At 71.3% G+C, this 57,671-nt stretch carries 45 protein-coding genes and 1 pseudogene (2 of these 46 running past the window's edge); 36 read left to right on the forward strand and 10 right to left on the reverse strand.

From position 1 onward, the window contains the following. From ACFYQ6_RS13500 to ACFYQ6_RS13520, 5 genes are all read left to right on the forward strand, one after another. Window positions 1-616: the end of an MMPL family transporter gene (locus ACFYQ6_RS13500; protein ID WP_388762949.1), read on the forward strand. It extends 1,604 nt beyond the left edge of the window; only the last 616 of its 2,220 coding nucleotides appear in the window; its start codon lies beyond the left edge, outside the window; it ends in the stop codon at window positions 614-616. Between the two features lie 63 nt (window positions 617-679). Further along, window positions 680-1,249: a GNAT family N-acetyltransferase gene (locus ACFYQ6_RS13505; RefSeq protein ID WP_388762951.1), complete on the forward strand. Its 570-nt coding sequence runs from the start codon at window positions 680-682 to the stop codon at window positions 1,247-1,249. A 35-nt stretch (window positions 1,250-1,284) separates the two neighbouring features. Continuing rightward, on the forward strand, window positions 1,285-1,938 hold the full coding sequence (locus ACFYQ6_RS13510) for a hypothetical protein (protein ID WP_388762953.1): 654 nt from the start codon (window positions 1,285-1,287) through the stop codon (window positions 1,936-1,938). 161 nt (window positions 1,939-2,099) lie between these two features. Beyond that, window positions 2,100-2,285, forward strand: a complete 186-nt coding sequence (locus tag ACFYQ6_RS13515) for a hypothetical protein (protein ID WP_361573972.1) — start codon at window positions 2,100-2,102, stop codon at window positions 2,283-2,285. Window positions 2,286-2,287: 2 nt separating this feature from the next. Continuing rightward, window positions 2,288-5,383, forward strand: a complete 3,096-nt coding sequence (locus ACFYQ6_RS13520; RefSeq protein ID WP_361573974.1) for an AAA family ATPase — start codon at window positions 2,288-2,290, stop codon at window positions 5,381-5,383. Window positions 5,384-5,493: 110 nt separating this feature from the next. On the opposite strand, the gene ACFYQ6_RS13525 is transcribed toward ACFYQ6_RS13520, so the two are convergent. Beyond that, window positions 5,494-6,675: a PQQ-dependent sugar dehydrogenase gene (locus tag ACFYQ6_RS13525; RefSeq protein WP_361573976.1), complete on the reverse strand. Its 1,182-nt coding sequence runs from the start codon at window positions 6,673-6,675 to the stop codon at window positions 5,494-5,496. Between the two features lie 94 nt (window positions 6,676-6,769). Continuing rightward, window positions 6,770-7,762, reverse strand: coding sequence for an aldo/keto reductase (locus tag ACFYQ6_RS13530; protein ID WP_361573978.1), 993 nt, complete (start codon window positions 7,760-7,762; stop codon window positions 6,770-6,772). Window positions 7,763-7,856: 94 nt separating this feature from the next. Between ACFYQ6_RS13530 and ACFYQ6_RS13535 the strand changes: the two genes are divergently transcribed. The 6 genes from ACFYQ6_RS13535 (at window position 7,857) to serA (ending at window position 17,515) form a co-directional block, all read left to right on the forward strand. Beyond that, on the forward strand, window positions 7,857-8,807 hold the full coding sequence (locus ACFYQ6_RS13535) for a 2-hydroxyacid dehydrogenase (protein WP_361573980.1): 951 nt from the start codon (window positions 7,857-7,859) through the stop codon (window positions 8,805-8,807). Window positions 8,808-9,065: 258 nt separating this feature from the next. Then, window positions 9,066-11,894 carry an EAL domain-containing protein gene (locus ACFYQ6_RS13540; RefSeq protein WP_361573982.1) on the forward strand — a complete coding sequence of 943 codons (2,829 nt, stop codon included), beginning with the start codon at window positions 9,066-9,068 and terminating at the stop codon, window positions 11,892-11,894. 217 nt (window positions 11,895-12,111) lie between these two features. Next, the gene (locus ACFYQ6_RS13545; RefSeq protein WP_361573984.1) at window positions 12,112-13,968 is read left to right on the forward strand and encodes an acetolactate synthase large subunit; all 1,857 of its coding nucleotides are present in this window, start codon (window positions 12,112-12,114) and stop codon (window positions 13,966-13,968) included. A gap of 22 nt (window positions 13,969-13,990) precedes the next feature. After that, on the forward strand, window positions 13,991-14,518 hold the full coding sequence (gene ilvN / locus ACFYQ6_RS13550) for an acetolactate synthase small subunit (RefSeq protein ID WP_103760243.1): 528 nt from the start codon (window positions 13,991-13,993) through the stop codon (window positions 14,516-14,518). A 104-nt stretch (window positions 14,519-14,622) separates the two neighbouring features. Next, window positions 14,623-15,624, forward strand: a complete 1,002-nt coding sequence (ilvC, locus tag ACFYQ6_RS13555) for a ketol-acid reductoisomerase (RefSeq protein ID WP_145802899.1) — start codon at window positions 14,623-14,625, stop codon at window positions 15,622-15,624. Window positions 15,625-15,922: 298 nt separating this feature from the next. Further along, window positions 15,923-17,515 carry a phosphoglycerate dehydrogenase gene (gene serA / locus ACFYQ6_RS13560; protein WP_361573987.1) on the forward strand — a complete coding sequence of 531 codons (1,593 nt, stop codon included), beginning with the start codon at window positions 15,923-15,925 and terminating at the stop codon, window positions 17,513-17,515. 80 nt (window positions 17,516-17,595) lie between these two features. Here serA and ACFYQ6_RS13565 read toward each other — a convergent pair whose 3' ends face one another. Both ACFYQ6_RS13565 and ACFYQ6_RS13570 read right to left on the reverse strand, forming a co-directional pair. Beyond that, window positions 17,596-17,940 (reverse strand): hypothetical protein, encoded by a 345-nt coding sequence (locus ACFYQ6_RS13565; RefSeq protein WP_361573989.1) that lies wholly within the window; start codon window positions 17,938-17,940, stop codon window positions 17,596-17,598. Window positions 17,941-18,025: 85 nt separating this feature from the next. Then, a complete protein-coding gene (locus ACFYQ6_RS13570; protein WP_361573991.1) occupies window positions 18,026-19,165 on the reverse strand; it encodes a helix-turn-helix domain-containing protein in 1,140 nt (379 codons plus the stop codon). Window positions 19,166-19,342: 177 nt separating this feature from the next. Here ACFYQ6_RS13570 and ACFYQ6_RS13575 point away from each other — a divergent pair, with 177 nt between their 5' ends. Further along, window positions 19,343-20,269 carry a proline dehydrogenase family protein gene (locus tag ACFYQ6_RS13575; RefSeq protein WP_361573993.1) on the forward strand — a complete coding sequence of 309 codons (927 nt, stop codon included), beginning with the start codon at window positions 19,343-19,345 and terminating at the stop codon, window positions 20,267-20,269. Between the two features lie 104 nt (window positions 20,270-20,373). Continuing rightward, window positions 20,374-22,005 (forward strand): L-glutamate gamma-semialdehyde dehydrogenase, encoded by a 1,632-nt coding sequence (pruA, locus tag ACFYQ6_RS13580; protein WP_361573994.1) that lies wholly within the window; start codon window positions 20,374-20,376, stop codon window positions 22,003-22,005. 226 nt (window positions 22,006-22,231) lie between these two features. On the opposite strand, the gene ACFYQ6_RS13585 is transcribed toward pruA, so the two are convergent. Next, entirely contained in the window at window positions 22,232-22,741 is a 510-nt protein-coding gene (locus tag ACFYQ6_RS13585; protein WP_361573996.1) for a MarR family winged helix-turn-helix transcriptional regulator, read from the reverse strand. A gap of 138 nt (window positions 22,742-22,879) precedes the next feature. Here ACFYQ6_RS13585 and ACFYQ6_RS13590 point away from each other — a divergent pair, with 138 nt between their 5' ends. Continuing rightward, window positions 22,880-24,133 (forward strand): amidohydrolase family protein, encoded by a 1,254-nt coding sequence (locus ACFYQ6_RS13590; RefSeq protein WP_361573998.1) that lies wholly within the window; start codon window positions 22,880-22,882, stop codon window positions 24,131-24,133. A 116-nt stretch (window positions 24,134-24,249) separates the two neighbouring features. Here the strand turns inward: ACFYQ6_RS13590 and ACFYQ6_RS13595 are convergent, their stop codons facing one another. Continuing rightward, window positions 24,250-26,541, reverse strand: a complete 2,292-nt coding sequence (locus tag ACFYQ6_RS13595) for a glycoside hydrolase family 3 N-terminal domain-containing protein (protein ID WP_361574000.1) — start codon at window positions 26,539-26,541, stop codon at window positions 24,250-24,252. A 168-nt stretch (window positions 26,542-26,709) separates the two neighbouring features. Between ACFYQ6_RS13595 and ACFYQ6_RS13600 the strand changes: the two genes are divergently transcribed. The 9 genes and pseudogenes from ACFYQ6_RS13600 (at window position 26,710) to cimA (ending at window position 36,685) form a co-directional block, all read left to right on the forward strand. Further along, the gene (locus ACFYQ6_RS13600; protein ID WP_361574002.1) at window positions 26,710-27,309 is read left to right on the forward strand and encodes a TetR/AcrR family transcriptional regulator; all 600 of its coding nucleotides are present in this window, start codon (window positions 26,710-26,712) and stop codon (window positions 27,307-27,309) included. Between the two features lie 353 nt (window positions 27,310-27,662). Continuing rightward, window positions 27,663-27,791: a hypothetical protein gene (locus tag ACFYQ6_RS13605; RefSeq protein WP_361574004.1), complete on the forward strand. Its 129-nt coding sequence runs from the start codon at window positions 27,663-27,665 to the stop codon at window positions 27,789-27,791. A 94-nt stretch (window positions 27,792-27,885) separates the two neighbouring features. Beyond that, entirely contained in the window at window positions 27,886-28,929 is a 1,044-nt protein-coding gene (locus ACFYQ6_RS13610) for a 3-isopropylmalate dehydrogenase (RefSeq protein WP_388762960.1), read from the forward strand. A 292-nt stretch (window positions 28,930-29,221) separates the two neighbouring features. Then, window positions 29,222-30,325, forward strand: a complete 1,104-nt coding sequence (locus tag ACFYQ6_RS13615; protein ID WP_361574009.1) for a branched-chain amino acid aminotransferase — start codon at window positions 29,222-29,224, stop codon at window positions 30,323-30,325. A 357-nt stretch (window positions 30,326-30,682) separates the two neighbouring features. Beyond that, entirely contained in the window at window positions 30,683-31,369 is a 687-nt protein-coding gene (ureA, locus tag ACFYQ6_RS13620; RefSeq protein ID WP_361574011.1) for an urease subunit gamma, read from the forward strand. Continuing rightward, window positions 31,366-33,051, forward strand: a complete 1,686-nt coding sequence (locus ACFYQ6_RS13625) for an urease subunit alpha (RefSeq protein WP_388762962.1) — start codon at window positions 31,366-31,368, stop codon at window positions 33,049-33,051. The genes ureA and ACFYQ6_RS13625 overlap by 4 nt, the downstream gene beginning before the upstream one ends. 9 nt (window positions 33,052-33,060) lie before the next feature. Then, complete coding sequence (locus ACFYQ6_RS13630; protein WP_361574015.1) at window positions 33,061-34,077, forward strand: agmatine deiminase family protein; 1,017 nt, start codon at window positions 33,061-33,063, stop codon at window positions 34,075-34,077. Between the two features lie 5 nt (window positions 34,078-34,082). Beyond that, a pseudogene (locus ACFYQ6_RS13635) lies at window positions 34,083-34,682 on the forward strand (TetR/AcrR family transcriptional regulator); the annotation flags it as partial. A 395-nt stretch (window positions 34,683-35,077) separates the two neighbouring features. Beyond that, window positions 35,078-36,685, forward strand: coding sequence for a citramalate synthase (gene cimA, locus ACFYQ6_RS13640; protein WP_356738625.1), 1,608 nt, complete (start codon window positions 35,078-35,080; stop codon window positions 36,683-36,685). A gap of 134 nt (window positions 36,686-36,819) precedes the next feature. Here cimA and ACFYQ6_RS13645 read toward each other — a convergent pair whose 3' ends face one another. Together ACFYQ6_RS13645 and ACFYQ6_RS13650 are read right to left on the reverse strand one after the other, a co-directional pair. Further along, window positions 36,820-37,512: a hypothetical protein gene (locus tag ACFYQ6_RS13645; RefSeq protein ID WP_388762965.1), complete on the reverse strand. Its 693-nt coding sequence runs from the start codon at window positions 37,510-37,512 to the stop codon at window positions 36,820-36,822. A 228-nt stretch (window positions 37,513-37,740) separates the two neighbouring features. After that, on the reverse strand, window positions 37,741-39,609 hold the full coding sequence (locus ACFYQ6_RS13650; protein WP_361574020.1) for a ricin-type beta-trefoil lectin domain protein: 1,869 nt from the start codon (window positions 39,607-39,609) through the stop codon (window positions 37,741-37,743). A 291-nt stretch (window positions 39,610-39,900) separates the two neighbouring features. On the opposite strand from ACFYQ6_RS13650, the gene ACFYQ6_RS13655 reads away from it, so the two are divergent. The 9 genes from ACFYQ6_RS13655 (at window position 39,901) to ACFYQ6_RS13695 (ending at window position 53,313) form a co-directional block, all read left to right on the forward strand. After that, window positions 39,901-40,875 carry a LacI family DNA-binding transcriptional regulator gene (locus ACFYQ6_RS13655; protein WP_361574022.1) on the forward strand — a complete coding sequence of 325 codons (975 nt, stop codon included), beginning with the start codon at window positions 39,901-39,903 and terminating at the stop codon, window positions 40,873-40,875. Between the two features lie 319 nt (window positions 40,876-41,194). Then, complete coding sequence (locus tag ACFYQ6_RS13660) at window positions 41,195-42,874, forward strand: ABC transporter substrate-binding protein (RefSeq protein ID WP_361574024.1); 1,680 nt, start codon at window positions 41,195-41,197, stop codon at window positions 42,872-42,874. A gap of 220 nt (window positions 42,875-43,094) precedes the next feature. After that, window positions 43,095-44,150 carry an ABC transporter ATP-binding protein gene (locus ACFYQ6_RS13665; protein WP_361574026.1) on the forward strand — a complete coding sequence of 352 codons (1,056 nt, stop codon included), beginning with the start codon at window positions 43,095-43,097 and terminating at the stop codon, window positions 44,148-44,150. Next, window positions 44,147-45,127, forward strand: coding sequence for an ABC transporter permease (locus tag ACFYQ6_RS13670; protein WP_361574028.1), 981 nt, complete (start codon window positions 44,147-44,149; stop codon window positions 45,125-45,127). Before ACFYQ6_RS13665 ends, ACFYQ6_RS13670 begins: the two co-directional genes overlap by 4 nt. 5 nt (window positions 45,128-45,132) lie before the next feature. Then, entirely contained in the window at window positions 45,133-46,269 is a 1,137-nt protein-coding gene (locus ACFYQ6_RS13675) for an ABC transporter permease (protein ID WP_361574030.1), read from the forward strand. Then, entirely contained in the window at window positions 46,266-47,261 is a 996-nt protein-coding gene (locus tag ACFYQ6_RS13680) for an ABC transporter ATP-binding protein (protein WP_361574032.1), read from the forward strand. Before ACFYQ6_RS13675 ends, ACFYQ6_RS13680 begins: the two co-directional genes overlap by 4 nt. A 52-nt stretch (window positions 47,262-47,313) precedes the next feature. Next, window positions 47,314-48,726, forward strand: a complete 1,413-nt coding sequence (locus ACFYQ6_RS13685) for a GH1 family beta-glucosidase (protein ID WP_361574034.1) — start codon at window positions 47,314-47,316, stop codon at window positions 48,724-48,726. A 44-nt stretch (window positions 48,727-48,770) separates the two neighbouring features. Then, entirely contained in the window at window positions 48,771-51,857 is a 3,087-nt protein-coding gene (locus tag ACFYQ6_RS13690) for a glycoside hydrolase family 3 N-terminal domain-containing protein (RefSeq protein WP_361574037.1), read from the forward strand. A 61-nt stretch (window positions 51,858-51,918) separates the two neighbouring features. Continuing rightward, window positions 51,919-53,313, forward strand: coding sequence for a hypothetical protein (locus ACFYQ6_RS13695; protein ID WP_361574039.1), 1,395 nt, complete (start codon window positions 51,919-51,921; stop codon window positions 53,311-53,313). Here ACFYQ6_RS13695 and ACFYQ6_RS13700 read toward each other — a convergent pair. Continuing rightward, entirely contained in the window at window positions 53,310-53,909 is a 600-nt protein-coding gene (locus ACFYQ6_RS13700; RefSeq protein ID WP_388762970.1) for an MSMEG_1061 family FMN-dependent PPOX-type flavoprotein, read from the reverse strand. The two genes, ACFYQ6_RS13695 and ACFYQ6_RS13700, sit on opposite strands and share 4 nt — an antisense overlap. A 398-nt stretch (window positions 53,910-54,307) precedes the next feature. Here ACFYQ6_RS13700 and ppk2 point away from each other — a divergent pair, with 398 nt between their 5' ends. Further along, window positions 54,308-55,258: a polyphosphate kinase 2 gene (gene ppk2 / locus ACFYQ6_RS13705; protein ID WP_361574041.1), complete on the forward strand. Its 951-nt coding sequence runs from the start codon at window positions 54,308-54,310 to the stop codon at window positions 55,256-55,258. 6 nt (window positions 55,259-55,264) lie between these two features. Here the strand turns inward: ppk2 and ACFYQ6_RS13710 are convergent, their stop codons facing one another. After that, a complete protein-coding gene (locus ACFYQ6_RS13710) occupies window positions 55,265-56,023 on the reverse strand; it encodes a DUF4097 family beta strand repeat-containing protein (protein WP_388762972.1) in 759 nt (252 codons plus the stop codon). Between the two features lie 131 nt (window positions 56,024-56,154). Between ACFYQ6_RS13710 and ACFYQ6_RS13715 the strand changes: the two genes are divergently transcribed. The 3 genes in view from ACFYQ6_RS13715 to ACFYQ6_RS13725 are tightly spaced (each overlapping or abutting the next) and all read left to right on the forward strand, a layout consistent with a single transcriptional unit that may run on beyond the window. Then, window positions 56,155-56,544 carry a GntR family transcriptional regulator gene (locus ACFYQ6_RS13715; protein WP_361574045.1) on the forward strand — a complete coding sequence of 130 codons (390 nt, stop codon included), beginning with the start codon at window positions 56,155-56,157 and terminating at the stop codon, window positions 56,542-56,544. Beyond that, on the forward strand, window positions 56,541-57,434 hold the full coding sequence (locus ACFYQ6_RS13720; protein WP_388762974.1) for an ABC transporter ATP-binding protein: 894 nt from the start codon (window positions 56,541-56,543) through the stop codon (window positions 57,432-57,434). The genes ACFYQ6_RS13715 and ACFYQ6_RS13720 overlap by 4 nt, the downstream gene beginning before the upstream one ends. Next, on the forward strand, window positions 57,431-57,671 hold the 5' end (the start) of the coding sequence (locus ACFYQ6_RS13725) for a transporter (protein ID WP_361574049.1). It continues 803 nt past the right edge of the window; only the first 241 of its 1,044 coding nucleotides appear in the window; the start codon lies at window positions 57,431-57,433; its stop codon lies beyond the right edge, outside the window. Before ACFYQ6_RS13720 ends, ACFYQ6_RS13725 begins: the two co-directional genes overlap by 4 nt.

Raw genomic sequence — 57,671 nt, forward strand, 5'->3', positions numbered from 1 at the left:
CCTCCTGCTGGTGGCGTTCCGCTCGCTCGCCGTACCGCTGAAGGCCGCCGTGATGAACGTGGCGGCGGTGGCGGCCTCGTTCGGCGTCGTCGTCGCCGTCTTCCAGTGGGGATGGGGGAGCGAGCTCCTCGGGCTCGGCAGCGCCGGCCCCATCGAGCCCTTCCTCCCGGTGATCATGGTCTCCGTACTCTTCGGGCTCTCGATGGACTACCAGGTCTTCCTCGTCGGCCGGATGTACGAGGAATGGCTCGAGACGGGGGACAACCGCAGGTCCGTGCGGGTCGGCCTCGCCGAGACCGGCCGGGTGATCAACTCGGCCGCCGTGATCATGATCTCGGTCTTCCTCGCCTTCGTGCTCAGCGGCGACCGGGTCATCGCGATGTTCGGCATCGCGCTGGCCGCCGCCGTCGCACTCGACGCGTTCGTCCTGCGCACCCTGCTCGTGCCGGCCCTGATGCACCTGCTCGGCGGCGCGAACTGGTGGCTGCCGGCCCGCCTCGACCGGCTCCTCCCCCGCATCAGCATCGAGCCGCCGGACCGGCCGGTGACGCATGCGAAAATCCCCCAGGAGCGCACCGGCAGCCCGGAGCGGCACGTCGGCCCGCGCGTCCACTGACACGTCGCGAGACGCCGCGGGACGTCACCGCGGGAGATGCCACGAAGACCGAGGAGAGCCACTGTGTTCACGGTGTCACTGGGGGACGACAGCGCGGAACTCCGTCCGCTCGAGCCCTGGCAGGCGGAGGAGTTCCTGGCCCACATGGACCGGGCACGCGCCCTGGTCGATCCGTGGATCCCGTTCGCGGCGGCCGCGACGGACCTGACCTCCGCCCGGGCCCTGCTCCAGCGATACGCCGACAAGCAGGCGGCCGACACCGGACGCCTGTACGGGATCTGGCTGGACGGCACGCTCGTCGGCGGCGTCCTGTTCCGGATATTCGAGGCGGAGGCCGGGAACTGCGAGATCGGCTGCTGGCTGGAAGCGGCGGGGGAGGGCCGGGGCCTGGTGACCCGCGCCTCCCGCAAGCTGATCGACTGGGCCGTCGACGTGCGGGGCATGCACCGCGTGGAGTGGATCGCCTCCTCCGCCAACACCCGCAGCGTGGCGGTGGCCGCGCGGCTCGGCATGACCCGTGAGGGCGTACTGCGCGAGGCATACGCCTACCGCGGCACACGGCACGACGAGGAGATCTGGGCCGTGCTGGCCCCCGAGTGGCGTGCCGCGAGGGACGGAGGCGCGCAGCGTTAAGGAGGCTCTCATACGGGGCCCCTAGCGTGCGGCGCATGAACACCACTCCCTCCACCGCGACCACCGACGACACCGAGGAGAAGAAGAAGGCGGCCGGAACCGCCGCCGCACCGGACATCACGAAGCAGGCAGGTCCCGCGGAGGACGCCGTGCCGGACGGGGTCGCACCGGGCCTGACCGCGGCGGACGTGACCGAGATGGACGTCGCCGCCACGGACTCCGCCGCCGAGGACGGCCCGGAGGCCGAGCCCGAGCCCGACCCGTACGCCGAGGCGGAGGCCGTGGCAGCCGCAGGAGCGGGCACCGGCGCCGCGGCCGTCGTGGCCGCCGGACTGGGCGTCGTCTCCCTCTCCGGAGCGTGGACCGGCCGGGTGGCCGCCGAACGCGAGACCCTGATCGGCCAGATCAAGACCTCGGGCGGCGGGAGCGCGGCCCAGCAGATCTCCGAGATCTACGGTGACGCCTGGCACAGCACGGCGCTCGTCAACGGCGTCTTCGCCCTCCTCGCCCTGCTCATCGGCGTCTTCGTCCTGGTCCGCCCCGCGTTCGGCGCACCCTCCGAGCGCCCGCAGGCCGGCTGGGTCCGCTCCGTCGGCCGGGCGGGCGTCGCACTCGGTGTGCTCGGCGTACTGATCTCCGTGGGCATGTACTTCGACCTCTTCGTCGCCCTGCCCTCCGCCACCGGCTGAGTCCCCGTCGGCAGGTACCTAAGGCATCCGTCACCCGGGCCTAAGGCCCCCCGGCCGCGGAGATGCGGCAGTCGCCCGATGTGGCGGCACCCCCTGGCGGACGAGAGTGGGGGCACGGCAGAAGCCGTGCCCCCACCGCGTTCCGTACCAGGGAGAAGAACATGTACGAGTACGAGCTCCACCAGCTCAACGTCGCCGAGCTGATCCGCCGCGCCGACGAGCAGCGCACCGTACGCCAGGCCGTGCTCGCACGCCGGGCCGCCCGGCGCCCGGCCCGGCGTTCCGGGCCGGACGAGATCGAAGGGCAGGTGGGCAGGGAGCGGGGCAGCTTCGTCCACGCCGCGTAGCGATGGCCGCGCGGCAGAAAACGGTCTCCGGGGCGTCGTACGCGTATGCGATGCTCGGCGATGTGGAGACCAACACCGTCAGCCCCGTATTCGTCGGCCGGGCCGCCGAACTGGCCGCGCTCACCGACACGCTCGCCCGCGCCGGCGCGGGCGAGCCGCAGGCGCTGCTCGTCGGCGGCGAGGCAGGGGTCGGCAAGACCCGGCTGGTCGAGGAGTTCCTCGACGCGGCCTGCCGCCGGGAGGCGGTGGTGGCCGTCGGCGGCTGTGTGGAGATCGGGGCCGACGGCCTGCCCTTCGCCCCGTTCGCCACCGCCCTCCGGGCCCTGCGCCGGGCGCTGCCGGAGGAACTGACCGAGGCCCTGGCCGGGCAGGAGGGCGAACTCGCCCGGCTGCTCCCTGAGTTGGGTGAGGCCGAGCGGGCGGCGAACGACGAGCACGGCACCGCCCGTCTCTTCGAGCTCACCGCCCGGCTGCTGGAGCGGGTCTCCGCCACCCGCACGGTCGTCCTCGTCCTGGAGGACCTCCACTGGGCCGACGCCTCCACACGCCACCTGCTCGCCTACCTCTTCCGGACCCTCCGCAGCGGCCGGCTGGTCGTCATCGCCACCTACCGCGCCGACGACGTCCACCGCCGCCACCCGCTGCGCCCGCTCCTGGCCGAACTGGACCGGCTCCGCACGGTCCGCCGCATCGAGCTCGACCGGTTCAGCCGCGCGGAGGTCGGCCGCCAGCTCACCGGCATCCTCGCCGTGCTCCCCGACGCGACGCTGGTCGACGACATCTTCGACCGCTCCGACGGCAACGCCTTCTTCGTCGAGGAACTCGCCCGCAGCATGGAGTGCTGCGGCGGCGACAGCTCCGGCCTCTCCGACTCGCTCCGCGACCTCCTGCTCGTACGCGTCGAGGCGCTTCCCGAACACGCCCAGCGGATCGCCCGCACCCTCGCCGAGGGCGGCTCCACCGTCGAGCACCCGCTCCTCGCCGCCGTGGCGGGCCTCGCCGAGGACGAACTCGACGAGGCGCTGCGCGCCGCCGTCGGCGCCAACCTGCTGCTGCCCGCACCCGACACCGACGGCTACCGCTTCCGGCACTCCCTGGTCCGCGAGGCCGTCAGCGACGACCTGCTGCCCGGCGAACGCACCCGCCTCAACCGCCGCTACGCCGAAGCCCTCGAGGCCGACCCGTCCCTCGTGCGCGCCGACGAGCGCGCCGCACGCCTCGCGAGCTACTGGTACGCGGCCCATGACCCCGCCAAGGCGCTCCCCGCCGTGCTCCAGGCGGCCGTCGCGGCGCGGCGCCGTTACGCCTACTCCGAGCAACTGCGCCTGCTGGACCGCGCGATGGAGCTCTGGGACGACGTCCCCGACGAGGTGCGCGCCACCCTGCGCCCCCTCGACCACGCCGAGGTCTACCCGGGCTGCGCCGGAGATCACGGGACGAGTCCGCTGCGCTACCTCGACCTGATGGCCGAGGCGGCGGTGGCCGCCCGCTTCGGCGGCGACCGCGAACGGGCCCTGGCCCTGGCGAAGAAGGCCCTGCGCATCCTGAGCACGGAGACGGAGCCGCTGCGTGCCGCGTGGTTCTGGGTGCAGCGGTCCACCCTGATGCAGAGCCTCTCCCGGGGCGACGGCTGGCAGGAGCTCGCCACCGCCCAGGACCTGGTGCGCGGGATGCAGCCCTCCGCGGTGCACGCCGAGGTCCTGGCCGCCGCGGCGAGCTGGGGCGCCCTGCACAGACCCGGACCGGAGACGCTGACCGCCGCCGACCGCGCCGTCGAATACGCCCAGCTCGTCGGCGAGGAGTCCATCGAGCTGCAGGCCCGGCTCACCCGCGGCTGGCTCACGATCGACGCGGGCGGTGTCGAGGAGGGCCTCGCGGAGATGTACGGCGTGCGGGACCGCGCGGAGGAACTGCACCTGGTGGGGGTGATGAGCCGGGCCAGCATCAACCTGCCCTCCTCGCTCGAGTCCACCGGCCGTTCCCAGGAGGCGGTGACGGCGGCCGATCACGGCATCGACATCTGTCACGGCCACGGACTGCCGGACTCCGAGGCCTGGGTGCGGGCCAACCAGGCCCAGTCCTACTTCTCGCTGGGCCGCTGGGAGGAGAGCCGGGCGGCCGTCGACGCGGCGGCCCCGCTGGCCCGCTCCCGCAAGGCGAGCGGGCTCGTCGCCTCCCGGCGTACGGATCTCGCCCTGGCCCGGGGGGACTTCGAGGAGGCGGAGGAGCAGCTCGCCCTGAACCGCCGCCATCTCGGCCTCCACGACCCGCAGCCGCAGCACCTGATCAGCCCGGTCCGGCACGCGGTGATCCTCGCCGCCCACCAGGGCCGGCTGTTCGACGCCCGGGCCGCGTTCGAGGCGCAGTCCGAGACCGGGCTGCCGCCGGGCACCCAGCGCTACTCCCTGCCGCTCCTGCACGCCGTCGCCTCGATCGAGGCCGACGCGCGGGGGCTGCCCGCCATGGAGGCCGGCCGCCCCGCGATCCTGGAGCGCGTCCGCCGTCACCTCAAGCAGCTGCCCACGCTGGTGCCCGTATGGACCGCCTACGGGGTGCTGGTCGAGGCGGAACTCGCCCGTGCGGAGGGCGTGGACACCCCGGACCACTGGCGCCGGACCGCGGAGGCGTTCGCCCCGCTCCAGCGGCCCTACGAACTGGCCCAGGTCCGCCACCGCTGGGCCGAGGCGATCCTCGTCGCGTCCGGCGACCGGGTACCGGCGGCGCAACTCCTGCGCGCCGCCCACACGGTGGCGTCGCGACTCGGGGCCCGGCCGCTCGCCGAGAGCATCGAACTGCTGGCCGGCCGGGCCCGCGTCGCGCTGGCGGAGACGGGCGAAGAGGCGGCGGAGGACGAGGCGTCCACCGAACCCGGCCCAGCCGTCGACGCGATCGGATCCCTCGGGCTGACCTCACGGGAGCAGGAGGTGCACCGGCTGGTCGCCGCGGGCTACACCAACCGCCGGATAGCGGAGGAGCTGTACATCTCGCCCAAGACCGCGAGCGTGCACGTCTCCAACATCCTGGCCAAGCTGAGCGTCTCCAGCCGCGGGGAGGCGGCGGCCCTGGCCCACCGCCTCCGGCTGTACGCGACGAGCTGAGCCCGGGCCGGCCCGGAACCGGCAGGCCCACGGCTCCCCGCGGGCGCGGTTCCGGGCGCACTCCGGCCTCCTGCCGGTGCTCCCGCCGGCGGCGGCTCCCCGGTGAGCCGCTACCGCACCTTCAGGAGCAGGATCCGGTCGTCGCCCGCCTTCGGGGCTCCACGGCCGTCCGTGTTGCTCGTGACCAGCCACAGGTTGTCACCCCCGGCGGCGAGCACCGTGCGCAGCCGGCCGTACTTCCCCTTCAGGAACGCCTGAGGCGCCGCCAGGGGTTTCCCGTCCGCCTCGCCCGACAGCGGGATCCGCCAGAGCCGCTCGCCTCGCAGGCCCGCCATCCAGATCGACCCCTCGGCGTACGCGATGCCGCTCGGCGATGCCTGTGAGGTCTTCCACTGGGCCACGGGGTCGACGAAGCCGGACCTGCCCTGCTCGCCCTCGACCTCGGGCCAGCCGTAGTTCTTCCCGGGCTCGACGCGGTTCAGCTCGTCCCAGGTGTCCTGGCCGAACTCGGCCGCCCAGAGCTGCTTCTCGCGGTCCCAGGCCAGGCCCTGCACATTGCGGTGCCCGTAGGTGTACACCACCGAGTCGGCCTCGGGATTGCCGTGCACCGGTTCCCCGTCGGGCGTCATCCGCAGGATCTTGCCCGCCAGGGAGTCCTTGTCCTGGGCGAGCCCGGTGTCCCCCGTCTCGCCCGTGCCGACGTACAGCATGCGGTCGGGTCCGAAGGCGATGCGCCCGCCGTTGTGGACCGCGCCCTTGGGGACACCGCGCAGGATGGTGTCCGGCGCGCCCAGCCGCTGCCCGGCGGGCTTCCTCTCGTCGTACAGCAGGCGCGCGACGCGGTTGTCGGACTCGGTCGTGAAGTACGCGTAGATCAGATGGTCCGCGCCGAACGTCGGGGCGACCGCGAGTCCGAGCAGACCGCCCTCGCTCGCGGGAGACACCCCCGGCACCGACCCGAGCAGCGTCTTCCTGCCGCTCTCCCCGTCGACCAGGGTGATCGTCGCCTCGTCACGCGAGCCGACCAGCAGATCGCCCCCGGGCAGCGCCGCCAGGCCCCAGGGGGAGGCGAGACCGTCCGTGAGCGTCTTCACCACCTCCACCGAGCCCTTGGCCGGAGCGAGGTCCGCCGAAGGGCTCGCGGAGGCCGCGGGGGAGGACGCGGTGCCGGCCGCGGGCGGGGAGGAACTCTCGCCCGACGCGCCGCCGTCGTCGGACGAGCAGGCGGACAGCAGGAGGGAGGCCGAGGCGAGCAGGGCCACCACCCCCTTGCGCAGCACGGGAGTTTGCACAGCACCGAATCCTTTCGACGGTCGCACGACTACTGTTCTTACCCCGTCGCCCCGCGTGGAGTTCCCGATCTCCGCCGATTGCCCCGCCACGGGGTCAGTCCCACGACCCGCGGGCCGGTGGCAGTGCGTCGATCTCGGCCAGGTCGGCGTCGGTCAGCGTCAGCCGCGCCGCCCCCGCGTTCTCCACGGCCCACCGCTCGTGCTTCGCGCCGGGTACGGGCACCACATGGCGGCCCTGCCGCAGGACCCATGCCAGGGCCACCTGCGCGGGGGTGGCACCGTGCCGCTCCGCGACCCGCCGCAGCCCCACCACGACCGGCTGGTTCGCCGCCATCATCTCCGCCGTGAAGCGGGGATGCCTGGCCCGCGGATCGTCCGGCTCGAAGCCCTGGCCCGGTTTGAGCGTCCCCGTCAGATAGCCGTTGCCCAGCGGCATCGCGGCCAGCACCCCCACACCCCGGGCCGCGCACCACGGCAGCAGGTCCTCCAGCGCCTGCGGCGACCACACGGAGAGCTCCGCCTGGACCGCGCTCACCGGAAAGACCTGCTGCACCCGCTCCAGCTGCCGAACGGTCGCGTCGTGCATCCGCGCCCCCCGGCCGCGGCCGGCACGCGCGCCCACCGCACAGAGCCCGAGCGCCCGGACCTTGCCGGCGGTCACCAGGTCCGCCATCGCGCCCCAGGTCTCCTCGACCGGGACCTCGGGGTCCGCCCTGTGCAGCTGGTAGAGATCGATCACATCGGTCTGCAGCCGCCGCAGCGACGCGTCGCAGGCCCGGCGCACATAGCCCGGGCGCCCGTTGGCCACGATGTGCTGATCACCGACCAGCAGACCGCACTTGGTGGAGAGGAACGCCTCGGAGCGGCGGCCCTTGAGCGCCCGCCCGACGAGGAGTTCGTTGGTGAAGGGGCCGTACATGTCGGCGGTGTCGAGCAGTTGGACGCCCGCGTCCAGCGCGGCGTGCACCGTGCGCACCGAACGGTCACCGCGCTGCTGCGACGTGCTGTAGGCCCAGCTCATCGGCATACAGCCCAGCCCGACCGCGCCCACGGCGAGCGCCGCCGCACCGATAGTCCTGCGCTCCAACTCCCCGAACCCTCCCTCGGCCCCATGATCACAGGCCCACCAGCACCCCAAAGTAACCTCTGCCGCTCCTGACCCTTCGCATAGCCTCCTGACCATGACTTCCACACATGCCACCGACGTATGGCTGCCGTTCGCGGCCGAGGACATCGACGGACTCCCCGAGGGTCTCAACTACAGGTTCTGGGACGGCGGCCGGGACTACCCCGCGGACCCGTCCCACTGCGCCTTCTACGTCGTTCCGTACATGAAGGGCGCCGACGTCGCGGTCCGGCCGCTCGGCGAGATGGGCGCCGTCCAGGTCGTCCAGACCCTCTCCGCCGGCATCGACCACGTGGAGCCGGGGCTCCCCCTCCTGCCCGCCGGGGTGCGGCTGTGCAATGCCAAGGGCGTGCACGAGGCCTCGACCGCGGAGCTCGCCCTCGCGCTGATCCTCGCCTCGCTCCGGGGCATCCCCGGCTTCGTGGAGGGCCAGGACAAGGAGGAGTGGCGCTCGGGCTTCTATCCGGCCCTCGCCGACAAGTCCGTCCTCGTCGTGGGCTACGGATCGATCGGCTCGGCCATCGAGGACCGGCTCGAACCCTTCGAGTGCGCGCGGGTGGTGCGCGTCGCACGCTCCGCACGTACCACCGAGCGCGGCCCCGTCCACGCCATCGACGCGTTGCCCGCACTGCTGCCCGAGGCCGACATCGTCATCCTGTCCACCCCGCTGAACCCGTCCACACAAGGGCTGGTGGGCCCCGGCTTCCTCGCCGCGATGAGGGACGGCGCACTGCTCGTGAACGTGGCGAGGGGCTCCGTCGTCGACACCGACGCCCTGCTGCCGGAGCTCGAGTCGGGGCGGCTGCGTGCCGCGCTGGACGTGACCGATCCCGAACCGCTGCCCGCCGGTCACCCGCTCTGGCATGCTCCCCACACGCTGATCAGTCCGCATGTGGGCGGCAGCACATCCGCGTTCCTGCCCCGGGCCAAGCGTCTGCTCGCCGGACAGCTCACCCGGTTCGCCGCGGGGGAGCCGGTCGCCAACCTCGTCCTCACCACCGGCTGAACACGCTGCGAACCGGATCAGCGGCTCTCCGTACCCGCAACACCCCAGGTCGTCACGGAGAGTAGAGAAGCTATGTCCCTGAGTGACGGCTCTGGTGTATCGTCCGCATGAGGGCAGTGCCGTGGAAGGGGCGGCGCCGGGGCGGCAGCGGAACGCGAGGGGGCGACGGGCGATGTGCGGCCAATGGAGAGACGGGACGAGCGGGCGGGGCGCGCGGGAGCGGCCGGCGGTACCGGGACCGGCTCGTGGGGCTCTCCGGTGAGCGCCCCCGGGGCCCTGCTCTCCGGGCGGGCGGCCACCGGTCAGGGTGCGGGGCTGCGTTCCCGGCTCGCCCTCGCCGCGGTCTGCGCCGGATACGCGGTGGGTGCGGCCTTCGGTTGGGGCTCGCCCGAACTCGCGGTCTTCATGGGCGACTTCGGCCTCAGTGTCGCCGCGCTGATCGCCGCGGTGTCCTGCTTCATGTACGCCCGCGCCGGCGGCATCCGGTTCCGGCCCGCCTGGTTCCTCTTCTCGCTCTCCTCGGCCATGGCTGCCGGAGGCAACGCGGTCTGGGGGTGGTACGAGGTGGTGCTGGGCCGGTCCGTGCCCACCCCGTCCCTCGCGGACCTGTTCTTCCTCTGCTTCGCCCCGCCCGCCATCGTCGGGCTGCTCGTCCTCGCCAAACGTCCTGTGAACAGGGCCGGATGGGTCTGCCTGGTGCTGGACGCCTGGCTGATCGGCGGCTCCCTGCTGACGCTCTCCTGGAGCCTCGCGCTCGCCCACACCGCCCACGTCGCCAACGCGGCGGGGGTGAGCGTGGCCAGGGCGGCGCTCTCGCTGGCCTACCCGCTCCTCGACATCGTGCTGGTGTCCATGGTCCTCGCCCTGCACTTCAGGCGGTTCAGCGCGAACCGCTCCTCGGTGAACACCGCGATCGCCGGCCTGGCCCTGACCGTGCTGTGCGACGCCCTGTTCACCGCCCCGCTGCTCCGCTCGGCGTACCAGTCGGGCCAGCTCCTGGACGCGGGCTGGTTCGCCGGTTCGCTGCTCCTCGCGTACGCCCCCTGGGCCGCCAGGCGCGGCGAGGACAACGCTGTCGAGACCGGTGCCCGGACGCCAGCCGCCAGCCGCCCCATCGCCGGGTCCCTCGCCGCGCTCACGCCCTACCTGGCCGCCGCCGTCTGCACACTCGGCATCCTGTACAACGTGGTCGAGGGCCGGAGGATCGACCAGGTGGTCGTCCTCACCGGCTGCACGGTCGCCCTCGCCCTGGTCGTCCGGCAGGCCATCATGCTGCTCGACAACATCTCGCTCACCCAGGAACTGGCCCAGAAGGAGAACCACTTCCGCTCCCTGGTCCAGGGTTCGAGCGACGTCATCATGATCGCTGAGCCCAACGGCGTCCTGCGCTACGTCAGCCCCGCGGCGGCCGGTGTCTACCGCCGCGACGCCGAGGACCTGATCGGGACGGAGCTGTCGTCGATCATCCACCCCGAGGACCTCGGGGGAGTCGTCCACGAGCTGCGGCGCTTCCTCGCCGCCTCCCCTCGGGAGGAGCCGACCACCCGCATCGAGTGCCGCTTCGGCTCGGGCACCGGGGACTGGCTCCATGTGGAGTCCACCGTCAACCGCCACCAGGGCGGCCTCCTCCTCAACAGCCGCGACGTGACCGAGCGGGTCAGACTGCAGGCGCAGCTCCAGCACAACGCCGAGCACGACTCCCTCACCGACCTGCCCAACCGCGCCCTCTTCACCGCTCGGGTGGGAAAGGCGCTCGGCGGGCGGCGGGCCGGGGACCCGGGCACCGCCGTGCTCTTCATCGACCTCGACGGCTTCAAGGCGGTCAACGACTCCATCGGCCACCAGGCGGGCGACGAACTCCTCGTCCAGGCCGCCCGGCGCCTCCAGGAGTCCGTACGGGCCTCGGACACCGCCGCGCGCCTCGGGGGCGACGAGTTCGCCGCGCTCATCGTCGGCGACGGCACCCGCGACCAGGCCGCCCGGGAGTGCCAGGTCCACGAGATCGCCGACCGGCTGCGCCTCAAGCTCTCCCAGCCGTACCGGATCGGCACGGGAGAGGTGCGGGTGGCCGCCTCCATCGGGGTCGCCTTCGCGGAGCCCTCCATCACGCCCAAGGACCTCATGCGCAACGCCGACCTCGCCATGTACCGCGCGAAGGCGGGCGGCAAGGACCGCGTCGAGCTCTACGCCCCCCAGATGCAGGCCGACGTCGTGCGCCGCTCGGAGCTCGCGGCCCGGCTCCGCACAGCGCTCCGCGACGGCGAATTCGCCCTGCTCCACCAGCCCGTCGTCCATCTGGCCAGCGGCACGGTCGCGGCCGTCTCCGCACAGGCGCGCTGGCGCTCCGCCCAGGGACTCCTGTTCACCCCCGCCGAATTCCTCCGGGTGTCCGAGGGCAGCGACCGCGCCGCGGAGCTGGGCAGCTGGCTCCTGGAGGAGGCCGTGGAGCAGGCGGCCGACCGGGCCAGGGCCGGGCACCCCGTCTCCGTCTCCGTGCGGGTGACGGCCGCCAGACTCCTGGACCGGACCCTGCCCCCGGGTTCCGTGGAGGCGCTGCTGACCCGGTACGGGCTGCCCTCGGGCGCGCTGATGATCGAGGTGGCCGACAGCGACCCCCGGGTCTCCTTCGACGAGCTGGAACAGCGGCTGGTCGCGCTCAGGCGCCTCGGCGTACGGATCGCACTCGACGGCTTCGGCAGCGGGTACGCCGCCGTCAACGCGCTGCGCCGGCTGCCCATCGACGTACTGAAGCTCGACCGGTGCCTGGTGGAGGGCGTCGTGGAGTCCGCGAGACTGCACAAGATCACGAGCGGTCTGCTGCGCATCGCCGGGGATCTCGGCATGCAGTCCGTGGCCGACGGGGTCGACGTACCCGAGCAGGTGCGCGCGCTGCGGGCCATGGGGTGCACGCACGGCCAGGGGATGGCCTTCAACGGGCCGCTGGACGAGTACCGGCTGCGACGCACCCTGATCCGTGGGAAGTATCCCGTCCCGGGCATCGGGCCGACCGCTCAGCCGGTGCTCGCGGGCGGCTCGATCCCGCTCCAGAGCCGTTCACATGATGAGACGCCCGTCCCACCCACTTGACACCGTACGCGTGCCGGAGAGAGGGTCAATGCCATGCGCACCCGAATTCTCGTACTTGGAAAGCGCGTCGGCTGAAGCAGGGTCACTCATGGACACCTTGCAGACCGCACCGGCGCGCTCCCCTCGCTTGCCTCACGGCACGAGGGGTTTTTTGTTGCACCGGGACCCCTCAAAACCCCACAAACACACCGCATAAACCCTCAGCTTCGAGAAGAGAATGCCGATGACCGAGCAGGCCACCGGGGCCCAGCACCCGCAGCCGCGGGCCCGTAACGGCGGACCGTCCTCCGCCTCCGTTGAGCACCTCACGGGCGCGCAGTCCCTCATCCGTTCTCTCGAGGAAGTCGGCGCCGACACCGTATTCGGGCTCCCCGGCGGCTGCATCCTCCCGGCGTACGACCCGCTGATGGACTCGACCCGGGTCCGCCACATCCTGGTCCGCCACGAGCAGGGCGCCGGTCACGCCGCCACCGGTTACGCGCAGGCCACCGGCAAGGTGGGCGTCTGCATGGTCACCTCGGGTCCTGGTGCCACCAACCTGGTCACCCCGATCGCCGACGCCGCCATGGACTCGGTCCCGCTGGTCGCGATCACCGGCCAGGTGGCCTCGTCCGCCATCGGTACGGACGCCTTCCAGGAAGCCGACATCTGCGGCATCACCATGCCGATCACCAAGCACAACTTCCTGGTCACCCGCGCCGAGGACATCCCGCACACCATCGCCGAGGCCTTCCACATCGCCTCCACCGGCCGACCGGGCCCCGTCCTCGTCGACATCGCCAAGGACGCGCTCCAGGCGAAGACCACCTTCAGCTGGCCGCCGGTGATGGACCTGCCCGGCTACCGCCCGGTCACCAAGCCGCACGCCAAGCAGATCCGCGAGGCCGCCAAGCTCATCACCCAGGCCCAGCGCCCGGTGCTGTACGTCGGCGGCGGCGTCATCAAGGCCGGCGCGACCGCCGAGCTGAAGGTCCTGGCAGAGCTCACCGGAGCGCCCGTCACCACCACCCTGATGGCGCTCGGCTCCTTCCCCGACAGCCACCCGCTGCACGTGGGAATGCCCGGCATGCACGGTTCGGTCACCGCCGTCACCGCGCTGCAGAAGGCCGACCTGATCGTCGCGCTCGGGGCCAGGTTCGACGACCGCGTCACCGGCAAGCTGGACAGCTTCGCGCCGTACGCCAAGATCGTCCACGCCGACATCGACCCGGCGGAGATCGGCAAGAACCGTGCCGCCGACGTCCCGATCGTCGGTGACGCCCGGGAGGTCATCGCCGACCTCGTCCAGGCGGTCCAGGCCGAGCACACCGAGGGCAACGCGGGCGACTACAGCGCCTGGTGGAAGGACCTCAACCGCTGGCGCGAGACCTACCCGGTCGGCTACGACCTGCCCGAGGACGGCAGCCTCTCGCCGCAGCAGGTCATCGAGCGCATCGGCGAGCTGGCCCCCGAAGGGACCATCTTCACCGCGGGCGTCGGCCAGCACCAGATGTGGGCCTCGCACTTCATCCGGTACGAGCAGCCCGCCACCTGGCTCAACTCCGGCGGCGCGGGCACCATGGGCTACGCGGTCCCGGCGGCCATGGGAGCCAAGGCAGGCATGCCGGAGCGCGCGGTCTGGGCCATCGACGGTGACGGCTGCTTCCAGATGACCAACCAGGAACTCACCACCTGCGCGCTCAACAACATCCCGATCAAGGTCGCGATCATCAACAACGGCGCGCTCGGGATGGTCCGCCAGTGGCAGACCCTGTTCTACAACCAGCGGTACTCCAACACCGTGCTCCACTCCGGCGCGGACACGGACGGAGTCCCCGCCAAGGGCACCCGCGTCCCGGACTTCGTCAAGTTGTCGGAGGCCATGGGCTGCTACGCGATCCGCTGCGAGGACCCGGCCGACCTGGACAAGGTCATCGCCGAGGCCAACGCGATCAACGACCGTCCGGTCGTCATCGACTTCATCGTCCACGAGGACGCCATGGTGTGGCCGATGGTCGCCGCCGGCACCTCCAACGACGAGGTCATGGCAGCGCGCGGCGTCCGCCCCGACTTCGGCGACAACGAAGACGACTGAGAGACAGAGAGAGACCGACTCCATGTCCAGCAAGCACACGCTCTCCGTCCTGGTCGAGAACAAGCCGGGCGTCCTCGCCAGGATCACGGCCCTGTTCTCCCGGCGCGGCTTCAACATCGACTCGCTCGCGGTCGGTACCACCGAACATCCCGACATCTCACGCATCACCATTGTCGTGAACGTCGAGGGCCTGCCCCTGGAGCAGGTGACCAAGCAGCTCAACAAGCTGGTCAACGTCCTGAAGATCGTCGAACTCGAGCCCACCGCAGCGATCCAGCGGGAGCTCGTCCTGGTGAAGGTCCGCGCGGACAACGAGACCCGCTCCCAGATCGTCGAGATCGTCCAGCTGTTCCGCGCCAAGACCGTGGACGTCTCCCCGGAGGCCGTCACGATCGAGGCGACCGGGGGGGCCGACAAGCTGGAGGCCATGCTCAAGATGCTGGAGCAGTTCGGCATCAAGGAGCTCGTCCAGTCCGGCACCATCGCCATAGGGCGCGGCGCGCGCTCGATCACCGACCGTTCCCTGCGCGCTCTCGACCGTACGGCGTAACCCTCCGGGACACCTCGCCGCTCGTATGGCGAGACCCGGCAACGTACCCCACGCACCCCGCCGTACGGTGGGACGCAACACCTGCACACCAAGGAGAAGACCCAGTGGCCGAGCTGTTCTACGACGACGATGCCGACCTGTCCATCATCCAGGGCCGCAAGGTCGCGGTTCTCGGCTACGGCAGCCAGGGCCACGCCCACGCGCTGTCGCTGCGTGACTCGGGTGTCGACGTCCGTGTCGGTCTGCACGAGGGTTCGAAGTCCAAGGCCAAGGCCGAGGAGCAGGGCCTGCGCGTGGTGACCCCGTCCGAGGCCGCCGCCGAGGCCGACGTCATCATGATCCTGGTCCCGGACCCGATCCAGGCCCAGGTCTACGAGGAGTCCGTCAAGGACAACCTCAAGGACGGCGACGCGCTGTTCTTCGGCCACGGCCTGAACATCCGCTTCGACTTCATCAAGCCGCCGGCCAACGTCGACGTCTGCATGGTCGCTCCCAAGGGCCCGGGCCACCTCGTCCGCCGTCAGTACGAGGAGGGCCGCGGCGTCCCGTGCATCGTGGCCGTCGAGCAGGACGCCTCGGGCAAGGGCCTGGAGCTCGCGCTCTCCTACGCGAAGGGCATCGGCGGCACCCGCGCCGGCGTCATCAAGACCACCTTCACCGAGGAGACCGAGACCGACCTGTTCGGTGAGCAGGCCGTCCTCTGCGGTGGCACCGCCGCCCTGGTCAAGGCCGGTTTCGAGACCCTGACCGAGGCCGGCTACCAGCCGGAGATCGCGTACTTCGAGTGCCTCCACGAGCTGAAGCTCATCGTGGACCTCATGTACGAGGGCGGCCTGGAGAAGATGCGCTGGTCCATCTCGGAGACCGCCGAGTGGGGCGACTACGTCACCGGCCCGCGCATCATCACGGACGCCACCAAGGCCGAGATGAAGAAGGTCCTCGCCGAGATCCAGGACGGCACCTTCGCCAAGAACTGGATGGCCGAGTACCACAACGGTCTGCCCAAGTACAACGAGTACAAGAAGGCCGACAGCGAGTCCCTGCTGGAGACCACCGGCAAGGAGCTCCGCAAGCTCATGAGCTGGGTCGACAACGAGGACGCCTGAGTTCTCGCCGGGGGCGGGTCCGAGCGGACCCGCCCCCGGCACCAGGCCGGCCTGACTCCCGTGTCACTGCGGGAGAGGTGGGTGGCAGCGAAGCGCGGCCGTACGTCTGTACAGACCGTCCACCCCGTGCGGGTGATCCTTCCACCGGGGCGCAGTATGTGCCCGGCCGCATGACTACACTCTCAACAACACATACACGCGTCAGGGCCCACAGTGTCGTGCGTCTTCCACGCGGCTAGCCCCTCCACCGCCTGCGGCCGTCGGGACGGCCGTCCGCACTGGACTTGTGAGGACTCACGTGAGCTCGAAACCTGTCGTACTCATCGCCGAAGAGCTGTCGCCCGCCACGGTCGACGCTCTGGGTCCGGATTTCGAGATCCGGCACTGCAACGGCGCGGACCGCGCCGAACTCCTCCCCGCGATCGCCGGCGTCGACGCGATCCTGGTGCGCTCCGCGACCAAGGTCGACGCCGAGGCCATCGCCGCGGCGAAGCAGCTCAAGGTCGTCGCCCGTGCCGGCGTCGGTCTGGACAACGTCGACGTCTCCGCGGCCACCAAGGCCGGTGTGATGGTCGTCAACGCGCCGACCTCCAACATCGTCACCGCCGCCGAGCTGGCCTGCGGTCTGCTCGTCGCCACCGCGCGCAACATCCCGCAGGCCAACACCGCCCTCAAGAACGGCGAGTGGAAGCGCTCCAAGTACACGGGTGTCGAGCTCAGCGAGAAGACCCTCGGTGTCGTCGGCCTCGGCCGCATCGGTGTGCTGGTGGCGCAGCGCATGTCCGCGTTCGGCATGAAGATCGTCGCGTACGACCCCTATGTGCAGCCCGCGCGCGCCGCGCAGATGGGCGTCAAGCTCCTCACGCTGGACGAGCTGCTCGAGGTCTCCGACTTCATCACGGTGCACCTCCCCAAGACCCCCGAGACGCTCGGCCTGATCGGCGACGAGGCGCTGCACAAGGTGAAGCCCTCGGTGCGCATCGTCAACGCCGCACGTGGCGGGATCGTCGACGAGGAGGCGCTCGCCTCCGCCCTCAAGGAGGGCCGGGTCGCCGGCGCCGGTCTGGACGTGTACACCAAGGAGCCCTGCACGGACTCCCCGCTCTTCCAGTTCGACCAGGTCGTCTGCACCCCGCACCTCGGTGCCTCCACCGACGAGGCGCAGGAGAAGGCGGGCATCGCGGTCGCCAAGTCCGTCCGTCTGGCCCTCGCCGGTGAGCTCGTGCCCGACGCGGTCAACGTCCAGGGCGGCGTGATCGCCGAGGACGTGCGTCCCGGTCTGCCGCTCGCCGAGAAGCTCGGCCGGATCTTCACCGCGCTCGCGGGCGAGGTCGCGGCCCGTCTCGACGTCGAGGTCTACGGCGAGATCACCCAGCACGACGTGAAGGTGCTGGAACTCTCCGCGCTCAAGGGCGTCTTCGAGGACGTCGTCGACGAGACCGTCAGCTACGTCAACGCCCCGCTCTTCGCGCAGGAGCGCGGTGTCGAGGTCCGCCTCACCACCAGCTCCGAGTCGCCGGACCACCGCAACGTGGTCACCGTCCGCGGCACGCTGTCGAGCGGCGAGGAGGTCGCGGTCTCCGGCACGCTGGCCGGCCCCAAGCACCTCCAGAAGATCGTCGCGATCGGCGAGCACGACGTCGACCTTGCGCTCGCCGACCACATGGTCGTCCTGCGCTACGAGGACCGTCCCGGCGTCGTCGGCGCGGTCGGCAAGATCCTCGGCGAGGCCGGCCTGAACATCGCCGGTATGCAGGTCTCGCGGCAGGACGCGGGCGGCGAGGCGCTGGTCGTCCTCACCGTCGACGACACCATCCCGCAGTCGGTCCTGACCGAGATCTCCGAGGAGATCGGTGCCACCTCGGCCCGCTCGGTGAACCTCACCGACTGATCCGCAGTCGTGCGAAGGCCCGCGCCCGGGCGCAGATTCCCATCTGCGCCCGGGCGCGGGCCGTTCGGGCCCTGGAGGCCCTAGCCGTCCACGTGCCCGGTGAGGAGCGCGACGACGAACACGGTCCAGCCGAGCATGGAGATCAGGGCGGGGAACGAGAAGGCGATCGCGCAGCCGGACACGACGAGCCCGGTCCGCCGGGCCGGTGTCCGCCCGGGGAACCAGCTCGGCAGGATCAGCGCGTAGGCGAGGACCAGTCCGCCGGCCAGGAGGAACGTCCTGTCGGCGAAGGCGTTCTCCGCCGAGGAGACGATCACGGTCAGTGCCGGCGCCGCCAGGGTCCCCGTCAGGGGGACCGCCCACCACCGCGAGCCGGACAGTGCGCGCGGGGCGAGGGGGACGGCCGTCCGGATGTCGTTGCTCATGGATCCAGTTCACCGTCCGCGCGGCCCCGGCTCCTCCGCCGGAGTACTCAGCGCGCGCCGGTGGCGTACTCAACCGCCCGGGTGCCTACAGCCGGGCCTGCTTCAGTGCCATGTGCAGCAGCAGCCGGTCCTCGCCGTCGTTGAGGTCCAGGCCGGTGAGCTGCTGGACCCGCGCCAGACGGTAGTAGAGGGTCTGGCGGTGGATGCCCAGCTCCGTGGCCGTACGGCTCGCCTGGCCCGCGCGGTCGAGGAACACCTCGGCGGTCCGGGCCAGTTCCGCGTGGGGCGGGGTCAGCAGGGGCCGGACGGCCTGGTCCGGTGCGCTGTCCTGGCCGTGGGGCAGGGAGGCCAGCAGCCGGTACGGGCCGATGGCCGACCAGCCGGCGACCGGGCCGTAGCGGGATTCGGCGGATGCCGCGCGGGCGGCGGACAGGGCCTCGTGCCAGGAGCCGGCCAGTTCCGCGAGGCCCCGGCGGGCGGTGGCGAAGCCGCCGGTGGCGGCGCCCCCGGCCGCGCCGCGCAGCCGTTCGGCGGCGGTCGTCGCCGGGTCGAGGGCCTCGGGGGAGCGCAACCGGATCAGGGCGGCCAAATCCTGGCCGGCCGCCCCGGGCACCGTGGCGAGGGCAGCGGCCGAGGGCACCGTACGCACGGAGGGGGTCTCGCCCTGCCACGGGGTCACGCACACCACCGTGTGCAGGCCGTCCGCGTCGGCCCCGATGGCCTCGTGCAGCGCGGCCAGCGCCATGTCCCGCTGCCAGCCCCGCCCGGCGACGAGCGCCGCGCCGAATTCCCGTGAGAGGTCCGCTCCGGCCCGCTCCTCGTCGGCGAGCAGGGCGCCGATCCGGGCCGCGACGACCATCGCGGACGCCAGCTGTCCCTCGGTCGGTCCTGGATCGGCGTCCAGCAGCCACACGTAGCCGAGGACGACACCCCGATGGCGTACCGGGAGGCAGATGCGGTCCCGGAACACCCCCGCCTCCGGGGCGGCCGGGATACGGACCGGCCCCGTCGCACGGGTGATGCCGAAGCCCTCGAACCAGGAGCGGACCGCGGGGGTGGAGCGGCGGGTCAGGATCGAGCGCGTACGGACCGGATCCATGGCCGTGTCGTCGTCACTGTCGTGCGCCCCGAAGGCGACGAGGCCGAAATCGCGGTTCTCCAGGGTCGCGGGGGCGCTGAGCAGCGCGGAGATCTCGTCGACCAGCTCCTGGTAATCGCCCTTCACCTCGCCATTCTCGCACCCCTTCAGACATATGTCTGAGAACCGGTGCACGGATGCGTGACAGCTGTCGATGGCACGGGAATGCGGGGGTACCTAGATTTCACAGTGGTTCTCCGTGCCGTCCCGGTCCGTTCACATCCGTCCCGGTCCGGCCTCGTTCGTACTCCGTGGAGGTGCCCCGTGCTGGGTCCCGTGATTCTCGCCGCGTCACGCAGCGACAAGATGCGTCGTTTCATCTCGGCAGCGCCGGGCACCAAGCAGGTCGTCGACCGCTTCATCGCCGGTGAGAGCGTCGACCAGGTCGTCCCCGTCATCCAGGACGCCGCCGCCAAGGGCCTCGAGGTCACCCTGGACGTCGTGGGCGAGGACATCACCACCCCGGAGCAGGCCGCCGCCGCCCGTGACGCCTATCTGGAGCTGATCGGCCGGCTCAAGGAGCTCGGCCTGGGTACCCGCGCCGAGATGTCCGTCAAGCTGTCGATGTTCGGACAAGCGCTGGAGGGCGGCCACGAGCTCGCCCTCGCCAACGTCCGCCCGGTCGTCGAGGCCGCCGCCGCGATCGGCACCACGGTCACGCTGGACGCCGAGGACCACACCACGCTGGACTCGATGTTCGCCATCCACGAGGAGCTGCGGAAGGACTTCCCGCAGACCGGCTGCGTGATCCAGTCCTACCTGTTCCGCACCGAGGCCGACGCCCGCCGCCTCGCCGCCGCGGGCAGCCGGGTCCGTCTGGTGAAGGGCGCCTACAAGGAGCCCGCCTCCGTCGCGTACCAGAACAAGCCGGAGATCGACAAGGCGTACGTCCGCATCCTCAGGACGCTGATGCACGGCGAGGGCTACCCGATGATCGGCTCGCACGATCCCCGTCTCATCGCCATCGGCCAGGAGCTCGCGCGCCAGGCCGGGCGCAAACTGGACGAGTACGAGTTCCAGATGCTGTACGGCATCCGCAGCGAGGAGCACGTCCGGCTCGCGGCCGAGGGCCACCGGATGCGCGTCTACACGGCGTACGGCACCGACTGGTACGGATACTTCATGCGCCGCCTCGCGGAGAAGCCGGCCAACCTGCTGTTCTTCGGCCGGTCCATCCTCACCAAGGGCTGAGCCACCGCGCTGGACCGAGGTCCGGACCAAGGGCCGCACCCCGGCTGAACAAGGGCTGACCTGCCCGGCCGACCACCCACCTCAACCAAGGAGACAAGGCACTCATGGATGCTGTCACCCAGGTCCCCGCGCCGGTCAACGAGCCGGTCCACTCCTACGCCCCCGGCACCGCGGAGCGCGCCCGTCTGGAGGCGAAGCTCAAGGAGCTCGCCGAGAACCCCATCGAGCTGCCGATGACCATCGGCGGCGAGAAGCGGCTGGGCGGCGGCGCGCGCTTCGACGTCGTGCAGCCGCACAACCACAAGTCCGTCATCGGTACCGGCGCCGCCGCCACCGAGGCCGACGCGCAGGACGCGATCGACGCCGCCCTCGCCGCCGCCCCGGCCTGGCGCGCCATGTCCTTCGACGACCGCGCCGCGATCATCCTGCGCGCCGCCGAACTGCTCTCCGGTCCCTGGCGCGAGACGCTCGCCGCCTCCACCATGCTGGGCCAGGGCAAGACCGCCCAGCAGGCCGAGATCGACTGCCCCTGTGAGCTCGTCGACTTCTGGCGCTTCAACGTGCACTACGCGCGCCAGATCCTCGCCGAGCAGCCGCCGGCGAACTCCCCCGGCGTGTGGAACCGCATGGACCACCGCCCGCTCGAGGGCTTCGTCTACGCGATCACGCCGTTCAACTTCTCCGCCATCGCGGCCAACCTTCCCACCGCGCCCGCCCTCATGGGCAACGTCGTGGTGTGGAAGCCGTCCCCGACGCAGACCCACGCCGCCGTGCTGCTGATGCGCCTCCTGGAGGAGGCCGGACTCCCCAAGGGCGTCATCAACCTGGTCACCGGCGACGGCATCGCCGTCTCCGAGGTCGCGCTGAACCACCGTGACCTGGCCGCCATCCACTTCACCGGTTCGACGCCCACCTTCCAGCACCTGTGGAAGACGGTCGGCAACAACATCGCCAACTACCGCACCTACCCGCGGCTCGTCGGCGAGACCGGTGGCAAGGACTTCGTCGTCGCGCACCCCAGCGCCGACCGCGCCGTCCTGAAGACCGCGCTGACCCGTGGCTCGTTCGAGTACCAGGGCCAGAAGTGCTCCGCCTCCTCCCGTGCCTACGTGCCGGCCTCCATCTGGAACTCCGGCTTCAAGGAGGAGTTCGCGGCCGAGGTCGACGGCATCACCATGGGTGACGTCACCGACCTGTCGAACTTCATGGGCGCCGTCATCGACGAGCGTTCCTTCGCCAAGAACAAGGCCGCGATCGACCGCGCCAAGGCCGACCCGACCTGCACGGTCATCGCCGGCGGCACCTACGACGACTCCGTCGGCTACTTCGTCCGCCCCACGGTCATCGTCTGCGACGACCCGGCCAACGAGGTCTTCACGACCGAGTACTTCGGCCCGATCCTCGCCGTGCACGTCTACGAGGACGAGAAGTACGACGCGATGCTGGAGCAGATGGAGTCGGTCAGCGACTACGCCCTGACCGGATCCGTCATCGCGGGTGACCGCGCCGCCGCCGCGTACACGATGGAGAAGCTCCGCTACGCCGCGGGCAACTTCTACATCAACGACAAGTCGACCGGTGCCGTCGTCGGCCAGCAGCCCTTCGGTGGCGGCCGTGGCTCCGGCACCAACGACAAGGCGGGCGCCCCGCAGAACCTGCAGCGCTGGACGCTGACCCGCGCCATCAAGGAGACGCTGGTCCCGCCGACCGAGTACACCTACCCCCACCAGGGCTGACGCCCAGGGGCGCCCGTCACGGGCGCCCCGCCCCGCACTCCGCCTCCCGGCCGGCTCCCCCCGCCTGCCGGGAGGCGGTTTCCATTTCCGGGCCCTCGCTGCCTCGGAGCGCGCGCGGCTTCGGGCGGTGGTGTCCGGCCTTCCCGGCCCCAGGGCCGGCGGGTCGTCGCCCCCGTGTGAGCGGCTCCGGGCGGCCGACGCGCCGTCGCCGGCCCGCCCGGCCGCCCTACGGCGTGACCGGCGGCTGTCCGCCCGCGGCGCCCGGTGCGGGCAACTGGGCGGTGGCGTCCGCGTACTTGAGCAGGAGGCGTGCGAATTCGAGCCGCTCGGCTTCGGGCCAGTCCCGGGTGATGAATTCGAATGCCTGCCGCTGCTGGTGGCGGAAACGACGGAGGAGGGCGGTGCCCTCCTCCGTGAGGTGGAGCACCGTACGGCGGCCGTCCTGCTGCGAGGCCGCGCGGACCAGATAGCCGTGCGAGATGCAGTCGCTGACCATGCGGCTCGCCACCGACGGGTCCACCAGCAGGTGGTCGGCGAGCCCGCCGACCGTCATCTCCGTGTCCGTCTCGGCCGCCTCGTCCACGATGTTGAGGACCAGGTTGCGCTTCAAGTCCTTGGGGCCCGTAGGCGGGTCGACCGGCGCCTGCATGGTGCGCCGCCGCAAGCGGGCGAAGGCCGTGCCGACGGCGTCCAGGAGGGCCTGGCCCTGCGGCATGGAGGCGTCCTTGTCGGTCACCCCCGCAGCCTATCGCATGTATCTGCAAGCAGCAGATGCATGCAAGTCTGCATGGAATTGCAACTTGCATTAATGTGGTCGACGCGGTGGGAGAACTCGGCGCCAGCAGAGCGACGTGCCCGCCCGGAGGAGAGGGTCATGATCACAGCCATCATCAACGGCCGGGTGTTCGACGGTGAGCACGTGCTGGAGGACACCACCGTCGTGCTGGACGGCACGCGGATCGCGGCGGTCGGAGGCCGGCCGCCCGCCGGGGCGGACATCGTCGACGCCAGGGGCGGCACGCTCCTGCCGGGCCTGATCGACGCCCATGTGCACACCTCCGACGAGGCGCTCTCGCTGGCCCTGCGGTTCGGGATCACCACCGAGCTGGAGATGCAGGGACTGAACACCAGGGACCGCCGCGCGCACATCACGGAGAACGACTCCCTCGCCGATGTCCGCTCCGCGGGGTTCGGCATCACACCTCCCGGTGGCCACCCCAGCGAACTCATGCCCAAGGGCTTCAAGCCGGGCGGCCACGCAGAACCGGACGGCCACGGCGATCGGCCCGCTCCGCGTGAGATGCCCCTGATGCCGTTCTCCACCACGCCCGAGGAAGCGGTCGCCTTCGTCCCCCGGCTGGTCGCCGCGGGCTCGGACTACATCAAGTTCATGGTCGACGACGGTACGGTCGAGGGGCACCCCGGTCTGCCCATGCTCGACCAGGCGACGCTGACCGCCGGTGTCGCCGAGGCCCACCGGCACGGGATGCTCGCCATCGCCCACACCCTGACCGTCGATGCGACACGGATGGGGGTCGAGGCCGGCGTCGACGGCTTCGCCCACCTGTTCATGGACCGGCCGCACACCGGGGAGATCATCGAACTCATCGCCGCCTCGGGTGCGTTCGTCGTCCCGTGCGTCGTCCTGAACGCCTCCATGACGGGCGTCACCGGATCGTCCCTCGCCGAGGATCCGCGCGTCGGATCACGCCTGGACGAGGCCTGGACGAAGACCTTGGTCAGCAGCTACGACCGCTATCCGCAGGGAGAACTGGAGGATGTCCTCGCCTCGGTCAAGGCCCTGCACGACGCCGGCGTCGACCTGATGGCGGGCACCGACGCGGCCCCCATGCCACTGCCGTTCCTCGGCGGCATGGTCCACGGTGCCAGCGTCCACCAGGAGCTGCAGTACCTCGTCCGGGCCGGTCTCACCCCGGTCCAGGCCCTGCGCGCGGCGACCCTCACCCCGGCGCGCCGCTTCGGCCTGGAGGACCGTGGGCGCGTCGCCGAGGGCCTGCGGGCCGACCTGCTGCTCGTGGACGGCGACCCCACCGTCACGATCGGCGACACCCTCAACCTGCGTGAGGTGTGGCGCCGGGGCACCCGCACCACGCTGGCGCCCTCGTAGGGATCGGCTGCCGTCGAGCTGCGGCTGCCCGCCCTGTCCTCCGTCGGCGGGCAGCCTTCCGTCGGCTGCCGCACCCGGCGCGGTGCACACGCGTGCCGGGTGCTTTCCGCGTGGCCTCAGCCCTTCACGGTGAAGCCCGCCCGCTGGAGGGCGTCGTCGCGCGAGGACGGTCCGACGAGCAGTTCGAAGGCGCCCGGCTCCACCACGCGGCGGCCGGCCGCGTCCACCAGGGTGCAGTCGGCGACCGGCAGTTCGAGGAGCACCTCGCGCCGCTCACCCGGGGCGAGCGTGACCTGCCGGTAGCCCTTCAGCTCCTTCTCCGCCCAGGTCACGGACGTCACGCTGTCGCTGATGTACATCTGCACCGTCTCCATGGCGGGCCGCACCCCCGTGTTGTGGACGGTGACACGCGCCCGCAGCGTGTCGCTCTCGCCGACGCAGGCGGTGAGCACCTCCAGACCGGAGTACGCGACGGTCGTGTAGCTCAGGCCCTCGCCGAACACGAAGGCCGGGCGCTGGGTGAGGTCGGCGTACCGGGAGCCGTGCTGCCCCCTGACCTGGTTGTAGTACGTGGGCTGCTGGCCCGCGTGCCGGGCGAAGGAGACGGGCAGCCGGCCCGAGGGTTCGACGAGGCCCAGCAGCAGTTCGGCCACCGCCCTGCCGCCCTGCATGCCCGGGTTGAAGGCGTGCACGATCGCCGCCGCGCCGTGGGCGGACGGCGGCAGCACCAGGGGCTTGGAACTGATGACCACGACGACGAGCGGCTTGCCGGTCGCGGCGAGCGCGTCGAGCAACGCGACCTGGTCTCCCACGAGTTCCAGGGTCGCCGTCGAACGGCCCTCGCCGACCAGCTCGATACGGTCGCCCACGACGGCGACGACGTGGTCGGCGGCCTCGGCTGCGGCCACGGCCTCACCGATCAGGTCGGCGGAGGGCTCGGCCGGCACGACGACCTCGGGGCGGGGCTGTCCGTCCGGGAAGAACGCGCCCTCCGGGTCGGGGCCCACGGAGAGGATCTCGGCTCCCCGGGCGTAGGTGACGGTCCAGTCGGCCGGCACGTGCTCGCGGAAGCCGTCGAGCACGGTACGGATCATGTGGCGCGGGTGGCCGTCCGGCAGCCAGTCCGCCTGGCCCGAGGAACCCGCCCAGTCGCCCAGCTGGGTCTGGGCGTCATCGGCGTTGGGGCCGACGACGGCCACCCGGCGGGGAGCCGAACCGTCCTCGGCGACGGCGCGCCCGTCCGGCCCCGGCACCAGGCCGCCCGCCAGCGGGAGGGTGCCGTCGTTGGTGAGCAGCACCAGGGAACGGCGCGCGGCCTCCAGATTCAGCTCGGTGTGACCGGCGCTGCCGATGACCGCTGCCTGCCGGGCGACGTCCGGGTGGCGCGGGTTCTCGAAGAGGCCGAGCTCGAACTTCAGGGTGAGGACGCGCCGTACCGCCGCGTCGATCTCCGCCTCGTCCAGGGTGCCTTCGGCGACGGCGTTCTGCGCGCCCTCGAAGAACTGCGGGGTGGTCATCACCATGTCGTTGCCCGCGCGGACGGCGGCGGCCGCCGCCTGGGTGTGGTCGGCGTAGACCTTCTGCTCCCACACCATGCGGCCGACGTTGTCCCAGTCCGTGACCAGCGTGCCGGTGTAGCCCCACTCGCCGCGCAGCACCTCGTTGAGCAGCCAGTCGTTGACCGTGATCGGCACGCCGTCCATGGACTGGTAGCCGAGCATGAACGTGCGGCAGCCCTCCCGGGCCACGCGCTCGAACGGGGGCAGGAACCACGAGCGGAGTTTGCGGCGGGAGATGTCCGCCTCGCTCGCGTCACGGCCGCCCTGCGTCTCGGAGTAGCCCGCGAAGTGCTTGGCGCAGGCGAGGACCGCCGTCGGGTCGGCGAGCCCGTCGCCCTGGTAGCCGCGCACCATCGCGGAAGCCAGTTCGCCGATCAGGAAGGGGTCCTCGCCGAAGGTCTCGCTCACCCGGCCCCACCGCAGGTCCCGGGTGATGCAGAGCACCGGCGAGAACGTCCAGTGCACGCCCGTGGCGGCGACCTCGACGGCGGTGGCGCGGGCGACGCGCTCCACGAGGCCGGCGTCCCAGGTGGCCGCCAGGCCCAGCTGCGTGGGGTAGATCGTGGCCCCCTCCCAGAAGGAGTGGCCGTGGATGCAGTCCTCCGCGACCAGCAGCGGGATGCGCAGGCGGGTCCGCTCGGTCAGCGCCGCCGCTTCCAGGACGCGGTCGGGGGAGGCGTGCAGGATCGAGCCCGCGTGCAGGTCCTCGATGAGGTGTCGCACCCCGTCCTTGGCGTTCAGCTGGAGCATCTGGCCGGCCTTCTCGGCCAGGGTCATGCGGCCGAGGAGGTCGTCGACCCGCTCGGCGACGGGCAGCGTGGGGTCGAGGTAGGGCAGGGAGGGGGCCACGGCGGGTCCTTTCGCGACACGGTTCGCCTTCACCATAGAGTGAATCCCGACCACCTGGTAAGTATCTCCGGAGCCGAATCTCCGGCTGGAATTCCCTGGAGGCCGCATGGCGATCCGACGCACCGAACAGCCGGCCCGCCCCGCGCCGGCGGACCGGGGGAGTGACGAGTGACGGCCGAAGCGCCGCGTGGATACGCGAAGGGCCGGGCGAAACGGCTGGAGATCCTCGACCAGGCCATGTCCCTGTTCGGCGAGGCCGGTTACCGGGGTGCGTCGCTCCGGGTGCTCGCGACCAGGTGCGGCATCTCGCACACCGGACTGCTGCACCACTTCCCGACCAAGGAGGCGCTGCTGCTCGCCGTCCTGGAGCACCGTGACGAGGTGGACGGCGAGTGGCTGTCGCTGGGCGGCACCACGGGGGTCGGGCGGCTGCGGCGGTTCGCCGAGCTGGCGGCCCTGAACTCCACCCGGCGCGGGATCGTCGAGCTCTTCTCGGTGGTGTCCGCCGAGGCGACGGCCGCGGACCACCCTGCTCACGGGTACTTCGTCCGCCGCTACGAGAATTCGGTGGCGGGCGCCCAACTGGCGTACGTCCAGGCGGGCCGGGACGGCGCACTGCGTGCAGGGATCGCCCCGGACGACGCGGGCCGGCAGCTGATCGCCCTGATGGACGGCCTCCAGGTGCAGTGGCTGCTCAGCGACCGTGCGACCGACATGGCCGGCGTCCTGCGCGCACACCTCCAGGCGCAGCTCACCGTGGATCTCTGAGCCAGGACGTGGTGAGCCCTCGCGAGGGGCGCGGGACGAGGGGCGCGGCGGGCCCTCGCGAGGGGCGCGGCGCACGGCGGAAAGCGGGCCGCGCGGTCCGGCCGCCGCCGCGCCGTCTCAGATAGTAGGAAGTCCGAGTATCTGTGGAGACAGATGGCCTCAGCTGCCCTAGCTTTGTAGGAGCCGAACGAATCGCATGACCAGCGACCGGCGGAAGTGAGCGCGCCCCGAAGCAGGCAACCCCTGCGGCATCCGCTCCCCGCCCCTTCCGGCGCCTCGAAATCCCGATCTCGACATCCGTTGCGCGAAGTCCCGATCTCGAAATCCACGCGATCTCAAGGAGTCGATCCGTCATGGCCGAGACCACCGCCCGCCGCGTCCGTCACACCCCCCGCACCGCCGAGCCGGAGCGCAAGAACGCCGCCGCCGCACTGCAGCGTGCCCTCGACCGCAGGGACAACGGCGGGTCGACGGGTCACTGAGGCCGGCCTCCCGCCCCAAGGCTGCCGACGCCGGACCGTGTCCGCATGATGGACGTCGGATGTCATGGGGTGGGACGGGGGCTAGGGTGCATGCATGTCTCGCAGCATCGATCTCGCAGTGATCCCCGGCGACGGTATCGGCCAGGAGGTCGTCACCCAGGGCCTCAAGGTCCTCAACGCTGTTCTCCCGCAGGATGTGAAGCTGGAGACCAAGGAGTACGACCTCGGCGCCCAGCGATGGCACCGCACCGGTGAAACCCTCCCGGACGCGGAGCTCGAAGCCCTCAAGGGCCACGACGCCATCCTGCTCGGAGCCATCGGTGACCCCTCGGTCCCGTCCGGCGTGCTGGAGCGCGGGCTGCTGCTCAAGCTGCGTTTCGCCTTCGACCACTTCATCAACCTGAGGCCGTCGAAGCTCTTCCCGAACACCGTGACGCCGCTCGCCGGCCGTCCCGAGATCGACTTCGTCGTCGTCCGCGAGGGCACCGAGGGCCCGTACACGGGCAACGGCGGTTCCCTGCGCACCGGCACGGAGCACGAGGTCGCCACCGAGGTCAGCGTCAACACCGCCTACGGTGTCGAGCGCGTCGTGCGTGACGCCTTCGCGCGTGCCGCCGCCCGTCCGCGCAAGAAGCTGACGCTCGTCCACAAGAACAACGTCCTCGTGTACGCGGGCCACCTGTGGAAGAACACCTTCGACAAGGTCGCGGCCGAGTACCCCGAGGTCACCACCGACTACCTGCACGTCGACGCCGCGACGATCTTCTTCGTCACCCAGCCGGAACGCTTCGACGTCATCGTCACCGACAACCTCTTCGGTGACATCCTCACCGACCTCGCCGCTGCCGTGACCGGCGGTATCGGCCTGGCCGCCTCCGGCAACATCAACCCGACGGGCGCCTTCCCGTCCATGTTCGAGCCGGTCCACGGCACTGCCCCCGACATCGCGGGCCAGGGCAAGGCCGACCCGACCGCCACGATCCTCTCCGTCGCCCTCCTGCTGCGCCACCTCGGCTACGAGACCGAGGCCGTGCGCATCGAGGACGCCGTCTCCGCCGATCTCGCGGAGCGTGACGGAAAGCACCCGCGCACCACCGACGAGATCGGCGACGCGCTCGCGGTACGCGTAGCAGGCTGACCCGACGTCTCCACTTCGAAGCCGCCGGGCAGCAACCGCACCCGGCGGCTTCACCTTGCGGTCCCCGGGTGCCACCATCGACCCCAGGACCGCGTTTTCGCGTCGCCGTAGCGATACCGTCGACGTCACCGCAAACACGTCATTTCGTGCAGAGCCGCCCGCGAGAGATAATCGAACGGGACCGCGGCTCGCGGTAGTGCTCGGACGTCCTACAACCTTTCCGGCCGGCGCCGGGCGAGGGCGGGAGCGAGCGCGGTCCATCAGACACAAGACCGGTGAAGGACACGCACTCATGACGACGCCCACGATCGAGCTCAAGCCCTCCTCGCATCCGCTGTCCGACGCGGAGCGCGAGGCGATCCTGGCCAGCCCCGGCTTCGGCCGCCACTTCACCGATCACATGGTGACGATCAGCTGGACCGAGGGGCGCGGCTGGCACGACGCCCAGCTCGTCCCGTACGGTCCGCTGTCCATCGACCCGGCCAACATGACGCTGCACTACGCCCAGGAGATCTTCGAGGGGCTCAAGGCCTACCGGCAGCCCGACGGCTCCGTCGCCAGCTTCCGCCCGGAGGCCAACGCCGCCCGCTTCCAGCGCTCCGCGGTCCGCCTCGCGATGCCCGAGCTCCCCGTCGAGACCTTCATCGAGGCCTGTGACGTGCTGGTCCAGCAGGACCAGGCGTGGGTCCCGGCGCACGGCGGCGAGGAGTCCCTCTACCTGCGCCCCTTCATGATCGCCTCCGAGGTCGGTCTGGGTGTCCGCCCCGCCAACGAGTACCTCTTCCTCGTCATCGCCTCGCCCGCGGGCGCCTACTTCCCCGGCGGTGTGAAGCCGGTCTCCATCTGGCTCTCGCAGGACCGCGTCCGCGCCGTCCCCGGCGGCATGGGCGACGCCAAGACCGGCGGCAACTACGCCGCGTCCCTGCTCGCCCAGGCCGAGGCCGCCGCCAAGGGTTGTGACCAGGTCGCCTACCTCGACGCCGTCGAGCACAAGTGGGTCGAGGAACTGGGCGGCATGAACCTCTACTTCGTGTACGACCAGGAGGACGGCGGCAAGCGGATCGTCACCCCGTCGCTCACCGGCTCGCTGCTCGCCGGCGTCACCCGTGACTCCCTGCTCACCGTCGCCCGGGACCTCGGCTACACCGCCGAGGAGGGCCGCGTCTCCATCGACCAGTGGCGCGCCGACACCGAGAACGGCACGCTCACCGAGGTCTTCGCCTGCGGCACCGCCGCCGTCATCACGCCCGTCGGCACCGTGAAGTGCGCGGACGGCGAGTGGACGCAGGGCGACGGCACCCCCGGCGAGGTGACCCTCAAGCTGCGCGAGCGCCTGCTGGACATCCAGCGGGGCATCGCCGAGGACACCCACGGCTGGATGCACCGGCTCGGCTGATCCCCGGACCGTACGGTTCCACCGGCTCGGCTGATCCCCGGACCGTACGGATGCACCGGCTCGGCTGATCCCCGGACCGTACGGATGCACCGGCTCGGCTGATCCCCGGACCGTACGGTTCCACGGCTCGGCTGATCCCCGGGCCGTACGCGCCGCTCGTACACGTAGGCCGCGTCCCTCGCGAGGGGCGCGGCCTACGCGCGTTCCCGGAGCACCTCGCCCGAGTCCCTTCGCTCCTGCCTTCCGCCCCATCCCTCGCCCTGCGGCCTCCGCGTGCCCGCGGACTTCCGCGCCCCATGTTTTGAGCGCCGCTCGAAACTGGTTAGAGTGCTGCTCAAAACCAGGAGGTGTGGTGACGTGCGACTGACCCCGACCGAACGCGACCGGCTGCTGCTCTTCGGCGCTGCCGAGCTGGCCAGGGCCCGGCGCGCCCGTGGCCTGCGGCTCAACGTCCCCGAGGCGACGGCCCTGATCGCCGACACCGTCTGCGAGGCGGCCAGGGACGGGCGCAGGCTCGCCGAGGCGATCGAGGCCGCCCGCGCCGTCCTGGGGCCTGACGACGTGCTGCCCGGTGTGGCCGACGTGGTCACCGAGGTCCAGGTGGAGGCCGTCTTCGACGACGGTTCCCGGCTCGCGGTCGTCAGCCGTCCCCTCGACGGCTCCCTCGGCGCCGACGCCCCCGGCGCGCTCCTCCCGGGCCCCGGGACCTCGGAGCCCGAGCCGGCGGTGCGGCTCACCGTCCGCAACACCGCGACCGTCCCGGTCAGCGTGACCAGCCACTTCCACTTCTTCGAGGCCAACCCCCGGCTCCACTTCGACCGCGCAGCGGCGTACGGGATGCGGCTGAGCGTGGCCGCGGGCTCCTCCGTCCGCTTCGGCCCGGGGGAGTCCGTGCGTGCCGCGCTCGTCCCCATCGGCGGCGACCGGATCGCGATCGGCTTCGCCGGGCTCGTCGACGGCCCGCTGGACGCCCCGGGAGCCAAGGAGGAGGCCCTGCGCAGAGCCGCGGCCTGCGGTTACCTCGGAGCGGAGGAGGGCGAATGACGGATCCGTACGCATACGCGTCCGTGCACGGTCCGCGCGCCGGGGACCGGGTCAGGCTCGGCGACTCCGGGCTGACCGTACGGGTGGAGTCCGACTCCCAGAAGCCGGGGGACGAGTTCCTCGCCGGGTTCGGCAAGACCGCCCGCGACGGTCTGCACCTCAAGGCCGCCGCCGTCCGGGAGACCTGCGACGTCGTCATCAGCAACGTCCTGGTCATCGACGCCGTGCTGGGCATCCGCAAGGTCTCGGTCGGCATCCGCGAGGGCCGCATCAGCGCGATCGGACGGGCCGGCAACCCGGACACCCTGGACGGGGTCGACGTGGTCGTCGGCACCGGCACGACGATCGTCTCCGGCGAAGGCCTCATCGCGACGGCCGGAGCCGTGGACCCGCACGTCCACCTGCTCTCCCCGCGCATCATGGAGGCCTCGCTGGCCTCCGGCGTCACCACGATCATCGGCCAGGAGTTCGGCCCGGTGTGGGGCGTCGGCGTCAACTCGCCGTGGGCCCTGCGTCACGCGTTCAACGCCTTCGACGCCTGGCCGGTCAACATCGGCTTCCTCGGCCGCGGTTCCTCCTCCCACCGGGCGCCGCTCGTCGAGGCCCTCGCCGAGGGCGGGGCCTGCGGCTTCAAGGTCCACGAGGACATGGGCGCGCACACCCGCGCCCTGGACACCGCGCTGAGGGTCGCCGAGGAGTACGACGTCCAGGTCGCCCTGCACAGCGACGGGCTGAACGAGTGCCTGTCCGTCGAGGACACCCTGAGCGTGCTCGAAGGCCGCACGATCCACGCGTTCCACATCGAGGGCTGCGGCGGCGGGCACGTCCCCAACGTCCTGAAGATGGCGGGCGTCCCGAACGTCATCGGCTCCTCCACGAACCCGACGCTCCCCTTCGGCCGCGACGCGGTCGCCGAGCACTACGGGATGATCGTCTCCGTCCACGACCTCAAGACCGACCTCCCCGGCGACGCGGCCGTGGCGCGCGACCGGATCCGGGCCGGGACGATGGGGGCGGAGGACGTGCTGCACGACCTCGGAGCCATCGGGATCACCTCGTCCGACGCCCAGGGCATGGGGCGGGCCGGGGAGACCGTGCGCCGCACCTTCGCCATGGCGGCGAAGATGAAGGCGGAGCTCGGCCCCATGGAGGGCGACGGCCCGGCCGACGACAACGCCCGCGTGCTGCGCTACATCGCCAAGCTCACCATCAACCCCGCCATCGCCCACGGGCTGTCCCACGAGGTCGGCTCCGTCGAGACGGGCAAGCTCGCCGACATCGTCCTGTGGCGCCCGGAGTTCTTCGGCGCGAAGCCCCAGCTGGTCCTGAAGTCCGGCTTTCCCGCCTACGGCGTCACCGGCGACCCCAACGCCGCCACGGACACCTGCGAACCCCTGGTCCTGGGACCGCAGTTCGGTGCGTACGGAGCGACGGCCGCCGATCTGTCCGTGGCCTTCGTCGCGGAGGCCGCCATCCAGCTCGGTTCCGACCTGATGCCCACCCGCCGGCGCCGCGTCGCCGTCCGGGGCACGCGGGGCATCGGACCCGCCGACCTGCGCCTCAACTCCCGTACCGGACAGGTCGGTGTCGACGGCGAGACCGGGCTGGTCACCCTCGACGGGGACCCGCTGCGTTCACCGGCCGCCGACTCCGTCGCCCTCAACCGCCTCTACTTCCTCTAGGAACCCGCCATGACCTTCCGTATGCCGCCCGAGTGGGCCCCGCACGAGCGCACCTGGATGGCCTGGCCCGGCCCCAACCCCACCTTCGCCACCGCCGCGGAGCTGGACGAGGCCCGTCGTGCCTGGGCCGCGGTCGCCCGGGCGGTGCGCCGCTTCGAACCGGTCACGGTGATCGTGGGGCCGGGGCAGGAGGACGGCGCGCGCGAGCTGCTCGGCCCGGACATCGAGATCGCCCCGCGTCCCCTCGACGACGCCTGGATGCGTGACATCGGCCCCACGTTCGTCACCGACGGCCGCCGGCTCGCGGCGGTGGACTGGACGTTCAACGGATGGGGCGCACAGGGCTGGGCGCGCTGGGAGCACGACCGGCACATCGCGCGCGGTGTCGCCGAGCTGGCCGGGGTCCCCGTCCACAGCTCGCCGCTGGTCAACGAGGGCGGTGCGATCCACGTCGACGGCGAGGGCACCGTGCTGCTCACCGAGACGGTCCAGCTGGGCGCGGAACGCAACCCCGGCTGGACCCGGCAGGCCGTCGAGGAGGAGATCCACGCCAGGCTCGGCACCGAGAAGGCCCTCTGGCTGCCGCGCGGCCTGACGGGGGACTACGGAACGTACGGCACCCTCGGCCATGTGGACATCGTCGCCGCCTTCGCCCGCCCCGGCGTCGTGGTCGCCCATGTCCAGCCCGATCCCTCGCACCCGGACCACGAGGTCACCCGCGAGACGGTCCGCCTCCTGCGCGCCGCCACCGACGCGCGGGGACGCCCCCTGGAAGTGGTGGAGATCCCCGCCCCCACGGTGCTGCGGAACGCCGAAGGGGAGTGGAACGACTACTCCTACATCAACCACTACCTCTGCAACGACGGCGTGATCCTCTGCGCCTTCGACGACCCCAGGGACGAGGAGGCGGCGGCCGTCTTCGCCGACCTGTTCCCGGACCGTACGGTGACACGCGTCGACGCCCGTACGATCTTTGCCGGCGGTGGAGGCATCCACTGCATCACGCAGCAACAGCCCAGGATCTGAAACCCGTGACCGGTAACCCGCGCCGCCGCAACGTCGCCCCGCCCCGGGAGGACGTGCTCGCCGCCGTCATGACCACCGTCGCCGAGCGCGGACTCGACGGGCTCACCATGGCGGGGCTCGGCCGCGAGGTCCGGATGAGCAGCGGGCACCTCCTCTACTACTTCCGCACCAAGGACGAACTGCTGCTCCAGACCCTGGAGTGGAGCGAGGCGCGCCTCGGCACCGAACGCCGCGCCCTGCTCACCGCCCCGGGCGGCGCGCGCGAGCGGCTCGACGCCTACATCGCGCTGTACGTCCCCGAGGGCCACCGCGACCCGCACTGGACGCTCTGGCTGGAGGTCTGGAACCGCTCGCAGGACGCCGACGACGACGCCCGCGCGCGGCAGGCCGCCATCGAGGACGCCTGGCACCGGGATCTCGTGGAGCTGCTGGCCGACGGGATCGCGCGCGGGGACTTCCGTGCCGTGGACACCGGCCGGGCCGCGACCCGGCTCCGCGCCCTGCTCGACGGGTTCAGCGTCCACGTCACCGTCGGCATCCCGGGGACCGGGCGGGAACAGGTCCTGGACCAGGTGCGCCGGTACGTGGACGAGACACTCATGCAGGTCCCCGCGTCCGGCGAGGGTGCGGACGCCGGTCCGGTCCCCGCATCCGGCGAGGGCGCGAACGCCGCCCCTGGGCCCGCGTCCGGCGCTGCGACGGACGTCACGCCCGCATCCTGAGACGCCCCGAGACCCGGGAGTGCCGCTGTGCCAGACTGCTGCCGTGTCCTCGTTCGCCATGATTATCGGCAGCAGGCGCGCCGGTCCGCAGTGACCGTCCCGTACCACCACGTACGGAACGGACATCGTGCCCCAGACCCGCGCGCAGACCTCTCGCACCCGCGAGGGGTTTTTTCGTTTTCCGGCCCACACCACGGCCGGAGCGAGGCACGCGAGATGATGGGGGCAAGTGGAGCCGATTCGTCCGGATCCGCTCACCCGACAGGAGTCAGATCAGTATGACCACCAAGGCCTCGGCCCCCGACGACACGTTCCATGTCTTCGACACCACGCTGCGCGACGGAGCGCAGCGTGAAGGCATCAACCTGACGGTCGCGGACAAGCTGACCATTGCACGGCATCTGGACGACTTCGGTGTGGGCTTCATCGAGGGCGGCTGGCCCGGGGCCAACCCCCGCGACACGGAGTTCTTCGCCCGCGCCCGCCAGGAGATCGACTTCCGGCACGCCCAGCTCGTCGCCTTCGGGGCCACCCGCCGGGCGGGCGGCAAGGCCGCCGAGGACCCGCAGGTCCAGGCGCTGCTCGACTCCGGGGCGCCGGTGATCACGCTGGTCGCCAAGTCACACGACCGCCACGTGGAACTCGCGCTGCGCACCACGCTGGAGGAGAACCTGGAGATGGTCCGCGACACCGTCTCCCACCTCCGGGAGCAGGGCCGCCGGGTCTTCGTCGACTGCGAGCACTTCTTCGACGGCTACCGCGCCGACGCCGAGTACGCCAAGCAGGTCGTACGCACCGCACACGAGGCCGGCGCCGACGTGGTCATCCTCTGCGACACCAACGGAGGCATGCTCCCGGCCCAGATCCAGGCCGTCGTCTCCACCGTCCTCGCCGACACCGGAGCCCGGCTCGGCATCCACGCCCAGGACGACACCGGCTGCGCCGTCGCCAACACCCTGGCCGCCGTGGACGCCGGTGCCACGCACGTGCAGTGCACCGCCAACGGCTACGGCGAGCGGGTCGGCAACGCCAACCTCTTCCCCGTCGTCGCCGCCCTGGAGCTCAAGTACGGCAAGACCGTCCTCCCCGAGGGCGCGCTCGCCGAGACGACCCGGATCTCCCACGCCATCGCCGAGGTCGTCAACCTCACGCCCTCCACCCACCAGCCCTACGTGGGGGTCTCCGCCTTCGCGCACAAGGCCGGACTGCACGCCTCCGCGATCAAGGTCGATCCGGACCTGTACCAGCACATCGACCCCGAACTCGTCGGCAACACGATGCGGATGCTCGTGTCCGACATGGCGGGCCGTGCCTCCATCGAGCTCAAGGGCAAGGAGCTCGGCATCGACCTCGGGGACGACCGGGCCCTGGTCGGCCGGGTCGTGGAGCGCGTCAAGGAGCGCGAGCTCAAGGGCTACACCTACGAGGCGGCCGACGCCTCCTTCGAGCTGCTGCTGCGGGCCGAGGTCGACGGCAGGCCCCGCCGCTACTTCCGCGTGGAGTCCTGGCGGGCGATCGTCGAGGACCGCCCCGACGGCACCCACGCCAACGAGGCGACCGTCAAGCTGTGGGCCAAGGGCGAGCGGATCGTCGCGACGGCCGAGGGCAACGGCCCGGTCAACGCCCTGGACCGGGCCCTGCGGGTGGGCCTGGAGCGGATCTATCCGCAGCTCGCCAAGCTGGAGCTGATCGACTACAAGGTCCGCATCCTGGAGGGCCGCACCGGTACCGAGTCCACCACCCGGGTGCTGATCACCACCGGTGACGGATCGGGTGACTGGGCCACGGTCGGTGTGGCCGAGAACGTCATCGCCGCGTCCTGGCAGGCCCTGGAGGACGCGTACACCTTCGGCCTGCTGCGGGCCGGTGTGGAGCCCACGGACTAGGACGCGCCTCCGGACCACGCCGGGCTCGCGCCTGATCCGGATAGAAGCCCCTGGAAGGGCTGGAACGGCCCCGGCCGCTCATGCCTTCCGGCATCCCTCACGGGGAGCGCGGAGAGCATGGGCGGCCGTATCCCTCACAGCAGCGTCAGATCCCCCTGTGCCAGCGGGAGCCACTCCCAGAAGTTGTGGTCGTCCGCGGGGCGGTAGCGGACCAGCCCCGGGAAGTGCGGGACGCGCACCAGCGCGTGCTCGGCGGCTTCCCGGCCGGCGGTGTCGAACGAACCGGACACCGTGCCGTGCCAGTAGCCCGCGTCGAGCACGGAGTCACCGGTGAGCGTGTGCCCGGGCTGGAGGCAGACCGGCAGGTAGAGCACCTCGGGACCGCCCGGCGCGGCGAGAGCCCGCCTCAGCGCCAGGCCCGCGAGCTGGTTGGTCCACGCACCGTGCGCCTCGGGCGCGCTGTGTGTCAGCATCGGCAGCAGCGGCAAGGGCCCCACGCTCCGCCACGCGAGCGGGAAGTCCGTGGCGGGGTCCCCGGTCTCGCCGCTGCTCACGGGTTCCGTGTCCGGCGGACGGGCCAGGGCGCCGGGGCCCTCCTCGCGTACGGCCCACAGCCGCCAGCCCTCCGTCCCGCCGTCGGCGTTGCCCGCCACGGCGCCCTCGGCGAACGCCTCCATGAAGCCGCCGACACGGACCAGAGGAGTCGCGGGCACACCGTCGGGGGAGCCGATCCCCGCGTCGTAACCCGCCTGCCAGCCACGCGCCTCGTGCGACGGACCGAAGGCGTTCTCGCTCCCGCTGTCGAGGTGGGGATTGGTCCGCGGCATGGCTGCCTCCGTCCTCCGCCCCCGCCGGGCTCACCCCCGGCACGCTCACCGGCCCCATGGGCACCGGCCCCAACCGCCCTGGCTCGGCGGCACGTTGAGCCGGGTGCCGGTGCTCCCAAGTCTAGGCCCGGCCCGTCCGCCCCGCACGACGGCGGCAATGCGCCCGGTACACCGCACGACGGCGGCCGGGCGGGGAGACCCCGGTCCGGCCGCCGTCCGTCCGTGCCGCTACTGGAGACGCCACTTCTGGTTGGCGGTGCCGGTGCAGGTCCAGATCTGCAGCCGGGTGCCGTTCGCCGAGGACTGCCCGGTCGCGTCGAGGCACTTGTCCGCCGCCGTGTTGACCACGTCCCCGGTCGACGCGTTGTACGTCCAGCGCTGTGCGCCGGAGCCGTTGCATGTGTACAGCTGGACCTTTGCTCCGTCGGCCGTCGAGCCCGAGGTGACGTCGAGGCAGGCGCCCAGCACCTTGACGGAGCCGTCCGCGCCGACCGTCCACCTCTGGTTGTCCGCGCCGGTGCAGTCCCAGATCTGGACGGGGGTGCCGTCGGCCGCCGTGTTGTCCGTGGCGTCCAGGCACTTGCCGCCGATGCCGGTGAACGCGCCGCTGCTGCCCGAGGAGCCCGACTGGGTGCCCGACCAGGTGAAGGTTGCCGAGGTGCGGCCGGGCAGGGAGTAGGTGAACTTCTGGCCGCCCCAGTTGACGGTGATCTGCTGGGCCGACGTGCCGCCGTTGTAGGCGATCAGCGCCTTCGAACCGTCCGGGTTGCGCCAGGCGACGTTGGGCACGGCCGAGCTGGCGGTGGAGGCGATCCGGGACGCGCCGGGCCGGACGTACTTCGTCAGGTGGCCCATCGTGTAGTACTCCACCGTGTAGTCGACCTGGCCGTGCCTGCTGTCCCCGTTGTGCACGGTGACCAGCCCGTCGCAGGTGCCGCAGCCGCCGTTGTGCGGGCCCCGGTTCTGGTCGACGGCCAGCGACCACTTGGTCACCGACTTCGCCCAGTTACGGGTGTAGTCGATGATGTTGAGCATGTCCTCGCGCTGCTGGTCGGCGATCCAGGTACCGCCGGAGTGCTCCGTCTGGAAGGCATCCACCTGCGGGTACCGGTCGTGCACGGAGGTCTGCTTCGCGACGTCGCCCCCGTAGCCGTGCCAGGCGACCCCGCCGAAGTTCGGGTGGCTGCGCACCGCGGCGTCGTCGACCGTCGCGGCGGCGTACGCGTCGTAGGTGTCCCAGTTCCAGTCGTGCGCCAGGACCTTGGTGGTCAGCCCGGCCGACTGGAGACCGGGCAGCAGCTCGCTCTTGGTGAAGTAGGCGAGGCCGGAGCCGTTCCAGCTCATCGAGGGGTAGCCGGAGCAGCAGGTGGGCTCGTTCTGAGCGGTGACGTAGTCGACCGGGACGCCCTGGTCCTTCCAGGCCTGGAGGTACTTCACGAAGTAGTCGGCGTACGTCCCGTAGTGCTCGGCCTTCAGCCAGCCGCCGTTGAGCTGACCGCTGTCCTTCATCCAGGCCGGTGCCGTCCACGGCGAGGCGACCGTCGTCAACGCGGGGTTGAGCTGCTTGGCCTGCTTCGTGAGCGGCAGCACGTCCTGCAGATCGTGTGCGATCGAGAAGCCGGCGAGCGTCGGATCCGTCTGACCGGCCGGCATGTCGTCGTAGGTGTAGCCGAACCGCGCCAGGTCCGACCCGCCCATCGGATTGCGGACGAACGACAGCCCGATGCCCTCCGTGGGGGAGAAGAGCTTCTTCATCGTCTGGTCGCGGGTGGCCTGGCTGAGCGCCCCGCTGCCCTTCATCAGCCAGGCGGCCGTGTCGGTGAACGAGGCCCCGCCGCCGGTGAAGGTCTGGTAGCGGGTGTTCTCGTCGACGGTGATACCGGTGCCCGCGCCCCCGTTGCCCGCGACGAAGGAGACCGGGGCCTGGGCCTGGAGGCCACGCGTGACATGGCGCCCGCCCGCGTCGTCCGTGGTGGTCAGCACGATGTTCACGGTCTCGCCGGCGGCCTGGGCGGTCCCGGAGGAGAGCCCGGCGAGGCCCGCCGTGGCGAGCGCCGTCGCGACGAGAACCCTCGCCGTTCTGCTTGTCCGAATCATGGGCTGCTGCCTTTCTCGGCAGGGGCGTGGGGGAAGTGCCGTCGAACGAGCGTGAGTGAACTGGGTATTACGTGTTCGCGTCAATAGGTCCGTGTCTTCGAGAAGTGAACACAGGCTCCGCCGGATCTCCTTTCGGTATGGGTACGGACCAATCTCGGCGTGAAGTATTGACGCCCCTGTTCCAGGGGGGTTAACTCCAGCCGCAACGCCGGTACCGGTTCCGGTACCGGTTGCGGAACCGGTACCGAAGCCCTGCGAACCACCTGTCCTGCCTTGCCCCTGGAGGCCCCGATGCGTGTCACCATCGCCGATGTCGCCCGTGAGGCCGGCGTCAGCAAGACGACCGTGTCGCGGGTCATCAACCTCAAGGGCGAAGTGGACGGTTCCACAGCCGCTCGTGTTCGTGAAGTGATCGCAGACCTCGGTTACGTGCCCAGCTCGGGCGCCGTCGGACTGGCCCGTGGCAGCAGCCGCACGGTCGGGATGCTGGTGCCCTCGCTGACCTGGCCCTGGATGGGCGAGGTGCTCCAGGGGGTTGTCGACACCGTCGAGGCCGCCGACTACGGGCTGCTGCTCTTCACCTGCAACCGGGGTGCCGAGTCCGTCGAGCGCTTCACCACCCAGGTGTCGGCGCGCGCCTTCGACGGTCTCGTCGTCGTCGAACCGGAGAACACCCTCGACCAGCTCACCGCGCTGCACCGGTCCGGTCTGCCGATCGTCCTGATCGACGACAGGGGCCATCACCCGGAATTCCCCTCCGTCGTGACCACCAATCACGAGGGAGGTGCCTGCGCCGCCCGCCACCTGCGGGACGAGGGGCGCACGAGACCTCTGGTCGTCACGGGGCCGAGGCACTTCGGCTGCGTACGCGACCGGCTCGCGGGATTCCTCTCCGTCCTGCCCACCGATCTGGTCGTGGACGGAGACTTCACCGAGCGCGGGGGCCGGCTCGCCGTCGAGCAACTCCTCGGCTCGGGAACCGAGTTCGACTCCGTCTTCGCGCACAACGACATCAGCGCGGCCGGTGTCCTGCGGGCCCTGCGAGCCGCCGGCCGCCGCGTACCCGACGACATCGCGGTGGTCGGCTTCGACGACATCCCGATGGCCGAACACACCGAACCACCGCTGACCACCGTGCATCAGCCCACCCGGCAGATGGGCGAGGCGGCGGCCCGCCTGCTGCTCTCCCACCTCGGCGGCACCGCCGTACCGGACGGACCGGTCGTGCTGCCCACCGAACTGGTCGTGCGCCGCTCGGCGCCGTAACGGGTCCGGCCGCGAGGCCGCCCGTCCGTATCCCCGAACCGCCGACAGGCACCGCACCGATCCCCGCGCCACCGCCCCGCAGGCACCGCATCCGCTCCACCGCCCCGCAGGCACCGCACCACACACCCCGCACCGCACGCCGCACCCGCGTCAGGCACCCGCGACCGCCGTACACGCACCCGCGACCGCCGTACACGCACCCGCAACCGCCGTCACACGCACCCGCACCTCCCGCACCTCCCGCACCTCCCGCACCTGGCGCGTAGCGCGCTGTCCACACCGCCGGATCTCCCAGACCCGCAGTCCTCCTGGAGTCGTCATGTCCGTACGCCGTCGTCACACTCTGAGAGCGCTCTCAGCCGCCACCGCCGTGGTCGCGCTCGCCGCAGGCTGTTCGTCCGCCAACTCGGGTGCCAACAAGGGGGGAGGCGCGGGTGCCACGGGCGTGCTGACTCTCGGCAAGCCGGACGGGCCGCAGACGAACAACAGCAACCCGTTCCTCGCGACCTCGGCGAGCGCCACCCTCGGCTACCGCTACATGATCTACGAGCCGCTGGCGATGACCAACCAGATCCGCCCCACCGACAAGGCGGACCCCTGGCTCGCGACCGCGTGGGACTGGGAGTCCAACTTCACCAAGCTCACCTTCACCCTCGACAAGCGGGCCAAGTGGGCCGACGGAAAGCCGCTGACCGCCGCCGACGTCGCCTTCACCTTCGAACTGCTGAAGAAGCACCCGGGGCTCAACGGCTTCGGCATCCCGTTCGACGGCATCGCCGTCGAGGGTGAGAAGGTCGTTCTGACCTTCAAGGACTCCCAGTTCGTCAACCAGAACAGGATCATCACGACCTACGTCGTGCCCAAGCACATCTGGGAGAAGGTCGAGAACCCCGAGACCTGGCCCAACCGCACCCCGGTCGGCTCGGGTCCGTACAAGCTGAAGACCTTCACCCCGCAGACCACCACCCTGGTCGCCACGCCCACCTACTGGAAGGGCGAGACGAAGGTCAAGGAACTGCGCTACAGCACGTACAACGACAACAGCGCCGCGACCACGGCCCTGGCGAACGGCAAGCTGGAGTGGTCGTTCGTCTTCATGCCGAACTACAAGCAGCTGTACATCGCCAAGGACCCGAAGAACCACAAGCTGTGGTTCCCCTCGGGGCTCGGCATCCACGGCCTGTGGTTCAACACGGCCCGCAAGCCGTTCGACAACCCGGCCCTGCGCAAGGCCATGGCCATGGTCATCGACCGCAAGGCGATCCACGTACAGGCCCAGGCGACCCTCTACCCGGAGATCAGCAACCCGACCGGCATCCCGCTGCCCGCCGGAGAGCCCTTCCTCGCCCCGGAGTACAAGAACGCCACCACGGCGCCCGACGTGGCCGGAGCCAAGAAGATCCTCGACGAGGCCGGGTTCGAGCTCAGCGGCGGCGTCCTGAAGGACCCGAGCGGCAAGCCCGTCGAGCTCACCTTCACCGACCCGGCCGGCTGGAACGACTACATCACCGGGCTGTCCATCATCAAGGACAACATCAAGCAGCTCGGCATCGAGGCCAAGGTCAAGACGCAGACCGCCGAGGCCTGGGGCAACGACGTCGGCACCGGCAACTTCGACGCCACCCTGCACTGGACCAACAGCGGGGCCACGCCGTACGACATGTACCAGAACATCATGGACGGGGCGATCCTCCAGCCCATCGGCAAGACCTCCCAGCTGGGCAACTTCGGCCGCTTCAAGAGCCCCGAGGCGACCGCCGCGCTGAAGGAGTACGCCAACGCCACCGACGACGCCACCCGCACCAAGGCCATGAACGCCCTCCAGAAGATCATGGTCGAGCAGGCCCCCGTCATCCCGACGGCCGCCGCCCCCATCGGTGCCGAGTACTCCACGAAGAACTGGGTGGGCTGGCCCACCGAGAAGGACCCGTACGCAGCACCGCAGCACACCCAGCCCGACGCGCTGGAAGTCGTGCTGAACCTGAAGCCCGCCAAGTGAAGAGGGTCCGGCAATCGGGCGGCGGTGTCGCGGGGCCGGGCACGCACTCCCCCGAGCTCTCGGCTTCGCTCGAGCAGGGTGGGACCCCCAGCGGCGTTGTCGTCAGTCAACAACGCTCCGCGTTGCCTCCATCCTCCGCCTTGCAGCTGCACGCACCCAGCCCCGCTCCTTCACCCACCCCCCAATTGCCGGACCCTCCAAGCACGGGGAAGAACCGCCCATGACCACCGAACAGTCCGCAGACGTGCGCACCACGAACGACGTGGTGCTCGAAGCACGCGGAGTCACCAAGCACTTCCCCGTCCGGCGCACCGCCGGTGACCTCGTCGCCCGCAGACGCCGCACCGTCCACGCCGTCGACGACGTCTCGCTGGAGCTCCGGCGCGGCACCGTCACGGCGCTGGTGGGGGAGTCCGGCTCCGGAAAGTCCACCGTCGCACGGCTGCTCGCCCAGCTGTACCCGCTCACCGCGGGCGAGATACACCTGGGCGGTACGGCGGTGAAGGCCGGGCGTGGCCGGTCCTTCCGCACCTACGTCAAACAGGTCCAGCTGATCTTCCAGGACCCCTTCGCCTCGCTCAACCCGGTGCACACCGTGCGCTACCACCTGACCCGGTCCCTCAAGATCCACGGCCGGGCGGGGAGCGGGGAGGCGGAACTGGAGACGAACCTGGCGGCCCTCCTGGAACGCGTCCAGCTGACTCCTCCTCATCAGTACCTGGACAAGTTCCCGCACGAGCTGTCGGGAGGGCAGCGCCAGCGCGTCGCGATCGCGCGCGCGCTCGGCGCCGACCCGCAGGTCCTGCTGGCCGACGAGCCGGTGTCGATGCTCGACGTGTCGATCCGGCTCGGCGTCCTCAACCTGCTGCGCGACCTCAAGGAGCGGCTGCGCCTGGCGATCCTCTACATCACCCACGACATCGCCTCCGCCCGCTACTTCGCCGACACGACCCTGGTGATGTACGCCGGCCGGATCGTCGAGGGCGGTGACAGCGAGACCGTCACCCAGCGCCCCGCCCATCCGTACACCCAGCTGCTGATCGCCTCCGCGCCCGACCCCGACCGGGTGGCGGACCAGGAGGCGCAGGAGGAGACCGGAAGCGGCGAGCCGCCCTCACTGATCGCCCCGCCGGACGGCTGCCGCTTCCACCCTCGCTGCCCGAAGGCCATGGAGCGCTGCCGCACCGAACTGCCGCCGCGCTTCGACCTGGCGGACGGCCAGTGGGCCGCCTGCTGGCTGTACGACGGCACGACCGCCGAGGGAGCAGCGAAGTGAAGTACATCCTCCAGCGGTTCGCCTTCTACGCGGTGACCGCGTGGGCCGCCATCACCATCAACTTCCTGATCCCGCGCCTCATGCCGGGCGACCCCGTCGAGGCTCTGATGAGCCGCTACCAGGGGCAGCTCGACACCAGCGCCATCGCCTCCCTGAAGGCCCTGTTCGGGCTGGACGAGAACAAGTCGATCTGGGCGCAGTACACCGAGTACTGGTCGCACCTGCTCGACGGTGACCTGGGCCTGTCCTTCACCTTCTTCCCGACCCCGGTCGGCGAGGTGATCTCCCAGTCCCTTCCCTGGACGCTCGCGCTGGTCGGCATCACCACCATGATCAGCTTCCTGCTCGGCACCGGCATCGGCGTCTACAGCGGATGGCGGCGCGGCTCCTGGCTGGACGGGCTGCTGCCCGTGACCACCTTCATCTCGGCCATCCCGTACTTCTGGCTCGGCCTCATCGCCATCGCGCTGTTCGCCGTGAAGTGGCAGATCTTCCCGGCCGCCGGAGGCTACGACAACTCGCTGGTACCGGCCTTCGACTGGCCGTTCGTCTCCAGCGCGCTGTACCACGGGGTGCTCCCCGGCGTGACGATCGTGCTGAGCGCCATCGCCGGCTGGATCCTCGGCATGCGCAACATGATGGTGACCGTCTCCTCCGAGGACTACGTCATGGTGGCGCAGGCCAAGGGGCTGTCCGAGCGGCGCGTGATGTTCTCCTACGCCGCCCGCAACGCCGTCCTGCCCAACATCTCGGGATTCGCCCTCTCCCTCGGTTTCATCGTCGGAGGCACCCTGCTGGTCGAGATGGTCTTCTCCTACCCGGGCATCGGCTACCAGCTGTTCCAGGCCGTCGGAGCCAAGGACTACCCGCTGATGCAGGGCGTCTTCCTGATCATCACGCTCTCCGTGCTCGCCGCGAACCTGCTGGCCGACATGGCCTACGCCCTCCTCGACCCGCGCACCCGTAAGGAGGCCTGACGGATATGGCCGTCACCGGCACCGACGTAGTCGTCACCGAGGCCGCGCCCGCCGCGTCCCGGGCCAGGTTCCGCTTCCTGCGCGGCGGGAAGACCCGCACCGGGCTGCTGATCCTCGCCTTCTTCGTGATCCTGGCCGTGGTGGGCCCCTGGATCGCCCCGCACGACCCGGACGCGATGAGCGACCAGCTGCTGCAACCCCCGTCCGCCGACCACTGGTTCGGTACGACGCAGACCGGGCAGGACGTCCTCTCGCAGATCCTCGTCGGCACCCGCGGCGTGCTGCTCGTCGGATTCCTCGCCGGCATCCTGGCGACCGTGCTGTCCGTGCTCATCGGGGTCACCGCGGGATTCCTCGGCGGAGCCGCCGACGAGATCCTCTCGATGCTCTCCAACATCTTCCTCGTCATCCCGGGCCTGCCGCTGATCATCATCATCGCGAGCTTCGTCGAGGACACCGGGGACCTGCTCATCGCGGCCGTCATCGCCCTGACCTCCTGGGCCTGGGGAGCGCGCGTCCTGCGCGCCCAGACCCTGTCCCTCAGGCGGCGCGACTACGTGGAGGCGGCGCGGGCGACCGGCGAATCGACCTGGCGGATCATCCTGTTCGAGGTCATGCCCAACCTCACCGCCGTCATCGCGTCCGGCTTCGTCGGCACCGTCATCTTCGCCGTCCTCTCGGAGATCACGCTCGCCTTCATCGGCGTCGCCGACATCTCCCACTGGAACTGGGGCACGGTGCTCTTCTGGGCCCAGTCCAACCAGGCTCTCGCCCAGGGCGCCTGGTGGTGGTTCGTCCCCGCCGGGCTCTGCATCGCCCTGCTCGGCACGGCCCTCTCGCTCATCAACTTCGGCATCGACGAGTTCGTCAACCCGCGTCTGCGCACCGCGACGGGCGCCTCCCGGAAGGTGCGGATGCGGGTCGGCTTCACGCCCGTCGCCCGCGTCGCCGCGCGGACCGGACCCGCGCCCGCCTTCACCCCGGTGGCCCGCACCGCGGCGCCCGCGGAGCCCGAGGCACCTGCCACGGCGCCCGCGGAGCCCGGTACGTCCGAGTCCGCCGCGGCGTCCGCGGCGCCCGGCACCTCCGGTCCCGGGGCCTCCGAGTCCGCCGGTACGTCCAGCAAGGAGCAGCCCGCATGACCGCCGAGCCGATCCTCACCATCAGCGGCCTGAACGTCGACTACGGCACCGGTGCGAGCGGCGTCCGCGCGCTGCGGGACGTCGACCTCACCCTGCACCGCGGCGAAGTCCTCGGCCTCGCGGGCGAATCGGGCTCCGGCAAGTCCACGCTGGCGTACGCCGTCACCCGGCTGCTCTCCCCGCCCGGGGTGATCACCGGAGGCGACGTCCACTACCACCGGCCCGGCGGCGAAGCCGTCGACATCCTCGCCCTGAGCCCCGACGAGCTGCGCGCCTTCCGCTGGCAGGAGCTGTCCATCGTGTTCCAGGGGGCGATGAACTCGCTCAACCCGGTGCACACGGTCCACAGCCAGCTGACCGACGTCCTCACCGCGCACCGCCCCGGCATGCGGGCCGCCGAGCGGACCGCGCGGGCCGAGGAGCTGCTGCACCTCGTAGGCATCTCCGCCGACCGGCTCGCCGCCTACCCGCACCAGCTCTCGGGCGGCATGCGCCAGCGCGTGATGATCGCCATGGCGCTGGCCCTGGAACCCGAGATCGTCATCATGGACGAGCCCACCACCGCGCTCGACGTGGTGATGCAGCGGCAGATCCTGCGCAAGCTGGTCGAGCTGCGGGAGCGCCTCTCCTTCTCCGTCGTCTTCATCACCCACGACATCTCGCTGCTGATCGAGTTCTCCGACCGCATCGCGATCATGTACGGCGGGCGGATCGTGGAGCAGGCGGGCGCGGCGGAGATCTACCGCGACCCGCGCCACCCGTACAGCGAAGGCCTGCTGCACTCCTTCCCCGCGCTGCACGGCCCCCGGCGCGAGCTCACCGGCATCCCGGGATCGCCCCCGCACCTGTCCGCGATGCCCGCCGGCTGTGCCTTCCATCCCCGCTGCGGCAAGGCCTTCGAACCGTGCGACGCCCGGGTCCCGGTGCTCACCGCTCCGGAGGGCGGCCAGGACCGTGAGGTCGCCTGCTGGCTGCACACCCGGCCGGCCTGAGCCCGGCCGGCCGAAGCAAACCCCCACCCCGCAAACGGAGTTACGGAGAACCATGAATCTCGTCACGCCCCGCAGCAGCCTGCAGCCCGCCGCCGTCCAGGGACTCCCTGCCGACTTCCGCTGGGGCGTGGCCACCTCCTCGTACCAGATCGAGGGCGCGGCGTCGGAGGACGGCCGCACCGCCTCCATCTGGGACACCTTCTGCCGCGTCCCGGGCGCCGTGCACAACGCGGAGCACGGCGACGTGGCCTGCGACCACTACCACCGGATGCCGGAGGACGTGGAGCTGATCGCGGGCCTCGGCGTCGACACCTACCGTTTCTCGCTCGCCTGGCCGCGCATCCAGCCGGGCGGCCGGGGTCCCGCCAACGCCAAGGGCCTCGACTTCTACAAGCGGCTGGTCGACGAGCTCCAGGGGAGGGGCATCACCCCCTGGGTCACCCTCTACCACTGGGACCTGCCGCAGGAGCTGGAGGACGCGGGCGGCTGGCCGGCCCGCGACACCGCCCTCCGGTTCGCGGAGTACGCCATGCTCGCCCACGACGCGCTCGGTGACCGGGTCGAGCACTGGACCACCCTGAACGAGCCGTGGTGCTCGGCGATGCTCGGATACGCCTACGGTGCCCACGCCCCCGGCCGCACCGACATGGGCGACGCCATGAGCGCCGTCCACCACCTGCTGCTCGGGCACGGCCTCGCCGCCCGGCAGATGCGCGAGGCGGCAGGCAGCAGCCCGCTCGAACTCGGCATCACCCTCAACCTCGGGACCGCCACCCCGGAGACGGACAGCGAAGCCGACCGCGAGGCCTGCCGCCGCGCCGACGGCATGGGCACCCGCCTGTACCTCGACCCGATCGTGCACGGCCGCTACCCGCGGGACGTCGTCGAGGACCTGGCCGCGCAGGGGATCGAACTCCCCGTGCGGGACGGCGACCTGGACGCCATCTCCACCCCCCTCGACGTCCTGGGGGTCAACTTCTACCGCGGCGCCCTCTTCTCCGGAGTCACCGAGGACGGGTCGCCGACCGACGCCGACGGCCTCCCCGTCGTCCGCGGGGTCGAGCGCGACCTGCCTCGTACCGCCATGGACTGGGAGATCACCCCGGCCGAGCTCACCGATCTGCTGCTGCGGCTCCAGAGCGACTACGCGCTGCCGACCGTGATCACCGAGAACGGCGCCGCCTTCGACGACACCGTCGCCGCCGACGGCTCGGTGCCCGACACCGACCGCACCGCCTATCTCGCCGACCACATCGACGCCGTGTCCGAGGCCCGCCGGCAGGGCGCCGACGTCCGGGGCTACTTCGCCTGGTCGCTGATGGACAACTTCGAGTGGGCCTACGGCTACGACAAGCGGTTCGGCATCGTCCGCGTCGACTACGACACCCAGGTGCGGACGCTCAAGGACAGTGCCAAGTGGTACCGCGACACGATCCGCCTCACCCGGAACGCCCGTACCGACTGATCTTCCCCCTGCCCGAATGTCACCGGAGTAGAGAAGAGCCGCACATGCCCCGTACACCGCACGCCCGCGCCCGCCACCGGGCGAGACCGGCGACCGCCGCACTCGCCGCGGCCACCGTTCTCGCCTCGCTGCTCGCCGGGGCCGTCCCCAGCGCGGCGGCCGGCACCGAGGAGCCGGCGCCCGTCCTCGTCGACCGTTTCGAGGGCGAGGTCCCCCTCGGCAACCCGCCCGCCGACTCCCTGTTCACCTGGGGCGGCGACGCGGACGACCACCCGGCGCTGGAGTTCAAGGAGCGCGCCGACGCGCCCGAGGGCTCCAAGGTCCTCCAGGGCACCTACGACATCAGCGCCTGGGGCGGACTCAGCCACGAGTTCGCCGTCGACCAGCCGCCGAAGGACTGGACCGCGCACAAGGGCATCCGCTTCTGGTGGTACGGCCAGAACACCGCGCCCCTGCCGCCCGGTTCGGGCAAGCGGATCAACTTCGAGATCAAGGACGGCGGCGCGAACGGCGGCGCCTCCGAACTGTGGACCACCTCCTTCACCGACGACTGGGAGGGCTGGCACCAGGTCGAGATCCCCTTCGCGGACTTCGTCTACCGCGCCGACTACCAGCCCGTCGGCGGCATCGACCAGGTCCTCGGACTGAACGAGATGTGGGGTTACGCCGTCACCCTGCCGACCGGCGCCCCCGGCTCCTTCGCCATGGACGCCGTCGAGCTGTACGGAAAGGCCGACCCGGCCCTGAAGGCCGGCGTCGTCGTCGACTCCGCGGTGCACACGGTCGAGGAGGGCGGCACGGCGGACATCAAGATCTCCGTCGCCACCACCGGCTCCGTGCCCACCGAGGAGCCCGTCACCGTTGCCTACACCACCAAGGGCGGCAGCGCGGAGTCCGGCAAGGACTACACCGCGGTCAGCGGCACGCACACCTTCCCCGCGGGTACCGCGTCCGGCACCACGCACACCGTCTCCGTGGCCACGGCGAAGGACAAGGGGGCCGAGTCGGCGGAGACGATCCCGCTGGAGCTCACCGTCACCGGGGCCAAGGCGCCCAAGGAGAACCCGCAGGTCGTCATCGACGCCCACGGACTGCCGTACCAGAACGCGAAGCTCCCGGTGAAGAAGCGCGTCGCCGACCTGCTCTCGCGGATGTCCCCGGCCGAGAAGGCCGGCCAGATGACCCAGGCCGAGCGCAACGCGCTGAAGTCGCAGGGCGACATCGCCACCTACGACCTCGGCTCGCTGCTCTCCGGCGGCGGTTCCGTGCCCACCCCGAACACGCCCGAGGCCTGGGCGAAGATGACCGACGCCTACCAGCTGCGCGCGCAGGCGACCCGCTTCCAGATCCCGCTGATCTACGGCGTGGACGCGGTGCACGGCCACAACAACGTGATCGGCTCGACGATCATGCCGCACAACATCGGCATCGGCGCGGGCCGTGACCCGAAGCTCGCCGAGAAGACCGGCGCCGTCACCGCGAACGAGGTCCGCGCCACCGGCATCCCGTGGGACTTCGCCCCCTGCGTCTGCGTCACCCGTGACGAGCGCTGGGGCCGTTCCTACGAGGCATACGGCGAGGACCCGGCGCTGGTCGAGGCCATGGAGACGGTCATCACCGGCATGCAGGGCCACCCGTCGGGCAAGGACCTCGACCGCAACGACAAGGTGCTGGCCAGCGCCAAGCACTTCGTCGGCGACGGCGGCACGGAGTTCGGCTCCTCCACCACCGGCTCGTACACCATCGACCAGGGCGTCACGAAGGTCACGCGCGAGGAGCTCGAAGCGGTGCACCTCGCGCCGTTCACCGAGTCCGTGAAGCGCGGCGTCGGCACGGTCATGCCCTCCTACTCCTCGCTGGACATCATCGGCGACGACGCCGGCCCGGTGAAGATGCACGCCAACGCCGAGATGATCAACGGTGTGCTCAAGGACCGGATGGGCTTCGAGGGCTTCGTCATCAGCGACTGGCAGGCCATCGACCAGATCCCCGGTGACTACGCCAGCGACGTCCGCACCTCGGTCAACGCCGGGCTGGACATGATCATGGTCCCGACCGCCTACCAGGACTTCACGAAGACGCTCCAGGCGGAGGTCACCGCAGGCCGGATCAGCGAGGCCCGGATCGACGACGCCGTCGCCCGGATCCTGACCCAGAAGTTCCGCCTCGGCCTCTTCGAGAAGCCGTACGCGGACACCTCGAACCTCGACGAGGTCGGCTCGGCCGGGCACCGCGCGGTCGCCCGTGAGGCAGCCGCCAAGTCCCAGGTGCTGCTGAAGAACGACGGCGCCGTGCTCCCGCTCAAGGCGTCGCAGAAGGTCTACGTCGCCGGGTCCAACGCGGACGACCTCGGCAACCAGGCCGGCGGCTGGACCGTCAGCTGGCAGGGCGCCTCCGGTGCCACCACCACGGGCACGACGATCCTGGAGGGCATCGAGAAGAACACCTCCTCGGCCACCTTCTCCAAGGACGCCTCCGCCCCGACCGAGGGATACGACGCGGGAGTCGTGGTCGTCGGCGAGAAGCCGTACGCCGAGGGCATCGGGGACGTCGGCAACGGCCACGACCTGGAGCTCACCGACGCCGACAAGAAGGCGATCGACACGGTCTGCGCCGCCATGAAGTGCGCCGTCCTGATCGTCTCGGGCCGTCCGCAGCTCGTCGGCGACCAGCTCGACGGCATCGACGCCCTGGTCGCCTCCTGGCTGCCGGGCACCGAGGGCGACGGCGTCGCCGACGTCCTCTACGGCAAGCGGGCCTTCACCGGACAGCTTCCGGTGACCTGGCCCAGGTCCGGGTCGCAGCTGCCGATCAACGTCGGCGACGCGGCGTACGACCCGCAGTTCCCGTACGGCTGGGGTCTCACCACCCTGAAGAAGGTCCCCACGGGCGGCGAAGCCACCCTCACCGGACTCGCCGTCGCCGCCTCGCTCGCCGAGCGGGCCGGCCTCGGGAAGACCACGGCGGGCAAGGAGATCGTGGACCGGGCGAGGCTCCTGGTACAGCGGAAGACCGGCGGAAAGCTGACGGCGGCGGTGTCCAAGCCGTTCGCCGAGGCCGACCACCTGCTGCTCACCGGTGACCTGACCGGAGCGGTGGCGAAGCTGCGCACGGCGTACCGCGCCGCGTAACTGCGGAAAAGAAACCCGGGCGGGCGACGCGTTTGTCGCCCGTCCGGGTTACTTTCGGAGTATGCGGAAGAGGCTGTTCGCTCCCCTGTGGGCCTGCCTGCTGCTGATACTCACGGCGGCTGTGCTGGCGATGACCCCCGCTGCCCAGGCCGCCCCCTCCACGATCGACGACGCGGCGAGCGCCCTGCGCCAGGGCCCCGTGTACGTCGACCCGGCGGCGTCCGGTCAGCTCTCGGCGGCCCAGGAGGCCGCCCTGGAGAAGAAGATCAAGGACGCCGACAAACCCGTCTTCGTGGCCGTCCTGCCCGCGACGTCCGAGTACCCGCCCCAGAACCTCCTGCAGAACCTGCGCACCGACACCGGAGTCACCGGTGTCTACGCGGTCCGCCTCGGCGACGGCTTCGACGCGGGCGCCGACCCGCAGGTGATGCCGACCCGGGCCGTCGACAACCTCACCAGCGCCGTGAAGGCGCCCGGCACGGACACCGACGCCGCGACCCAGCTGAACGCCTTCGTCGACCGGGCCCTCGACCAGGCCAAGGGCAGCGCCCCGGCCTCCTGGTCCGGCGGAGGCGGCGCGGGCCACGATGCCGGCAACGGCGCCCCGGTGGCCGGGCTGATCGTCCTCGGCGGCGTGGTCCTGGTGGGCGGAGGTACCGCGTTCGCGGTCGCCCGCCGCAACAGGAAGCGCAAGGAGGAAGAGGAACGGGCGGCTCTGGAGAAGCTCCGGGTCGTCGTGGACGAGGACATCACCGCCTACGGCGAGACCCTGGACCGGCTGGACTTCCATCCCGGCGAGAAGGGCGCCGACGACGCGATGCGCATCGAGTACGAGCGCGCGCTCGACTCCTACGAGGACGCCAAGTCCCGCATGGGCGGCGCCCAGCACCCCTCCGACGTACGAGGGGTCACCCAGGCCCTGGAGGACGGCCGCTTCTCCCTCGCCGTCCTGGAGGCCCGGCGCACGGGCCGGCCGCTCCCCGCCCGCAGGCCGCCCTGCTTCTTCGACCCGCGCCACGGGCCCTCGGTCGCCGACGTCCTGTGGACTCCCTCGGGCGGTGCCGCACGCGAGGTCCCGGTCTGCGGAGCCGACGAGGTCCGGCTGCGCGAGGGCGAGGACCCCATGAGCCGGACGGTCGACGTGGGGGAGGGCCGGCGGCGTCCCTACTGGGAGGCGGGCCCGGCCTACGGTCCCTGGGCCGGCGGCTACTTCGGCGGCGGCCTGCTCCCCGGGCTGCTGGTCGGCACCATGCTCGGTTCGATGCTCTCCACCCCGGCGTACGCGGCGGATTACGGCGGCGGTGACTTCGGCGGCGGAGGCGGTGACTGGAGCGGGGGTGACGTCTCGGGCTCCGACTTCGACTCCTCCGGTTTCGGTGGCTTCGGCGACGGAGGCGGCTTCGGGGACGGAGGCGGCTTCGGAGGCGGCGGAGGGTTCGACGGCGGCGGGTTCTAGCCCGCCGTCCGCGCACCCGGCGTCTTCGCCGGCTGCTCCTCCCACGTCTCCGGGGCCCAGACGCCGGAGCGCTTCAGCGAGGCCGGGCAGTGCAGGTATATCTCGTCGATGTCCACGACCAGCGCGAGGTCGGGGCGCCGGCCCTTGACCGTCATCTCGTCGAACACGGGGGCGTCGGTGAGGATGCGCGCCCGCCCGTTGATCCGCAGGACCGTCATGGCGCCGGGTATCAGGTAGAGCAGGCCCACATGCGGGTTGGACAGGATGTTGTGGAAGCTGTCGCCGCGCCGGTTGCCGGGCAGATCCGGCAGCACGAGGGTGCGCGTGTCCAGGACCCGGGTGAAGCCCGGTTCGCCCCCGCGCGGGGAGGTGTCGCAGTTGCCGTCGGCGTCGGAGGTCGAGACGGCGCAGAAGGGCGCCCTGGCCAGCAGGTCCAGGTCCGCTTCGGTGAGTTCGTCGTGCACCTTGTCGATGACGATCGGCCACGGTTCGCCCAGGATCTCGCGCAGCTGCTCCGCGGAGCGCAGGGGCACAGCTCCGGCCAGCGGACCGTCGTCAGGGGTGCCGACAGGGGCGGGGAGGGTGCCCGGGGCCATGGGCGCGGCATTCGACAAGGGGTTCTCCGGACCTCAGAGGTGCACACCAGCGGATCGCTGACCTGGCACTGTTAGGCTCACCTTACTTAAGCTCGCGGGTGCTCCCCGTCCCGGGGGCGCGGAGCGAGGCTGGGGAACAGTGCGCAACCGCATGCCGCAGCCCCGGCCGTACCGGCTGTGAGCGGCCCGGTCCTCCAGGGCGTTCAGGAACGGAAGGCCGGCACCACCGAGCGGCGCCGCGCGCCGCCGGCCCGCGCCAGCCCTCGGCCTGCTCGGCGCCGTCGCGCCCTCCTGCTGCTGACCGTGCCGGCGAGTCCCGCCGCCGGAGACGAGCCGTCCACCGCGGGCCCCGCGCCACCTGGTGGCGCCGGGCCCGATCGGATGCCAGGCTAGGGCTGATGGAGCGCGACGAGGTGGAGAAGCAGCTGCTGGACGGTCTGACCGTCGACACCAGCAGGCCGGAGCAGCCGATACTGCTCGACGAGGCCGGCAGGCCGATCAAGACCTGGCGGGAGAACTACCCGTACGACCGCAAGATCCGCCGCAAGGAGTACGAGCGGATCAAGCGCATCCTGCAGATCGAGATGCTCAAACTGCAGCGGTGGACGAAGGACACCGGTGCGCGGGTCGTCGTGGTGTGCGAGGGGCGTGACGCGGCCGGCAAGGGCGGCACCATCCAGCGCTTCACCGAGCGGCTCAACCCCCGTGGTGCGCGGATCGTCGCCCTCGACAAGCCCACGGACCGCGAGCGGGGCCAGTGGTACTTCCAGCGTTACGTGGCCCACCTCCCCGCGCCCGGCGAGCTCGTCTTCTTCGACCGCTCCTGGTACAACCGGGCCGGCGTCGAACGCGTCATGGGCTTCTGCTCCCAGCCCGAGTACGAACTCTTCCTCCAGCAGTGCCCGGCCTTCGAGCAGATGCTCGTCGACGACGGCATCATCGTCGTCAAGTTCTGGTTCTCCGTCTCCCGCGCCGAGCAGCGCACGCGCTTCGCCATCCGCCAGGTCGACCCCGTACGTCAGTGGAAGCTCTCGCCCACGGACATCGACTCCCTCGACCGCTGGGACGCCTACACGACGGCGAAGATCGACATGTTCCGCGCCACCGACACCGAGCACGCGCCGTGGACCGTCGTGAAGAGCAACGACAAGCGCCGGGCCCGCCTCGAAGCCATGCGCAGCCTGCTCGCCCGCGTCGACTACACGGCCAAGAGCGCTGAGGCCGTCGGCAAGCCGGACCCGCTCATCGTCGGCGCCGCCGCCACCCTGCTGGAGCCGGGCGAGGAGGACACCGCCCTCTCGCCCACCCGCCTCGCCCCGTACACCGAGGGGCCGGGGGAGCACCCCTGAGAGATCTCAGCCACGGACGGCGGTGACGTCACCGTTGACGGTGGCCAGCCGCATCTCGTGGCCGTTCTTCCGCGTGGCGGTGGGGACAGCGACAGAGGCCCGGCCGTTGCGGGTGGTGGCGGCGACGTCGTAGGCGGGCGCGCCGTGAGGCAGTGACACCCGCACCGATCCGTTGGTCGTGGCCGCGGTGACGCGGGCCGGTGAGGTGGCGCTGCCGAGCGTCACGTCCCCGTTCACGGTCTGGGCGTGGACGCCCGCCGCACGCAGAGTGCCGGTGCGCACCGAGCCGTTGCGGGTCACCAGGCGGACGGTGGCGTCCTCCTCGCCGGACCGGGTGACCGTCACGTCCCCGTTGACGGTGGTCAGGTCCAGCCCCGCGGCGATGCCCGTCGCGTCGATGCCCGCGTTCCGGGCGGTGACCGTGACGGAGACTCCGGCCGGAACGCCGACCGCGGGCATACGGGGGCACCGTCCGTCCTCGTGACCTTCGTCCGAAGGGCAGGACAGGCCGAGGGTCCAGGCGCCGTCGCGGTGGGACCAGACGCTGTCGATCCGGGCACCCGTGACCGCACGGTCGCCGTCGGCGGGCCGCAGACGCACGCCGTTGCCGGTCGTGATCACCAGGTGCGCACCCGGACGCAGCACCGGCGGGGCCCCGTCCGCGGGTGCGCCCGGATCCGCGTGCCCACCGCACGCCGCGACGAGGGGCCCGGCCGCCAGCAGTGCGGCCCATCGCCGTCTGCGTGTGAGAAGCGTGATGTTCATGGTGCCCGCCTTCCCTGCGCGGCCCGCGCCATGGCAGGTGGCGGTGAACTGCCCTTCCGCCGGTGGATGTTGACAGTCAGGGGATCGCTAGAGTCCTATAGTGATAGGAACCTAGATGAATAGAGGAGACGGTGATCGAGTTTCACCTCGATGCCCGGTCCGGTGTCGCGCCGTACCTGCAACTGGTCCACCAAGTGCGTCAGGCCATGCGCCTGGGGCTGCTCTTCGAGGGGGACCGCCTGCCCACGGTCAAGGACGTCGCCGCCAAGGTCGCGATCAATCCCAACACCGTGCTCAAGGCCTACCGGGAGCTGGAGTACGAGGGGCTGGTCACCAAGAAGCCCGGCGTCGGCACCTTCGTGTCCAGCACCCTCAGCGACGCCTCGCTGTCCGAACACGAGCCGCTGCGGCGCGAGTTGCAGGGATGGCTGGAGCGGGCGCGGGCCGCGGGGCTGGACGAGGAGAGCATCGAGGCCCTGTTCCTGAGCACCTTCCGTACACCCACCGAAGAGGAGCGATGACAGCCATTCTGGAAGCGAAAGGCCTGAGCAAGCGGTACGGCCGCCGCCAGGCCCTCTCGGACTGCACCATCAGCGTGCCGTCCGGCCGCGTCGTGGGTCTGGTCGGGCCCAACGGGGCCGGGAAGTCCACCCTGTTACAGCTGGCCTGCGGCCTGATCACCCCCACCTCGGGCACCGTCGAGGTCCTCGGCGGACGCCCCGCCTCCGGCACCGCGCAGCTCGCCAAGGTCGGGTTCGTCGCCCAGGACACCCCGACGTACGCCGGACTGTCCGTCGCCGACCACCTGAACCTGGGGCGGCGGCTGAACCCCGGCTGGGACGCGTCGCTCGCGGACGAGCGCGTCAGGAGCCTCGGCCTGGACCCCGCGCAGCGCGTCGGCAAGCTCTCCGGCGGCCAGCGCGCCCAGGTCGCGCTCACCCTCGCCGTCGCCAAGCGTCCCGGACTGCTCATCCTCGACGAGCCCGTCGCGGCCCTCGACCCCCTGGCCCGGCGCGAGTTCCTGCAAGGACTCATGGAGTACGTGGCCGAGCACGGCACCACCGTCATCCTCTCCTCGCACCTGGTCTCCGACCTGGAGCGGGTCTGCGACCACCTGATCTCGCTGGTCGCCTCCCGGGTCCAGATAGCCGGGGACGTGGACGACCTCCTCTCCACCCATTTCCGGCTCACCACGGCGCGCCGCGAGGCCGGCAGCCTGCCGGAGGGGATGACCGTCCTCCAGGCCACCCACACCGAACGGCAGAGCACCTTCGTCGTCCAGGCCCCCGCCCCGGTCCACGACCCGGCCTGGGTCCTGGAACCTCTCGGCCTGGAGGACCTCGTCCTCACCTACATGGCGGAGGGCACGTCCGGCCCCGCCCGAGGATCCGTCCTGGAGGCACAGCGATGATCTGGCTCACCTGGCGCCAGTACCGCGTCCAGACCCTGGTGGCCCTGGCCGCACTCGTCGCCGTGACCGCCGCCCTGGTGATCACCGGCTTCCAGCTCCGGGACACCTACGACAGCACGGTCGCCGTGTGCGGCAGCGACTGCGGGGCGGCGCGGAACGCGTTCGTCACCCGTTACAGCACCCTGTCCGCGTTCGTCACCGGGCTCCTGATCGCCGTACCGGGCCTCATGGGCGTCT

Source organism: Streptomyces sp. NPDC005494 (assembly GCF_042872025.1).
GTDB lineage: Bacteria > Actinomycetota > Actinomycetes > Streptomycetales > Streptomycetaceae > Streptomyces.

What these genes read in the sequence shown, in the direction of transcription:
- ACFYQ6_RS13510 (WP_388762953.1), top strand. Translation starts at nt 1,285, where the DNA reads ATGAACACCACTCCCTCCACCGCGACCACCGACGACACCGAGGAGAAG.
- ACFYQ6_RS13515 (WP_361573972.1), top strand. Translation starts at nt 2,100, where the DNA reads ATGTACGAGTACGAGCTCCACCAGCTCAACGTCGCCGAGCTGATCCGC.
- ACFYQ6_RS13520 (WP_361573974.1), top strand. Translation starts at nt 2,288, where the DNA reads ATGGCCGCGCGGCAGAAAACGGTCTCCGGGGCGTCGTACGCGTATGCG.
- ACFYQ6_RS13535 (WP_361573980.1), top strand. Translation starts at nt 7,857, where the DNA reads ATGACTTCCACACATGCCACCGACGTATGGCTGCCGTTCGCGGCCGAG.
- ACFYQ6_RS13545 (WP_361573984.1), top strand. Translation starts at nt 12,112, where the DNA reads ATGCCGATGACCGAGCAGGCCACCGGGGCCCAGCACCCGCAGCCGCGG.
- ilvN (WP_103760243.1), top strand. Translation starts at nt 13,991, where the DNA reads ATGTCCAGCAAGCACACGCTCTCCGTCCTGGTCGAGAACAAGCCGGGC.
- ACFYQ6_RS13565 (WP_361573989.1), bottom strand. Translation starts at nt 17,940, where the DNA reads ATGAGCAACGACATCCGGACGGCCGTCCCCCTCGCCCCGCGCGCACTG.
- pruA (WP_361573994.1), top strand. Translation starts at nt 20,374, where the DNA reads ATGGATGCTGTCACCCAGGTCCCCGCGCCGGTCAACGAGCCGGTCCAC.
- ACFYQ6_RS13590 (WP_361573998.1), top strand. Translation starts at nt 22,880, where the DNA reads ATGATCACAGCCATCATCAACGGCCGGGTGTTCGACGGTGAGCACGTG.
- ACFYQ6_RS13605 (WP_361574004.1), top strand. Translation starts at nt 27,663, where the DNA reads ATGGCCGAGACCACCGCCCGCCGCGTCCGTCACACCCCCCGCACCGCC.
- ACFYQ6_RS13610 (WP_388762960.1), top strand. Translation starts at nt 27,886, where the DNA reads ATGTCTCGCAGCATCGATCTCGCAGTGATCCCCGGCGACGGTATCGGC.
- ACFYQ6_RS13615 (WP_361574009.1), top strand. Translation starts at nt 29,222, where the DNA reads ATGACGACGCCCACGATCGAGCTCAAGCCCTCCTCGCATCCGCTGTCC.
- ACFYQ6_RS13625 (WP_388762962.1), top strand. Translation starts at nt 31,366, where the DNA reads ATGACGGATCCGTACGCATACGCGTCCGTGCACGGTCCGCGCGCCGGG.
- ACFYQ6_RS13630 (WP_361574015.1), top strand. Translation starts at nt 33,061, where the DNA reads ATGACCTTCCGTATGCCGCCCGAGTGGGCCCCGCACGAGCGCACCTGG.
- cimA (WP_356738625.1), top strand. Translation starts at nt 35,078, where the DNA reads ATGACCACCAAGGCCTCGGCCCCCGACGACACGTTCCATGTCTTCGAC.
- ACFYQ6_RS13645 (WP_388762965.1), bottom strand. Translation starts at nt 37,512, where the DNA reads ATGCCGCGGACCAATCCCCACCTCGACAGCGGGAGCGAGAACGCCTTC.
- ACFYQ6_RS13650 (WP_361574020.1), bottom strand. Translation starts at nt 39,609, where the DNA reads ATGATTCGGACAAGCAGAACGGCGAGGGTTCTCGTCGCGACGGCGCTC.
- ACFYQ6_RS13655 (WP_361574022.1), top strand. Translation starts at nt 39,901, where the DNA reads ATGCGTGTCACCATCGCCGATGTCGCCCGTGAGGCCGGCGTCAGCAAG.
- ACFYQ6_RS13660 (WP_361574024.1), top strand. Translation starts at nt 41,195, where the DNA reads ATGTCCGTACGCCGTCGTCACACTCTGAGAGCGCTCTCAGCCGCCACC.
- ACFYQ6_RS13665 (WP_361574026.1), top strand. Translation starts at nt 43,095, where the DNA reads ATGACCACCGAACAGTCCGCAGACGTGCGCACCACGAACGACGTGGTG.
- ACFYQ6_RS13675 (WP_361574030.1), top strand. Translation starts at nt 45,133, where the DNA reads ATGGCCGTCACCGGCACCGACGTAGTCGTCACCGAGGCCGCGCCCGCC.
- ACFYQ6_RS13680 (WP_361574032.1), top strand. Translation starts at nt 46,266, where the DNA reads ATGACCGCCGAGCCGATCCTCACCATCAGCGGCCTGAACGTCGACTAC.
- ACFYQ6_RS13685 (WP_361574034.1), top strand. Translation starts at nt 47,314, where the DNA reads ATGAATCTCGTCACGCCCCGCAGCAGCCTGCAGCCCGCCGCCGTCCAG.
- ACFYQ6_RS13690 (WP_361574037.1), top strand. Translation starts at nt 48,771, where the DNA reads ATGCCCCGTACACCGCACGCCCGCGCCCGCCACCGGGCGAGACCGGCG.
- ACFYQ6_RS13695 (WP_361574039.1), top strand. Translation starts at nt 51,919, where the DNA reads ATGCGGAAGAGGCTGTTCGCTCCCCTGTGGGCCTGCCTGCTGCTGATA.
- ACFYQ6_RS13700 (WP_388762970.1), bottom strand. Translation starts at nt 53,909, where the DNA reads ATGGCCCCGGGCACCCTCCCCGCCCCTGTCGGCACCCCTGACGACGGT.
- ppk2 (WP_361574041.1), top strand. Translation starts at nt 54,308, where the DNA reads ATGGAGCGCGACGAGGTGGAGAAGCAGCTGCTGGACGGTCTGACCGTC.
- ACFYQ6_RS13710 (WP_388762972.1), bottom strand. Translation starts at nt 56,023, where the DNA reads ATGAACATCACGCTTCTCACACGCAGACGGCGATGGGCCGCACTGCTG.
- ACFYQ6_RS13720 (WP_388762974.1), top strand. Translation starts at nt 56,541, where the DNA reads ATGACAGCCATTCTGGAAGCGAAAGGCCTGAGCAAGCGGTACGGCCGC.